This is a genomic window from Amycolatopsis bullii (assembly GCF_014654205.1).
Lineage (GTDB): Bacteria > Actinomycetota > Actinomycetes > Mycobacteriales > Pseudonocardiaceae > Amycolatopsis > Amycolatopsis plumensis.
Genome location: NZ_BNAW01000039.1, coordinates 1 through 57,671, shown reverse-complemented (window position 1 = coordinate 57,671; position 57,671 = coordinate 1). Strand labels below are relative to the sequence as shown.

46 protein-coding genes and 1 other RNA gene (1 of these 47 running past the window's edge) are annotated in these 57,671 nt (G+C 71.9%); 32 read left to right on the top strand and 15 right to left on the bottom strand.

Annotated elements, in window-relative coordinates:
- The 3 genes in view from IE317_RS32170 to IE317_RS32160 are tightly spaced (at most 31 nt apart) and all read right to left on the bottom strand, a layout consistent with a single transcriptional unit that may run on beyond the window.
- Positions 1-2,695, bottom strand: the 5' portion of a protein-coding gene (locus IE317_RS32170; RefSeq protein WP_191315126.1) for an AAA family ATPase. The gene continues 98 nt to the left of window position 1, outside the view; 2,695 of the gene's 2,793 nt are visible here — the first part of the coding sequence; it begins with the start codon at positions 2,693-2,695; its stop codon lies beyond the left edge, outside the window.
- A 31-nt stretch (positions 2,696-2,726) separates the two neighbouring features.
- Positions 2,727-3,194, bottom strand: coding sequence for a hypothetical protein (locus IE317_RS32165; RefSeq protein WP_191315125.1), 468 nt, complete (start codon positions 3,192-3,194; stop codon positions 2,727-2,729).
- Positions 3,191-3,769: a sigma-70 family RNA polymerase sigma factor gene (locus tag IE317_RS32160; protein WP_191315124.1), complete on the bottom strand. Its 579-nt coding sequence runs from the start codon at positions 3,767-3,769 to the stop codon at positions 3,191-3,193. The genes IE317_RS32165 and IE317_RS32160 overlap by 4 nt, the downstream gene beginning before the upstream one ends.
- 248 nt (positions 3,770-4,017) lie before the next feature.
- On the opposite strand from IE317_RS32160, the gene IE317_RS32155 reads away from it, so the two are divergent.
- From IE317_RS32155 to IE317_RS32100, 12 genes are all read left to right on the top strand, one after another.
- On the top strand, positions 4,018-4,686 hold the full coding sequence (locus IE317_RS32155; protein WP_191315123.1) for a DUF4142 domain-containing protein: 669 nt from the start codon (positions 4,018-4,020) through the stop codon (positions 4,684-4,686).
- A 7-nt stretch (positions 4,687-4,693) separates the two neighbouring features.
- Positions 4,694-5,506, top strand: a complete 813-nt coding sequence (locus IE317_RS32150) for a ferredoxin (protein ID WP_191315122.1) — start codon at positions 4,694-4,696, stop codon at positions 5,504-5,506.
- On the top strand, positions 5,503-6,738 hold the full coding sequence (locus IE317_RS32145; protein ID WP_191315121.1) for an NAD(P)/FAD-dependent oxidoreductase: 1,236 nt from the start codon (positions 5,503-5,505) through the stop codon (positions 6,736-6,738). Before IE317_RS32150 ends, IE317_RS32145 begins: the two co-directional genes overlap by 4 nt.
- A gap of 20 nt (positions 6,739-6,758) precedes the next feature.
- Positions 6,759-7,151, top strand: an RNA gene (rnpB, locus tag IE317_RS32140) — RNase P RNA component class A.
- A 303-nt stretch (positions 7,152-7,454) separates the two neighbouring features.
- Complete coding sequence (locus IE317_RS32135) at positions 7,455-8,309, top strand: SCO6745 family protein (RefSeq protein WP_191315120.1); 855 nt, start codon at positions 7,455-7,457, stop codon at positions 8,307-8,309.
- 453 nt (positions 8,310-8,762) lie between these two features.
- Positions 8,763-9,032 carry a hypothetical protein gene (locus IE317_RS32130; RefSeq protein ID WP_191315119.1) on the top strand — a complete coding sequence of 90 codons (270 nt, stop codon included), beginning with the start codon at positions 8,763-8,765 and terminating at the stop codon, positions 9,030-9,032.
- A gap of 10 nt (positions 9,033-9,042) precedes the next feature.
- Positions 9,043-9,528, top strand: coding sequence for a hypothetical protein (locus tag IE317_RS32125; RefSeq protein WP_191315118.1), 486 nt, complete (start codon positions 9,043-9,045; stop codon positions 9,526-9,528).
- A gap of 3 nt (positions 9,529-9,531) precedes the next feature.
- Positions 9,532-12,483 (top strand): ATP-binding protein, encoded by a 2,952-nt coding sequence (locus IE317_RS32120; protein ID WP_191315117.1) that lies wholly within the window; start codon positions 9,532-9,534, stop codon positions 12,481-12,483.
- Complete coding sequence (locus IE317_RS32115) at positions 12,480-14,552, top strand: magnesium transporter (RefSeq protein WP_191315116.1); 2,073 nt, start codon at positions 12,480-12,482, stop codon at positions 14,550-14,552. The genes IE317_RS32120 and IE317_RS32115 overlap by 4 nt, the downstream gene beginning before the upstream one ends.
- A gap of 3 nt (positions 14,553-14,555) precedes the next feature.
- The gene (locus IE317_RS32110) at positions 14,556-15,158 is read left to right on the top strand and encodes a hypothetical protein (protein ID WP_191315115.1); all 603 of its coding nucleotides are present in this window, start codon (positions 14,556-14,558) and stop codon (positions 15,156-15,158) included.
- Positions 15,159-15,175: 17 nt separating this feature from the next.
- Positions 15,176-16,162 (top strand): C40 family peptidase, encoded by a 987-nt coding sequence (locus IE317_RS32105; RefSeq protein WP_415306564.1) that lies wholly within the window; start codon positions 15,176-15,178, stop codon positions 16,160-16,162.
- A gap of 3,113 nt (positions 16,163-19,275) precedes the next feature.
- Complete coding sequence (locus IE317_RS32100; RefSeq protein WP_191315113.1) at positions 19,276-19,473, top strand: hypothetical protein; 198 nt, start codon at positions 19,276-19,278, stop codon at positions 19,471-19,473.
- Here IE317_RS32100 and IE317_RS32095 read toward each other — a convergent pair.
- Positions 19,470-20,414 (bottom strand): ATP-binding protein, encoded by a 945-nt coding sequence (locus tag IE317_RS32095; protein ID WP_191315112.1) that lies wholly within the window; start codon positions 20,412-20,414, stop codon positions 19,470-19,472. The genes IE317_RS32100 and IE317_RS32095 overlap by 4 nt on opposite strands.
- Before the next feature lie 129 nt (positions 20,415-20,543).
- On the opposite strand from IE317_RS32095, the gene IE317_RS32090 reads away from it, so the two are divergent.
- Positions 20,544-21,950: an RNB domain-containing ribonuclease gene (locus IE317_RS32090; RefSeq protein WP_191315111.1), complete on the top strand. Its 1,407-nt coding sequence runs from the start codon at positions 20,544-20,546 to the stop codon at positions 21,948-21,950.
- A complete protein-coding gene (locus IE317_RS32085; protein ID WP_191315110.1) occupies positions 21,947-22,720 on the top strand; it encodes a helical backbone metal receptor in 774 nt (257 codons plus the stop codon). Before IE317_RS32090 ends, IE317_RS32085 begins: the two co-directional genes overlap by 4 nt.
- Here the strand turns inward: IE317_RS32085 and IE317_RS32080 are convergent.
- From IE317_RS32080 to gabT, 3 genes are read right to left on the bottom strand one after another with little or no spacing between them, the layout of a single operon-like run.
- Positions 22,695-22,985 carry a hypothetical protein gene (locus IE317_RS32080; RefSeq protein WP_191315109.1) on the bottom strand — a complete coding sequence of 97 codons (291 nt, stop codon included), beginning with the start codon at positions 22,983-22,985 and terminating at the stop codon, positions 22,695-22,697. The two genes, IE317_RS32085 and IE317_RS32080, sit on opposite strands and share 26 nt — an antisense overlap.
- Positions 22,986-23,042: 57 nt before the next feature.
- Entirely contained in the window at positions 23,043-24,470 is a 1,428-nt protein-coding gene (locus IE317_RS32075; protein WP_191315108.1) for an aldehyde dehydrogenase family protein, read from the bottom strand.
- Complete coding sequence (gabT, locus tag IE317_RS32070; protein ID WP_191315107.1) at positions 24,467-25,822, bottom strand: 4-aminobutyrate--2-oxoglutarate transaminase; 1,356 nt, start codon at positions 25,820-25,822, stop codon at positions 24,467-24,469. The genes IE317_RS32075 and gabT overlap by 4 nt, the downstream gene beginning before the upstream one ends.
- A 99-nt stretch (positions 25,823-25,921) precedes the next feature.
- Between gabT and IE317_RS32065 the strand changes: the two genes are divergently transcribed.
- Both IE317_RS32065 and IE317_RS32060 read left to right on the top strand, forming a co-directional pair.
- A complete protein-coding gene (locus IE317_RS32065) occupies positions 25,922-27,367 on the top strand; it encodes a PucR family transcriptional regulator (protein ID WP_191315106.1) in 1,446 nt (481 codons plus the stop codon).
- Positions 27,368-27,392: 25 nt separating this feature from the next.
- Positions 27,393-27,767, top strand: a complete 375-nt coding sequence (locus IE317_RS32060; protein WP_191315105.1) for a hypothetical protein — start codon at positions 27,393-27,395, stop codon at positions 27,765-27,767.
- On the opposite strand, the gene IE317_RS32055 is transcribed toward IE317_RS32060, so the two are convergent.
- Complete coding sequence (locus IE317_RS32055) at positions 27,764-28,474, bottom strand: cache domain-containing protein (protein WP_191315104.1); 711 nt, start codon at positions 28,472-28,474, stop codon at positions 27,764-27,766. The two genes, IE317_RS32060 and IE317_RS32055, sit on opposite strands and share 4 nt — an antisense overlap.
- A 33-nt stretch (positions 28,475-28,507) precedes the next feature.
- Entirely contained in the window at positions 28,508-29,242 is a 735-nt protein-coding gene (locus IE317_RS32050; RefSeq protein ID WP_191315103.1) for a FadR/GntR family transcriptional regulator, read from the bottom strand.
- A gap of 110 nt (positions 29,243-29,352) precedes the next feature.
- Between IE317_RS32050 and IE317_RS32045 the strand changes: the two genes are divergently transcribed.
- The 5 genes from IE317_RS32045 to IE317_RS32025 all read left to right on the top strand — a co-directional run bounded on the left by IE317_RS32045 (position 29,353) and on the right by IE317_RS32025 (position 34,846).
- Positions 29,353-30,774: a gamma-aminobutyraldehyde dehydrogenase gene (locus IE317_RS32045; protein ID WP_191315102.1), complete on the top strand. Its 1,422-nt coding sequence runs from the start codon at positions 29,353-29,355 to the stop codon at positions 30,772-30,774.
- Positions 30,771-31,913 (top strand): ABC transporter ATP-binding protein, encoded by a 1,143-nt coding sequence (locus IE317_RS32040; protein WP_229903032.1) that lies wholly within the window; start codon positions 30,771-30,773, stop codon positions 31,911-31,913. Before IE317_RS32045 ends, IE317_RS32040 begins: the two co-directional genes overlap by 4 nt.
- A gap of 18 nt (positions 31,914-31,931) precedes the next feature.
- A complete protein-coding gene (locus IE317_RS32035) occupies positions 31,932-33,134 on the top strand; it encodes an ABC transporter substrate-binding protein (protein ID WP_191315100.1) in 1,203 nt (400 codons plus the stop codon).
- A gap of 75 nt (positions 33,135-33,209) precedes the next feature.
- Positions 33,210-34,049: an ABC transporter permease gene (locus tag IE317_RS32030; RefSeq protein WP_191315099.1), complete on the top strand. Its 840-nt coding sequence runs from the start codon at positions 33,210-33,212 to the stop codon at positions 34,047-34,049.
- An 8-nt stretch (positions 34,050-34,057) separates the two neighbouring features.
- Positions 34,058-34,846 (top strand): ABC transporter permease, encoded by a 789-nt coding sequence (locus tag IE317_RS32025; RefSeq protein WP_191315098.1) that lies wholly within the window; start codon positions 34,058-34,060, stop codon positions 34,844-34,846.
- Between the two features lie 87 nt (positions 34,847-34,933).
- Here IE317_RS32025 and pip read toward each other — a convergent pair whose 3' ends face one another.
- A complete protein-coding gene (pip, locus tag IE317_RS32020) occupies positions 34,934-35,878 on the bottom strand; it encodes a prolyl aminopeptidase (protein ID WP_191315097.1) in 945 nt (314 codons plus the stop codon).
- A 370-nt stretch (positions 35,879-36,248) separates the two neighbouring features.
- Between pip and IE317_RS32015 the strand changes: the two genes are divergently transcribed.
- Both IE317_RS32015 and IE317_RS32010 read left to right on the top strand, forming a co-directional pair.
- Positions 36,249-37,175: an undecaprenyl-diphosphate phosphatase gene (locus tag IE317_RS32015; protein ID WP_191315096.1), complete on the top strand. Its 927-nt coding sequence runs from the start codon at positions 36,249-36,251 to the stop codon at positions 37,173-37,175.
- A 1-nt stretch (position 37,176) separates the two neighbouring features.
- Entirely contained in the window at positions 37,177-38,025 is an 849-nt protein-coding gene (locus tag IE317_RS32010) for a cytochrome c oxidase assembly protein (RefSeq protein WP_191315095.1), read from the top strand.
- An 8-nt stretch (positions 38,026-38,033) separates the two neighbouring features.
- Here IE317_RS32010 and panB read toward each other — a convergent pair whose 3' ends face one another.
- The gene (gene panB, locus IE317_RS32005) at positions 38,034-38,897 is read right to left on the bottom strand and encodes a 3-methyl-2-oxobutanoate hydroxymethyltransferase (RefSeq protein WP_191315094.1); all 864 of its coding nucleotides are present in this window, start codon (positions 38,895-38,897) and stop codon (positions 38,034-38,036) included.
- A 238-nt stretch (positions 38,898-39,135) separates the two neighbouring features.
- On the opposite strand from panB, the gene lysX reads away from it, so the two are divergent.
- The 3 genes from lysX to IE317_RS31990 all read left to right on the top strand — a co-directional run bounded on the left by lysX (position 39,136) and on the right by IE317_RS31990 (position 43,753).
- The gene (lysX, locus tag IE317_RS32000; RefSeq protein WP_191315152.1) at positions 39,136-42,459 is read left to right on the top strand and encodes a bifunctional lysylphosphatidylglycerol synthetase/lysine--tRNA ligase LysX; all 3,324 of its coding nucleotides are present in this window, start codon (positions 39,136-39,138) and stop codon (positions 42,457-42,459) included.
- A gap of 63 nt (positions 42,460-42,522) precedes the next feature.
- On the top strand, positions 42,523-43,089 hold the full coding sequence (locus tag IE317_RS31995; RefSeq protein WP_229903031.1) for a hypothetical protein: 567 nt from the start codon (positions 42,523-42,525) through the stop codon (positions 43,087-43,089).
- A 73-nt stretch (positions 43,090-43,162) separates the two neighbouring features.
- A complete protein-coding gene (locus tag IE317_RS31990) occupies positions 43,163-43,753 on the top strand; it encodes a DinB family protein (protein WP_191315093.1) in 591 nt (196 codons plus the stop codon).
- 122 nt (positions 43,754-43,875) lie between these two features.
- Here IE317_RS31990 and IE317_RS31985 read toward each other — a convergent pair whose 3' ends face one another.
- Positions 43,876-44,409 carry a methylated-DNA--[protein]-cysteine S-methyltransferase gene (locus IE317_RS31985; protein WP_191315092.1) on the bottom strand — a complete coding sequence of 178 codons (534 nt, stop codon included), beginning with the start codon at positions 44,407-44,409 and terminating at the stop codon, positions 43,876-43,878.
- 84 nt (positions 44,410-44,493) lie between these two features.
- On the opposite strand from IE317_RS31985, the gene IE317_RS31980 reads away from it, so the two are divergent.
- Complete coding sequence (locus IE317_RS31980) at positions 44,494-45,831, top strand: S8 family peptidase (protein ID WP_229903030.1); 1,338 nt, start codon at positions 44,494-44,496, stop codon at positions 45,829-45,831.
- Between the two features lie 8 nt (positions 45,832-45,839).
- Positions 45,840-46,454, top strand: coding sequence for a VOC family protein (locus IE317_RS31975; protein ID WP_229903029.1), 615 nt, complete (start codon positions 45,840-45,842; stop codon positions 46,452-46,454).
- Here IE317_RS31975 and IE317_RS31970 read toward each other — a convergent pair.
- Both IE317_RS31970 and secA2 read right to left on the bottom strand, forming a co-directional pair.
- The gene (locus tag IE317_RS31970) at positions 46,451-48,172 is read right to left on the bottom strand and encodes an NAD+ synthase (protein WP_191315090.1); all 1,722 of its coding nucleotides are present in this window, start codon (positions 48,170-48,172) and stop codon (positions 46,451-46,453) included. The genes IE317_RS31975 and IE317_RS31970 overlap by 4 nt on opposite strands.
- Positions 48,173-48,272: 100 nt before the next feature.
- The gene (secA2, locus tag IE317_RS31965; protein ID WP_191315089.1) at positions 48,273-50,612 is read right to left on the bottom strand and encodes an accessory Sec system translocase SecA2; all 2,340 of its coding nucleotides are present in this window, start codon (positions 50,610-50,612) and stop codon (positions 48,273-48,275) included.
- 155 nt (positions 50,613-50,767) lie between these two features.
- Between secA2 and IE317_RS31960 the strand changes: the two genes are divergently transcribed.
- Positions 50,768-52,324 (top strand): alpha/beta hydrolase, encoded by a 1,557-nt coding sequence (locus IE317_RS31960; protein ID WP_191315149.1) that lies wholly within the window; start codon positions 50,768-50,770, stop codon positions 52,322-52,324.
- On the opposite strand, the gene IE317_RS31955 is transcribed toward IE317_RS31960, so the two are convergent.
- A complete protein-coding gene (locus IE317_RS31955) occupies positions 52,325-52,948 on the bottom strand; it encodes an LppX_LprAFG lipoprotein (RefSeq protein WP_191315088.1) in 624 nt (207 codons plus the stop codon). It abuts the gene before it with no gap.
- A gap of 88 nt (positions 52,949-53,036) precedes the next feature.
- Here IE317_RS31955 and IE317_RS31950 point away from each other — a divergent pair, with 88 nt between their 5' ends.
- The 3 genes from IE317_RS31950 (at position 53,037) to IE317_RS31940 (ending at position 57,278) form a co-directional block, all read left to right on the top strand.
- Positions 53,037-54,317: an MFS transporter gene (locus tag IE317_RS31950; RefSeq protein ID WP_191315087.1), complete on the top strand. Its 1,281-nt coding sequence runs from the start codon at positions 53,037-53,039 to the stop codon at positions 54,315-54,317.
- Between the two features lie 61 nt (positions 54,318-54,378).
- Positions 54,379-55,722: a type I glutamate--ammonia ligase gene (gene glnA, locus IE317_RS31945; RefSeq protein WP_191315086.1), complete on the top strand. Its 1,344-nt coding sequence runs from the start codon at positions 54,379-54,381 to the stop codon at positions 55,720-55,722.
- On the top strand, positions 55,722-57,278 hold the full coding sequence (locus IE317_RS31940; RefSeq protein WP_191315085.1) for an amidase: 1,557 nt from the start codon (positions 55,722-55,724) through the stop codon (positions 57,276-57,278). Before glnA ends, IE317_RS31940 begins: the two co-directional genes overlap by 1 nt.
- Positions 57,279-57,671: the final 393 nt, after the last annotated feature.

The window sequence follows — 57,671 nt, the reverse complement described above, 5'->3', positions numbered from 1 at the left end:
GCTCCACCGTCCGCCGCGTCAGGTGCAGCGCCGTGGCGATCTCGCGGTTGGTCAGCCCCTGGGCCGCCATCACCGCGATGCGGTTCTCCTGCCGGGTCAGCCCGTGCTCGTTGTCCTTCGCCGGCGTCAACGCCCGCCGCGACGAGCGCAGTTCCTCCGCCGCGCGGCGGGCCAGCGGACGGGCCCCGCACTGCTCGCTCAGCTCCACCGCCTGCCGCAGCGTCTCGATCGCCTTCTCCGACTGCCCGTGCCGGGCCTGCAGCGTGCCCAGCTCCGTCAGCGCCGTCGCCAGCTGCAGCCGCGAGGGTGACGTGCGCAGCGTCGTGATCGCCTTCTGCAGCGCCCGCTCGGCCTCGTCGTCCTCGCGGACCAGGCCCATCGTCGTCAGCGCCGTGCCCAGCGGGCGGGCCGCGCCCCAGCGGGCCGAGGCGTTGATGTCCTCTTCGGCCAGCCGGGCCGCGTCGTCGGTCTGGCCCAGCGCCAGCGCCGCCCGGGCCGCGTGCGCGCGCCACGGCACGAACCCCGGGAAGCGCATCCCGTGGTGGGCCAGGCGCCGGCCGCAGCTCAGCAGGTCCTCGAATCCGAAGCGCGTGTAGCCCGTCGCCACGCGCAGGCGCCCGCGCGCGTACAGCAGGTACGTGTGCGTGAACAGGCCCTGGCTGGCCACGAAGTCCATCCGGTCCAGCAGCGACGTCGCCGCCTCGAAGCGGCCCAGGTCCACCCAGCATTCGACGAGCTTCGCCGCGCACAGCACGCCGACCGGGCAGGTCGTCGTCCCGCCGCGCTCGTCGAAGCGGCGCAGCAGCGATTCGAAGTGGACGCTCGCGCGCTGCAGGTCGCCGCTGGCCTGCAGCGCGATCCCGCGGGCCAGGGTGGGCAGCGCGCCGTGCGGCACGTGCACGTCCCAGGGCTCGCGCTCGACGTCGAGGACCCGGCACAGCCGGTCGACGTGCGCGGGCTCGTCCGCGAGCACCGCGGTGGCCAGCGTGAAGAAGTAGTGCTGTTCGAACAGGTCGCCGTCGTCGCCGGTCAGCGCGTCGGCGAAGTGCCCGACGGCTTCCTGCGCCGACTCGCCGCTGCGGACGGCGTCCAGCGCCAGCAGCGCCGAGCGGCTCCGCTGGGCCGCCGGGTCGGTCAGCGGCGCCCACTGCTCCTCGAAGTCGCGGAACTCCGGGGGCGGCCCGAGCCTGCTGCCGGCCTCGGCGAGGTAGGTCATGCACAGCAGCGGCCACACCGCGTCCGGGCCACCCGCGTCGAGCCGTGCGGCGATCTGGCCCGCCGCGCTGATCCCGAGCCGGGCGTCCTGGCCGCCGCAGAGCGACAGCAGCATCGCGGTGGCGATGTACGCGGCCGTCTCGCGGTTGCCGACCGTGTCGACGGCCTCCCGCACCCGCTTGGCCGCGGCGGGCGGGTCGAACTGGAACTCCGCGTGCGCGAGCTGCAGCAGCACGGCCATCCGGCGTCCGGACGTCAGCCGCTCTTCCAGCGCCCGCCGCAGGTGCCGGGCGGCCAGCTCGGCCCGCCCGGAGAACACGGCGTCGCGCGCGCTCAGCCGCAGCACGTCCACCGCCCACGGGATCCGGATCGACGTCGCTTCCAGCAGGTGGGCGGCCACGCGCTCGGGCGGCGCCCCCGCCTCCATCAGAAGCTTCGCCGCCCGGGAGTGGTTGACCGCTCGCGTGGTCTGCGGCATGTCCTTCAGCAGCGAGTTGCGGACGAACGAGTAGGTCAGCGCCGGCTGGTCGCTGTTGTTGAGCACGTGCAGCCGGACCAGGGTGTCGATGGCCTGCAGCGCGTCGAGCTCGTCGACGCCGGCCAGCCGGGCCAGCAGGTCGAAACCGGCGTCCTCGCCGAGGATCGCCGCCGCGTGCAGGATGGCCGGCGCGTGCGGGAACTCCTGCACCCTGGTGGTGAGCACCTGGCCGATCAGCGACGAGCCGAGCTCGTGCGGGTCCGCGCCGGGCAGCAGCCGCGGCCGCAGCGCCTGCAGCAGCACCGGGTTGCCGCCGGTCGCCTCGCGGCAGGTGGTGGCCAGGTCCCCGGGGGCGAGGCCGAGGATCTCCGCCGCGGCCGCGTCGCCGAGGCCGTTCAGCGTGATCGTGACCGGCGTGCTCCCCACCATGTCCAGCAGCGCGACCTCGCGGTGCGGCGGGTAGCCGACGACCGACGTCAGGACGATCAGCACCGGCAGGTCGAGCACGCGGCTGCGGAGGTAGGCCAGGCACCGCATGGACCAGGCGTCGGCCAGGTGGATGTTGTCGATGCCGAGGAGCAGCGGACCCCGCTCGGTCGCGTCGCGGACGATCCGGAAGAAGAGGTCGAGGGCTTCGCTCTCGCCGGCCGCCCCGCACAGCTCGGCGACGGGCGGGCGCGGCGGCGAGCCCGGTTCCTCGAGCGCGTCGGCCAGCTGACGGGCGACCCCGCCGGCCAGGTGGCTCTCCAGCCGCGATCCGGTGGCCATCGCGACGGTGAAGCCCGCGTCCGCGGCCAGCGCCGCGGTGGTCCGCAGGAGGGCGCTCTTGCCCATGCCGAACTCGCCGGCCAGCACCGCGCTGGCGGCCGTGCCGTCCAGCACGACCGGGAAGAGACCGGTCAAGCGGCCGAGCTCGGGCTCGCGGCCGGGGAGCCGCGGGGCGGGACGCTTCGGTACCGAAGCCCCGCTGGCGGGGTGCTCGGGATTTACTTCGGTATCCACCGTAAGGACTTTCATGTTGGGTTGGGGCAGACTACTGGAAACCGGCCGACCACGGGAGTGACCGAGGTCCGCTGCCGGTACCGGCAACGACCTGACCAGGGGAGACGATGGACGCAGCGGTTGCGAACCGGATCTTCCCGACAGCCGGCCGGTGCCCGCAGAAGGCCATGGCATCCGCGGCTTCGCCGCGGGCCGGGGGCTCCGCCACCCGGACCCCCGCAAGAGTCGTTGCGGCCACGCCCAGCGCGAGCAGCAGGAGCGGGCCGGCCGCAGGACCCCGCAGGGCCGCCGCCCCGGCCGACTTCCGGCGCCGGGCCGCCCCGTCGCCCGGCGGCAGGTAGCCGAGCCGCACCGCCTCGGCCAATGCGCCGGCCACCGGGGTGAACCCGGCGACCCGGCCCCGGCAGCGGGCGCAGCCCCGCAGGTGGGCTTCGAACTCCTCCGGATCGTCGTGGACGCCGAGCCCGTAGGCCGCGGCCTCCCCCTTCCGCCCGCTCATCGGATCGTCACTTCCCCGAGCGCCTTCCGCAATTGCCGCATCGCCGTGTACAACCGCGATTTGACGGTTCCCTCCGGAATTCCGAGAATTTCCGCAGCCTGCCGAACGGTGTTTCCCGCGAGATACGTCTCGTAGATGACCGACTGATATTTGGCGTCCAGTTCCCGCAATGCCCGAGTAATCGTTAGCGCGGCTAACGAGCTGTCCGTGCGGTCCGTGGACTCGGCGTTTTCCGGGATCTCCAGAGCGACCTCCTGCGGGCGGACGCGGCGATTCCTCCAGCCGTCGATGACGATCCGCCGGGCCACGGTGAGCAGCCATCCGCGCAGCATTCCGGGCTCGCGCTCGAGCGTGTCGGAGTGCTGCCAGGCCCGGATCATGGTCTCCTGCACCACGTCTTCGGTCCACTGCCGGTCATGGTTCGTCAGGCTCATGACCTGCGCAAACAGGGTGGCGCGGAAGTCCTTGTAGAGCAGCGGGACGAGATCGTCTCCGGTGGCGGGGCCGGTGTCGACCGCGGTTGCGGACGACGCGTAGCCGACGTGGCCGCGACCTTCTCTTCCCAGTGCTTCCATAAAGCTCGCAACCTCACCTGACTGGCGGACCGTGGGGTCATCGGAGCGTAGCGCAAAAACACTTAATAGGCCATATGCATTAGTTTCCCGACTTAATTCGGCGGCGCCTCCGCACGGGTGGCCGCAGACCGGTTCACAATGTGTCTTGTGATGCAGGTCACAGGTCACTAAAAGGTGACGGCGAGAACCGGATCGCGCGTTCTCCCCGTACCAGGAGGTGAGGACTTCTTCGCGAAGGGACAACGGGGATGCCGCTCCGATTGGTGGCGTTGCTGGCCGCTGCGACCGCGCTGGCGCTGGGCTGTGCCGTGCCGGCGTCGGCCGGGGAACTGCAGCAGACCGACCGCGCCCTGCTGACCCGGCTCAAGCAGCACACGCTGTGGGCCGTGCCGTCGAGCAGGCTCGCCGTCGACCGGGCCACCAACCGGCGCGTGCGTGCCGTCGCCGTCCGCATCGCCGACGACCAGGCCCGTCTCGACGTCGCCCTGCGCGCGGTCGCCGACCGGCTCGCGGTCACCCTGCCGGGGGAGCCGACCGACCAGGAGCGCGGCTGGGCCGACGAGATCGCCGCCGACTCCGGCGACAGTTTCGACCGCGCCTATGTGAACCGCCTCCGCGCCGAGTACGGGACGCTCTTCGGGCTCGCCTCCGACGTCCGCGCGGGCACCCGCGACGACGACGTCCGCGCGTTCGCCCAGACCGCCGTCGACACCTCGCTCGGGCACCTGACGCTCCTGGAGAGCACCGGGCTCGCCGAGACCACGTCCCTGCTCGTCTCCGCCACTGAGGACGACACCCTCGGCGGCGGGGCGATCGCCGCCGGCGCCGTTCTCGTGGCCCTCGCCGCCGTCGCCACGTTCGGCCTGCTCCGCCTGCTCGGAACCCCCGGCAGGCCCCAGCCGCGCACCCGGAGGTAGCCGCCCCATGTCCCCGTCCGCCGCGCTGATCACGGTGTCGCCGCACGACACCGGGATTGCCGAGGCCGCCGCGCTCTCCGGCCGCCTCACCTACCTCTGCATGTGCCTGACGCTGTGCTGGGGCGTCCTGGCCGCCACCGGTTGGGTCCGCCGGTTCAGCGGCCAGGACGCGATCCGCACCGGGCACGTCGTGCTCGCCGCGTTCACCCTGGCCACCGGCACCCTGCACGGGCTGACCTTCCTCTTCCTGGAGGACGACCCGTTCGGCGTCGCCGACCTGCTCCTGCCCTTCTACGACGGCACCCCGCGGCACGCGCTGGGCATCGCGGGCCTCGAGCTCGTCATCGCGGTGTCGGTGACGGCGGGGTTGCGCCGCGGCGCCGGGCCGGGCCGCTGGCTGCGCTTCCACCAGGTGGGCTACCTCGCCATCGGCCTGCTCGCCGCGCACGCCTGGCTCGGCGCCATCTCCAGCGGGCACCTCGCCGTCGTCTGGCTCGCCGGCCTCACGCTGCTCGCCCCGCCGGTCCTGCTGTCGGTCCTGCGGGTGCTGCCCGCCGCGGTGCTGGCCCGCGCGGGGCTCGTCACGCCGCCGCCACCCGGGGACGACCCGGAACCGGCCACCGTGCGCGTCGACGTCGACAGCCAGCGCTGCCACGCCTACGGGGTCTGCCAGTCGGAGGCGCCCCAGGTCTTCCAGCTCGGCCAGGACGGGCAGCTCGCCTACGAGAAGCGCCCGGGTGCCCAGCTCGTCCCGCACGTCCAGGCCGCCGCGCGCGCCTGCCCCATGAGAGCCATCCACCTGTTGGGAGCCACCCGATGAGCGAACGCATCGTCATCGCCGGAGCCGGCCTGGCCGGCCTGCGCGCGGCCGAACGGCTGCGCGAACTCGGGTTCGACGGCGAAGTCGTCGTCCTCGGCGCCGAACCCGACATCGCCTACCACCGCCCGGCGCTGTCCAAGCAGCTGCTCGTCGGCGCGGTCAGCCGCGCCGACACGCTGCTCGCCGACCCCCTCGAAGTCGACGCCGAATGGCGCTTCGGCACGCCGGTCACCGGGCTCTCGCCGAACCGGCAGGTCGTGCACCTGCGCGACGAGGAACTGCACTACGACGGCCTGATCATCGCCACCGGCGTCGAACCGCGCCGCCTGCCGGGCGCGCCGCACGGCCACCCGCGCGTGGTCGTCGTCCGCACCCTCGCCGACACGATCGCCCTCCAGCGCGCCCTCGGCACCAACCCCGGCCCGGTCGCCGTCATCGGCGACGGCTTCATCGGCTGCGAAGTCGCCTCCAGCCTGCGCGAGATGAACCGCGAGGTGGTCCTCTTCGGACGCGAGAGGTCGCTGCTCGCCGACGTCCTCGGGCCCGACATCGGCGACTGGCTCACGGCGCTGCACACCGCCCGCGGCGTCCACCTCGAACTCGGCACCACCATCCGCCGCTGGCGGCCCGCGCGCACGCACGTCGGCCTCGAGTTCGCCGACGGCCGCGCCCTCGAGGTCGCCTGCGTGGTCGTCGCCGTGGGCAGCGTCCCGGCGGTGTCCTGGCTGCGCGGCGCCAAGCTGCCGCTCGACGACGGCGTCGTCTGCGGACCCACCTGCCACGTCGTCGGCTCGTCGACGATCGTCGCGGCGGGTGACGTCGCCCGCTGGCCCAACCTCCGCTTCGACCCCACTCCGCAGCGGGAGGAGCACTGGCTCAACGCCGTGGAGATGAGCCGGGCCGCCGCCCAGAACCTGCTCGCCGGCCCCCAGGGCTCGCCGGCCTACACGCCGGTGCCGCGGTACTGGTCCGAGCAGCACGGCGTCCGGATCCAGGTCGCCGGCCGCCCGGCACTGGCGACCGACACCGTGCTGCTGGAGTCGCCGGTCCCGGGCACCCGGCCGATCACCGGCTTCGTCCGCCAAGGCCGGCTCGTCGGCCTGATCGGTCTCGACAGCCCGGCCGCCGTCCTCCACTGGACCGCGGAGCTGGCCCGCCAGCACCCGGCGCCCGCCGAGCCGCCGCCCGAGGTCCGGCCGCGCCACCGCACCGGGGCGGTGGCCGGTCACTGAGCTACGATCCAGCCTGCGGACGAGCTGGCAGGGCGGTCGCGAGCCGGGTGACCGGCTCGAGGAAAGTCCGGACTCCGCAGGGCAGGGTGGTTGCTAACGGCAACCCGGGGTGACCCGCGGGAAAGTGCCACAGAAAACAGACCGCCCCCGCTTCCGGCGGGGGTAAGGGTGAAACGGTGGTGTAAGAGACCACCAGCGTCCCGGGTGACCGGGACGGCTAGGTAAACCCCACCCGGAGCAAGGCCAAGAGGGAGCCCCCGGGCTCCTGCGCAGGCGTTCGAGGACGGCCCGTCCGAGCCTGCGGGTAGGCCGCTGGAGCCTGCCGGCGACGGCAGGCCGAGATGGATGGCCGCCGCCCCGCGAGCCGCAAGGCGACCGGGGAACAGGATCCGGCTTACATGCCGGCTCGTCCGCCCACCCGTGCTCGGGGAGGCATCACGCGTGATCCACGGGGCATCACGCGTGCTTGGCGGGGCATCACGCGTGATCGAGCGGGCATCGACGTGATGCCCGCCCAGTCACGCCCGATGCCCGCCCAGTCACGCGAGATGCCTCCTGGATCACGCGTGATGCCCCTTCCGGCACACCAACCGACCCTCCGGGTACGCAAGCCGACTCTCCAGGTACGCAAGCCGACTCTCCAGGTGCGCAGGCCGACCCTCCGGGTGCCGCGATTGTGGTTCCGTTGCGTGGTTACCCGGTAGTAGGGTGCGGGGATGGCGGGTGACGAGCAGCGGTTCAAGTCGGCTTTCGATTCCTTGCACGCCTTCGTGTACTTCGCGCCCGAAGTCGACGCCGCGCTCACCGGCGCCGGGCTCCGGCCGGGGCGGATGCCGTACTTCGCGGGCCGGGCCGCGGCCATGGGGGCCGTCGGGCCCGAGGTCGTCGCGGCCACCTTCTACAACTTCAACCCCGAGGTCGTCGCCCGGACGATCCCGCGCGCCTGGACCCTCGCCACGCCGGAGCAGGTCCTCGACGCCCGCTTCGACGGCACCGGCAAGGCGCTGACCCGGCTGCTCGGCGACCACGTCAAGAGCGACGAGGTCGCCGAAGCCGCCGAGCTCGCGCGGGAAGCCACCGCCGGGTGCCGCGGGGAAGGCCGTCCGCTCTACGCCGCGCACGCCGGACTGCCCTGGCCGGGCGAGCCGCACCTCGTGCTCTGGCACGCCGTCACCCTGCTCCGCGAGTACCGGGGTGACGGGCACATCGCCGCGCTCGTCCTGGAAGGGCTCAGCGGGCTCGAAGCCCTCGTCACCCACAGCGCGACCGGACGCGGGTTCAACCTCGCCGCCGCCAAGCTCACCCGCGGCTGGAGCGACGAGCAGTGGGCCGCCGCCGAGACCCGGCTGACCGACCGCGGCATCCTCGGCGCCGACGGCGGGCTGACCGACGCGGGTGTCGCGCTGCGCGACCGCCTCGAGGTGGCCACCGAGACGGCCGCGCGGGCGCCGTGGGACCACCTGGGCCCCGAGCGGACCGCCCGGCTCGAGGAGCTGTGCCGCGGCCTCAGCCGGCGTCTCGTCGAGGCCGGCGCTTTCCCGGACGGCGTTTTCGCGCTCGGGCGGCCGTGAACCGCCAAGACCACGCTATGTAGTGAAAAAGTTGTGAAGTATCGGACACCCCGTGACGGACAGCGCTCGCGGTCAAGATCGACATGGCCGTCGACCGGCCGACCACCGTCACAGAGCGGACTCGCGGGCGGCGGCCGTTCGTGTCATGCAACACTGTTCCAGGCCGCACAACGGCCACAGTGTCAGTACCCACAGTGAGCAAATCCCGGGCAATGGGGTGAGTTCGTCAGCACACTGAGAAGTATGGGTGGCCGGGGTTCAACCCGAGGGCCCTTGCCGCGATGATGGTGGGCGTGGAGATTTCGCGTGCCATCCGCACCACGCCGGTTGACAAGCCAGCCGGCCTCTACGCTGCGCACTTTGACCACTACCCCTCGTAGCCCCCATGATGTTGTTCGAAGCACCGCCTGAGCCAGAGCCGCGCGGCCCCCACCGCGCACCGGGAGTATCGCGATGATGACCTTGACCACCCTCGACACGCTGGCCGCCGGCGGCGAACTGGGCACGGGCAACGTGCGCCAGTGGCTGCTCGACAACATCATCCCCCTCGTGCTGCTGGCCGTCGCACTCCTGCTCCTCTGGCTCGGCGGCGGCAAGGGCGACAACGCCGGTGTCATGCGACGGCTCGCCGGCGTGGTCATCGCGCTCGCCATCATCGGCCTCGCGGTCAGCGGTGCGGGTGTGGACGTCGGCAAGTGGCTCGCCGGCCTGTTCACGGGCTGAGGCGGACGGCGTGCGCATCAGGACTGATGACGAGGTCTACCGGGTCGACGCCGTGTGGCTCGGCCCGCCGAAAGCGACTTTTCCCTGGAGAGCCCGGTACGTCGCCTGGCTCGTCGGCATCCCGACGTTCTTCGTCGTGCTCGGCATCGAACGCTGGGTGGGGTGGAGTTTCGGGTTCTTCTCGACGGCGTGGGCGTTCGTCGCCACCATCGTGATCACCCGGCTGCTCACGTCCAAGATCAGCCACGAGCGCCCGCTGGGCACCGTGGTCGCGATGGCCGGGCGCGAACTGAACACCCCCAGAGAGGTGACCACGGGCACCGGGGGCGCGGTCAGCGCCAGCCGCGTCCGGGTACGGGCCGAGCGCCCGCTGCCGAAGCACAAGCGGAGGCGGCAGTACCAGCACCACGGTGGCCCGCCGGGCGCCGCCGCTTTCACCCAGGGAGCACCACGAGCGCGCCGGAGCCGGGGCAACTCGGCTCGGGCCGGGAGGTAGTCGTTGTTCGGTCGCGGCGGTAGCCGAGGTAAACGGGGTCGGGACACGCACTCGGGCGCGTGGCAACCGCCCGAGCAGGTCCGCGCGTCGCGGAACGGCTCGGGGAACAAGGCGCGCCTGCCGGGTGAGCAGGCGATTCCCGCGTACACCCCGTCGATCGCGGTGCGCAGCATCGACGGGCACCTGGTCCGCACCGGCGTCGAGGTCTACGCCTGGTACCGGCTGGCGCCGCAGCGCTGGTCGTTCCGCTCGGACTCGCAGCGGCGCGACCTGATCGCGGCCATCGCCGGCCAGTACGCCGAGCTGCAGGGCCGCTGGCTGCACCTGCGCGTGACGAACCGGCCGTACCCGATCCGGATGTGGGCCGAGGCGCACGTCTACAACGCGCACGGCCGCCCGGCCGACGTCCCGGGCGCGCTGTCCTTCGACGACTACCTGATCGGCGAGCAGCAGCAGCTGATGGGCCGCTCGATGGCCGAAAAAGAGGTCTACCTGGGGGTCCAGGTGCAGACCCGGCGGATGGTCGACCGCGCGGTCGAGCGGGCCGCGCCGGTGCTGCGCAAGATCCTGCCCGAGGCCGTCGACGCCGAGCTGGCCGCGCTGGACTCCGAGGTCGAGCACCTCGACCAGGTCATCGGCAGTGCCGGGCTGGAAGGCCGTCCGGTGCACGCCGAGGAGATGTCCTGGCTGATGCACCGGTCCTGTTCCCTCGGCCTGCCCGCGCCGCGGAACATGCCCGCCGTGCCGGGCGCGGCCTGGGAGCCCGAAGACCTGGCCAGCTTCACCGACGCCGCCGACTTCTACGCCGACCCGTACGCGCCGACGGTGACCGTCCGCGGCCGCACCGGCTCCAACGCCGGCGTCTCGCGGCACCTGGCGGTCCTGACCGTCGGGCAGATGCACGGCCTGCAGATCCCCGAGGTCGACGACCCGTGGATCCAGCACGCCGACCGGCTGCCCGCCGCGGTCGAGGTGTCCGCGCGCATCTACGTCCGGCGCCCCGAAGAGGTGGCCGGCGAGCTGCAGCGGCAGATGAACAAGGTCCGCTCGCAGGTCAAGCACTACACCGACGAGCACGAGCTCGAGCCGCCGCAGTCGCTGTCCCGGCAGGCCGGCCGCGTGCTGGAGATCGACGACGAAATGACGTCGGGCTTCACCGCGCTCGCCACCCGCGTCCGCTCCTGGTGGCGGCTGGCGGTGTCCGGCCCGACCGAGCGCGACGCGCTGCGCCTGGCCCAGCAGCTGCTCGACCTGTACAAGCCGAAGATCGCCATCGAGCACCCCGAGGCCCAGTACGCGATGGCCCGGGAGTTCATCCCGGGCGAGCCCCTCGCCTCGGCGGCGTACATGCGCCGCGGCTCGGTGGTCTGGGCGTCCTCGGCGGTCCCGACGGCGACCGCGGAGGTCGGCGACCGCCGCGGCATCCTGCTCGGCGAAACGTGCACGGCGACCCGCCGCCCGGTGGCCTGGGACCCGTGGATGGCCCAGGAGATCCGCGACGGCTCCGGCCTGACGGCCATGGTGGCGGGCCTGGGTGGTGGTAAGTCGTTCCTCGGCGGCGGCATCGTCTACAAGACGCTGCGCGCGGGGGCGAACTGGACGATCCTCGACCCGTCCGGGCCGCTGTCGCGGCTGTGCGACCTGCCGGAACTGCGGCCGTACGCGCGCCCGATCAACCTGCTCAACGCCCAGCCGGGGATCCTGAACCCGTACCGCGTGGTCGCCGAGCCGCTGATCGAGCACTTCATGGACGAGGACGACCCCGAGCGTTCCTGGCGCCGCGAGAAAGCCCTTGCGGGCGCGACCCGGCGGCGGCTGGTGCTCGACGTCCTGACCGGTGTCCTGCCCTACGAGGTGTCCCGGATGGCGCAGACCCGGATCGTGCTGCTGCGCGCGGTGCGGGCCGTCGGCGGCCGCTTCGACGCGGATCCGGGCCAGGTAATCGATGCCTTGCGCCGGGATTCGTCGGAACACCACGAGCACGCGGGCGTCGTGGCGGACTTCCTCGACGAGATGCGCGAGCGGATGGCGCTGCTCATCCCGGAGACGGACGCGGACCCGTACTCGGAGACCCGCGACGACCGCCTGACGGTCCTGACGATGGCCGGGCTGACCCTGCCGAAGGACGGCGTCCCCCGCGAGTACTGGACGGACGCGGAGTCCCTCGGCGTCGAGATGCTGAACCTGGCGGCGTGGCTGACCCAGCGCTCGGTGTACGAGAAGCCGAAGGAGATGCGCAAGGGCGTCTGGATCGACGAGGCGTTCTTCCTGTCCGAGGTCCCGACCGGCCGCGTGCTGATGAACCGCTTCGCGCGTGACTCGCGCAAGTGGAACGTCCGCGTGCTGCTGTCGTCCCAGATCCCGGCGGACTTCCTGAAGATCCAGGGTTTCGTGGCCCTGCTGGACTCGGTGTTCGTGGGGCGTCTCGACGACGACGACGCCCAGGCGGATGCTCTTCGCCTGTTGAAGGTGCCGGTGGGCGTCGGGTACGAGCAGGTCGTCGCGGCGCTGGGCCGTCGTCCGGGCACGCAGCGCGGCCTGGAGCGGGACATCGAGCCCCGCCAGTTCATCTTCGGCGACGGCGCGGGCGGCGTGGAGCGCATCCGCGTCGACTTCTCGGGCCCGCACCTGGACCACCTCCGCGCGGTCATGGACACGACACCGGGCTCGAAGGACGCGGCCCCGTCGCGGCGACCGGGCAACGAGCTGGCGCTGCCGGCGGAGGAGAAGAAGCCGTACGTCGCCGTGCCCCCGGAGGACGACATCGAGCTGGAGCAGGACTTCGAGCTGGCGGCGGAACTGGAGGTCGGCCTCGCCGACGAAAACCTCCTGGGCGCGCCGGACCCGCTGGCGTCCGAGACGGGCGAGGTGGAGGGCGGGGTCCAGCCGTCCAACGGGCAGCAGCAACCCGCCCGCTCAGGCGGAAAGGGCGGCACCGGCCGGGACGCCGCATGAACACCGTGCTGACGCTGGCGGTCGTGCTGACGTTGGCCGCGGGATGGCATTCGCTCAAGCGGCGGATCAAGGAAGGCCCGCGGCCGGGGCGGCGCACGCCGGGGCGCAAGGCGACGATGTTCGCCGTCATGCTCGTGCTGGGCCTGCAGGCCATCGCGACCGCCCCGGCGGCGAGCGCGGCGGCCTGCGGCGAGGCCCCCAACCCGGAACGCCCCGGCGCGGGCATGGTCGGCGCGATCGACCCCGCCGAAGGCCACGGCGAGGCGGGCAGCCCGTACGTCGACTACAGCTACGCCGGGTTCGTCTGGAACACCTTCGAAACGAACTGCTCCGGCATCAGCCTGACCCCGCCGGGCTCGACGCTCGACACCTGGGGCGGCAACCAGCTGTTCAACCTGGGCAAGAACATCGTCGGCGCGACCAACTCGCTGCACTACACCGTGCTCGAGGGCGGCCTGCTCAACCCGCTCTACAACGCGGTGAAGTCGGGCGCGGAGAAGGTCTACAACAACATCTACGCCCAGCTGTTCGGGCTGGTCGCGCTCGTCATGTCGATCATGTTGTTCCGCAACATCTGGCGCGGTGACCTCGCCGCGGTCAGCAAACGGGCGTTGTACGCGCTGGCGGGCGTCTGGCTCGCCGCGTCGTCGCTGGCGATGCTGCGGTACTTCGACCCGATCGACAAAGCGATCGTCCAGACCACCACGAACATCCAGGCCGGGTTCGTCGACGACGCCGACAACCGCGTCGTGCGGCACGTGCTGCCGACGAACCTGCACAACGAGATCGTTTACAAGAACTGGATCCGCGGGGAGTTCGGTTCGCCGACCGCGCCGCAGGCGGAACAGTTCGGCCGTCCGCTGCTGGACGCGCAGGCGTTCACGTGGGCGCAGCTGCGCAACGGCGACGACGGCAACCAGTCGGTCATCGACGGCAAGAAGAACGCCTACAAGGACATCTCCACCAAGCTCGGCCCCGCCACCGGCTACTTCACCGGCGAGGCCGGCGGCCGCACCGGCGCGGGCTTCCTCTCCCTCGGCCAGGCCCTCGTCTACTCCCTCTTCCAGCTCCTGGCCAAGGCGAGTGTCCTCCTCGCCCAGGTCCTCATCCGCCTCTTCGCGCTCACCGCGCCGCTGATCGGCCTCGTCGCCCTGCTGCACCCGGAGATCCTGCGCCGCGTGCTCAAGGTCGCCGGCGGTGTCGCCTTCAACCTCGTCGTGCTCTCCGTGCTCGCCGGGGTGCACGCCCTGCTGCTGCAGGCCATCTTCGACGCCGGCAACTCGCTGAACATGCTCACGCAGATGGTGCTCGCCGGGCTCATCACCGTGCTGCTGTTCATGGTCGGGCGGCCGGTGCGGCGGCTGTGGCAGATGGTCGAGATGTCGGTCAGCATGGTCGGCGCCGCCGTGCCGTCGCCCGGGGGCGGGATCTTCTCCCGGTTCCGGCGCAACCGCAGCGGCCCGACCCCGCAGGACGAGTTCTGGCAGACCGTGCGCGACACCGACGACGTCGTCGACGGCGAGCAGCGCGGCCCGCTCGGGGCCACCGCCGGCGGCGGCCGCTTCCGGCCGGAAGCCACCATCTTCGCCAACGCCCAGCGCCTCGACAACGCCTCCGGCGCCTCCCGCCCGGCCGCCGCCTGGTCCGGCGCGTGGCCGGGGGCCGTCGGAGGCGGCGGCTCCGCGGGCGCGCTGCCCGCGGGCGGGCGTCCCGGCGCGCCGGTGTTCGGCCAGTACAACCCGGCGAACGGCGACGGCGGCGAGTACGTCGTCGTCGGGGCCGGTGGCCGTCCGACGACGCGGGAGGAGAGCCGGCGCGTCGACACCTCGCCGGTCGCCGACCGGCGCTGGAGCGACGAACCCGAGCCCGTCGTCGTGCCGTCCGATCTGCGCCCGCCCGAGTCGAGCTTCAGCGACTACGCGCCGCGCACCCCCGGCGTGCGCGCCCAGCCGCGGCGCGTCGACCCGGAGGTCGTCGCGGGCAAGCCGGTCTTCGTGCTCTACCGGCCGTCGCGGGGCATCGAGGTCCGCGAGGAACCGCGCGACACCGACCACGTCATGGGGCGGTGACCGATGCCGATCCGCACCAACCGTGGCCGCACCGCGGTCTACCGGCGCCTGTGGGGCTGGCCGCTGCGCTCGCCCCGGCACCTGATGGGGACGCTGGTGTTTCTGGCGATCCTCGTCACCGCGCTCGGCGTCGTGCTGCCGAAGGTGGTCGGGAAACCGCAGGCCAAGGCGGCGCCGCCGGGCCCGGAGACGACCACCTCGGCGACGGCGACCGCGCCGGGCATCGCCGCACCGGGCCCGACGTCGAACCTGCCGACCCGGCTGGCCACGCCCCTGGCCACCCCGACGCCGACGACGCCGAACGCCGACGCGCTGCGCATCGCGAAGGAGTGGGCCGCGGCCTGGGTGGACCACCCGGCCGGCATCACCTCCGACCAGTGGCTCGCGAAGCTGAAGCCGTTCACCACCGAGGAGTACCTGCCGGTGATGGCCACGGTCGACCCGGCGAACATCCCGGCGACGAAGGTCACCGGTGAGCCGGTCGCCGGCACGGCGTACCCCAAGTCGGTGCAGGTGACGATCCCGACCGACGGGCCGAAGCTGGCCATCACGGTGGTGAGCACCAACGCCGGCTGGCGGGTCGCCGACTACGACCAGGCGAGCTGACCGTGCGGCGCCTGGGGTTGTGGCTGGGGCTGGTCGTGTTCCTCGCGATCGGTGCCCTGGTCGTGACCGCGGTCGCCGCGAAGGTCGTCATCGACAACCAGCAGGCGCAGGCCCGGGGCGTGTCCCTGATGAGCTGCGACGCGTCGGTCGGGCCGACCCAGCCCGGCCAGGGCGACCGCGGCACGGTCGACGCGTCGAAGCTGGACGACGAGCAGCGCGGCATCGTCGCGCTGATCATCTCGATCGGCAAGCAGCGGTCGCTGGCGCCGCGCGCGTGGCAGGTCGCGATCCAGGCCGGGATGACCGAGTCCGGGCTGCACAACCTCACCTACGGCGACCGCGACTCCCAGGGCATCTTCCAGATGCGGCCGTCGATGGGCTGGGGCTCGATCGCCGAGGTCACCAACCCGACGTACGCGGTCAACAAGTTCTACAACGTGCTGCTGGCGGTGCCGGACTGGGAGAACAAGCGCCCGGGTGACGCCGCCCAGGCGGTGGAGCGCTCGGGCTTCCCGGACCGCTACCACAAGTGGGAGCCGATGGCGGCGACGCTGGTGGAGTCGGTCGGCCAGGTCGTCGACGTCGTCGCCTGCGGAACCGGCTTGGGGGCGCTGCTGCCGCCCAGCCAGGCCGCCGGGAAGGCGATCAGTTTCGCGCTCGGCGAGCAGGGGAAGCCCTATGTGTGGGGCGCCACGGGCCCGAATTCGTACGACTGTTCGGGGCTGATGCTGCGGGCGTACGAGTCGGCGGGGATCATCCTGCCGCGCGTCTCGCGTGACCAGTACCACGCCGGCGCGTACCTGCCGGTGCGGGACGCGCAGCCCGGTGACCTGCTGTTCCTCGCCACCGACCCCTCGGACCCGTCCTCCATCCACCACGTGATGATGTACCTGGGGGACAACAAGATCGTCGAGGCGCAGCAGACCGGCGTCCCGGTGCACACCCGGGACTTCTCGTTCGACGAGCGCGAACTCGTGCCGCAGGCGGTCCGCCCCGGCGTTTAGCATGGGTCGCGAGGGCCTGGACAGGATCGCACCGATTCACCCGACGTCGCGGCGCTTGCCACGAGCAGGTGGCCGCGCACTGGCAGAGGATGAGCACGTGGGACGCAAATTCGGCAGGCGGGGCAAGCCCGCGGAGCCCCGGGATCCGGCGGCGCTGTTCGGCGCGCCGCAGCCGCCCCGGCAGAGTGCCCGTCCGGCGTCCAGCACCCCCCTCGCCGACCAGCTCGGCCAGGGCTACCCGGGGGTGGACGCGGGGTACGTCGTGCTGCCCCGGTCGCTGGCCGAGGGGATGTCGCTGCCCTGGCAGCACCAGATGGCGGCCCTGCTGGCCCAGTTCCACGCGGAGCACGCCGGGTTGGCGTGGCCGATCTATCGAGTGGTTCCTTCGCGCTACGAGAAGCTGGCGGACCTCGACGAGGAGCAGCTCGCGGAGGCGGGCTACCTGGTCGAAATGGACGCGGACGGCGAGATGGTCTACCGCGAGCGCAGCGGCCGGAAGGTTTCGGACCCGGAGAACACATCGGTCCTGGTGTCGTGCCTGGACCCGATCCCCAAGCCGGCGGCTCGCCCGGCACCCCCGGCAGCCTCCCCGCCCGGAGCCCAGCCGCCGGCAGCGGCGCCGGCCCCGATGAACATCGGCCCCGCCCCGGTGTGGCGAACGGTGCCGCACCCCCCGCCGGCGCAGTCGGTGCCGGGGACGCCGGAGCAGCACCTATGGGGCCGTTCGGGCCCGGAGGAGGCTTCTCGTGAGCCGGTTCCGCCTGCGGCGGCGGAGCCGCAGTGGTCGGTGACGGCGGAGTCGGACCTGCCGGGGCCGGTGAGGGCGCCGTCGTCGCCTCGGCACGCGGCACCGGCTCCTCAGGCGGATGTGCAGGGGGCGGTTGAGCCGTCGGCGCGGCCGGGTTTTGCTGCGGAGCCCGCGGCGGCGGTGGGTGAGGCGGTTGTTCGGCCGGAGGTGGAGCGCCCGTCGGCATCGGTTGGTGGGGCGGTTGCTCGGCCGGAGGTTGCGGGGGTGGAGCGCCCGTCGGCGCCAGTCGAGCCCGTTCCTGCGCCGGTCGAGTCCCCTGCGCCCGCGGTTTCCCCGTTGGCCGAAGCGTTGTCCGAGACACCGCAACCCGAGAGCCCGGCGCCTGAGATTGCTTCGCCGCCGCTTCAGCCCGACCAGTCGGCGGCTTCCGCGCCCGCTCAGGAGTCTCGTCCGGAGGTTCTCGGCTCGCCCTCGGCTGACCGGCAAGACGTTGCTGCACAGGCATCGGCCGAACCGCCACTGCAGAAATCCGACCAGCCGGAAGCTGGCCCGGCATCGGCCGAACCGGCCCCGCCGGAGGCGGATCGGTCCGAGGACGCTGCGGCGGAAGCGGTCGAATCGAACCTGCAGTCGGGCGACCGGCCGGAGAGCGCGGCCTCGGCACCGAGTGAACCGGCCCCGCGGGAAGCGGACCGGCCTGGCGCTGGGCTCGACGTGAGCGAATCGATGCCCCAGACCGCTGACCAGGCAGAAGCTGCGGCACCGGCTGACTCGGCGCGGCGGGATCCTGACCAGCCAGAGCTCACGGCACCAGGTGAATCGGCGCTGCGGGACGCTGACCGGGCGGAGGTTGCGGCGCCGGCGTCGAGCGGATCGGCGCTGGAGGATGCGGAGCAGCCGGCGGAAGCCGGATCGGGGCTGGGGGAAGCCGCCCGCGCCGGGGCGGGTGAACCTGAATCAGTGCCGTCGAACGAGCCGCAGGCCGAGGTCGCGCCCGCACCTGCCGAGGCCCCGGCGAGCGAACCGAGCCAGGCTGAGTCGATCGTGCCCAGCTTGGAGGCACAGAAGCCGATCCACCCGGTTGAGCCTGATTACCAGTCGGGGCCGCCTACCGCGCGGCAGGAAGTGCCGTCGGCTGTTCCGCAGCCGCAGCCGCAGCCGCAGCCGCAGCCGCAGCCGCAGCCTGCACCGGGCGGCGCGCACTCGCCTGCCGAATCGCCGACGGCACCGGATGCCGTTCCCCAGCCGGCCGCTGTCTCGGACGAGGCATCCCGGCTTGCCTCCCCGGAGGTGCAGGCGCCGATCACCGGCTCCCAGCTGCCCCAGCCGCCCTGGGGACCCGTCGGCCTACCGGCCTCCGGTATCGATCCGCGCTCCGCTCCCGTGCACGGCAGCCAACCGGCCGCCGCGCCGGCTCCGGGCATCGGACCTGTGCCCGCTGCCGCGCAAGGCCCCTACTCGGCGCCCGGCCATGGCGCTGCGCCGGAGCCCGGCACGCACCCGGTTCCCGGCCCGGCCGCGCTTCCCGGCACCACACAAAGTCGCCACGCGGCGCCTGCCCCGGGTGCTGCTGCACCCGTCCCGGGCACGCCCTCGGCTCCCGGCGCCGCCCCACTGCCAGTCACCCCACCGGAGGTGACCCATCAGCCGGGCATCGCGTCCCCGCAGGGAGCTGGCCCCGCTTCGCCGATGGCTCCCAGCACTGGTCCGGTGCAAGGCTCGGCAGCTCCTGGCGTGGCCTCGGCACAAAGCCCAGCCAGTTCCGCGGCTCCCGGCACCGGCTCTGCGCAGAGCCCGGCCGGCCCCACGGCAGCTCACGGCACCGCCTCGGTACAAGGCCTGTCCGGTTCCCCGGCGGCACCGGGTACTGCTCCGGTGCCAGGCCCGGCGGGTTCCCCGGCGGCTCCCAGCACCGGCCCGGTGCCAGGCCCGGCAGCTCCTGGCGTTGCCCCGGCACAAGGCCTGCCCGCTTCCCCCACAGCACCCGGCACTACTCCGCCGCTCAGCCCACCCAAGAACCCCAAGCCAGTCTTCCCCGGCCCGGAATCCACCCCCCAGCCGTTCCCCGCCCGGCACGCTGCTCCCGCGCGTCCCGTCTTCCCCGGCCCCGGGACCATGCCTCCCGTCCCGCCCCCGGCTCCGAACGCCCGTCCCGTCTTCCCCGGCCGGGACACGCCGCTGCCGCAGCCCTCGCGCCAAGAGCCCGAAACCCCGCCCCGCGGTACTGCCCGGGGCTGGTTCGACGAGTTCACCGAAACCAAAGAGCCCGAAGAGCCGCAGGACTTCGGCCCCACCGGGCAGCCGACCGAAATCCCCTACCGGTACAAGCGCTGAAAAACCGGCCCGGGGGTGCGAACCTAGGACCATGTCCAAAGACCCGAACCCGGACCAGGGGTGGTACTACAACACCCGCACGCACCAGGTCGAGCACCTCGAACGCAGCCGCAGCGTCGATCTGCTCGGCCCGTACCCCGACGAGGCCACCGCCCGGCGCGCCCTCGACATCGCCAAGGAACGCACCCGGCAGGCCGACGCCGCCGACGCCAAGTGGAACGACGACTAGACCGTCAGCTCCGGGCTCAGCACGAACTCCGGGTCCACCTGCGCGGCGAGGTCGGCGCCCGCCCAGGCCGCCGCGTTGCGCAGGTGGAACTCGACCGCCTGGCGCTGGTAGCGCGCCCAGTCGCGCTGCTCCGCGTCGACCGTCGACCGCATCGAGGCCAGCGTCGAAAGGTTGACCGGCTCGAGCTCCGCGATCGGCCGGGCCGTGCCGCGCTCGGCCGCGCGTACGTGCCCTGACGCCGACAGCCACCCCAGCAACGCCGAGCCGACCTGCTCCTGCAGGAATTCGACGTCCTCCGCGTCCGTCACCTTGTTGCCGACCACCACCAGCCGCACGCCGAAGTCGCGGGCGTAGTCCGCGTACTGGCGGTACACGCCGACGCTCCGGACCGTCGGCTCGCACACCAGGAACGTCACGTCGAACCGGGTGAACAGCCCCGACGCGAACGCGTCCGCCCCCGCCGTCATGTCCATCACGACGTACTCGCCGTCGACGTCGACCATGTGGTTGAGCAGCAGCTCCGCGGCTCCCACCTTCGAGTGGTAGCACTTGACGCCGAGGTCGTCCTCGTCGAACTGGCCGGTGACGCCGAGCCGCACGCCGCCCAGCTGCCGGAAGCACGCCGCGAAGACCGGGTTGTCCTCGAACGGCCGGACCAGCCGCGAGCCGCGGCCCGGCGGGGTGGTCTTGATCATCGACGCCGCGTCGGGGATCCGCGGGTTGTCGCCGCGCAGGTACTCCTTGATCAGCGCCATGTTGTCGCCCAGCGTCGGCCAGGCGAGCGCTTCTTCCTCGGTCGCGCCGAGCGCCACCGCGAGGTGCTGGTTGATGTCGGCGTCGATGGCCAGCACCGGCAGGCCGGCGTCGGCGAGGTAGGCCACGAACAGCGACGACAGCGTGGTCTTGCCGCTGCCGCCCTTGCCGACGAACGCGATCTTCACGGTCGGGTCCCCTTCTGGCAATGATGACGGTTTTCATTATGGCCCGAGCAACGTACACCCGACTGGCCCGCGCCCGATCGGGCGATCTCCGGGCCGGAACCGGGTTAGGGTTGGGGGGTGCCTCCCCTCGTGATCAGGACACACTCGGCGGGCGGGGACTTCGGCCCCCTGCGTGCCGAGTTTTCGCTGCCGGAGTCGTTCGGGCCCGAGGTGCTCGCCGAGGCGGAGGCGGCCGTCCTCGACCCCCTGGCCAGCGCCGGCCCCCGGGAGGACGCGACGGACCTGCCGCTGGTCACCATCGACCCGCCCGGCGCCAAGGACCTCGACCAGGCGATGGTCGTCGAGAAGACCGCGCACGGCTTCCGCGTCCACTACGCCATCGCCGACCTCGCCGCGTTCGTCCCGCCCGGTGGCGCGCTCGACCGCGAGTCGCGCCTGCGCGGGCAGACGCTCTACCTGCCCGACGGCAACGTCCCGCTGCACCCGCCGGTGCTCTCCGAAGGCGCGGCGAGCCTGCTGCCCGGCGAGATCCGGCCCGCGGTGCTCTGGACCATCGAGACCGACGACGCGGGCGAGCCGACGGCCACCCGGGTCCGCCGCGCGCTGGTCCGGTCCACCGAGCAGTTCGACTACGAGACGGTGCAGGCCGCGCTCGACGCCGGGAACCCGCACCCGTCGGTGGCCGCGCTGCCCGAGCTCGGCCGGCGGCGCCGCGAGCTGGCCGTCCGGCGCGGCGCGGTCGAACTGCAGCTGCCGGAGCAGGAGATCACCGGCGACCCGGACGGCGGCTGGGTGCTCGCCCGCCGCCCGCGCACCGCCGTCGACGCCTGGAACGCCGAAATCTCGCTGCTCACCGGGATGGCCGCGGCGCGGATCATGCTCGACGCGCGGATCGGCGTGCTGCGCACGCTGCCCGACCCGGAGCCCGAGGCCGTCGACTGGCTGCGCCGCTCGGCGGAGGCGCTGGGCATCCCGTGGGCGCCGGAGACGACCGTTTCGGAGTTCCTGTCCCGATTGGACCCCGGCCAGCCGGCGTCGATGGCGCTCTACGCCGACACCACGCGGCTCCTGCGCGGCGCGGGCTACACGGCGTTCGACGGCGAGCTGCCGTCGCTGACGACGCACGCGGGTATCGGCGGCGCGTACGCCCACGTCACCGCGCCGATCCGGCGGCTGGTCGACCGGTTCGCCACGGAGATCTGCCTCGCTGTCTCGGCCGGGCGCGAAGTCCCGGAGTGGGTGCGGGCGGCGCTGGCCGACGTCCCGGAGAGGATGAGCGCGTCGGACACGCTCGCCGCGAAGGTCGAGCGGGCGTGCATCGACCAGGTCGAGGCGTGGGTGCTGGCCGAGCACGTCGGCGGCGAGTTCAGCGCGGTGGTGCTGCGCGCGGACGAGAACAAAGCGGAGATCCTGGTTGAGGACCCGACGGTGATGGCGAAGTGCGCGGGGGAGAAGCTGACCGCGGGGGAGCGGATCGCGGTCCGGCTGACCGCGGTCGACGTCGACAAGCGGAAGGTGTCGTTCGAACGCGCATGACGTACCTGGTCGACGATCTCGGTGAGCCGGTCCCGCTGTCCGGACCGGCCGCACGCGTGGTGTCGCTCGTGCCGTCGCTGACCGAAGCGGTCGAAGTCAGCGCGCCCGGACGCCTGGCCGGCGCGACGGACTACTGCACGCATCCATCCAGTTTGGACGTTCCGCGCGTGGGTGGGTCGAAGTACCCGAAGCTGGACCGGGTGCTCGACCTGGCGCCGGACCTGGTGCTGGCCAACGCGGAGGAGAACCGCCAGGAGGACGTGGAACGCCTGCGCGCCAACGGAATCCCGGTCTGGGTGATGGCCGCGGCGGCGTCGGTGCCGGCCGCGCTGGGCTCCCTGCGGCGGATCCTGACCCAGGCGTACGAGCTGGCCGAGCCGGAGTGGCTGGTGGCGGCGGAGGAAGCCTGGCGGGAGGTCCGGCCGGTGCTCTTCCACGCGGTGGTCCCGGTGTGGCGCAAGCCGTGGATCGTCCTGGGCCGCGACACGTTCGCGGGGGACGTCCTGCGCCGGGTGGGCGTGGCGAACGTGTATGCGACGGCGGAGGAGCGTTACCCGCGGCCGGACGTGGAGGAGCTGCGGGCACACCTGAGCGCGGACGCGGACCTGCTGGTGCTGCCGGACGAGCCGTACCTGTTCACCGAGGACGACGGGCCCGACCACTTCCCGGACGCGCGGTACGTCCTGGTGTCGGGCCGCCACCTCACCTGGTACGGGCCTTCGCTGGTCGAGGCGCACGAGGCCCTCACGGCTGTGCTGGCCGGGCTCTGAAGCCGAAGCCGGTGGCCACCGCGGCACGAACGGCTTCGGCGACTTCGGCCGGGCGGACCGACTCGGTGGTGAGGTGAAGCCAGTTGTCCGGCCGCGGCCGGCCGGTGTCCACGACGAGGGTGGCACCGGGCCCCTCGGCGAGTTCGACGGCGAAGGTCATCGTGGCGCCGAGCCCCTTCGAGTAGGTCGGCTTGCGGCGGACCGTCCAGCGGTAGGCGGTGCCGTCGACGGTGATGAGCCGCGAACCCTTGCGGGGCAGTGTCATGGGGCGCTCCCTGTCCGGCCCGAGGCTACGCTCGAGCCGGACCGGGAGCGAGCTGTTTCAGAGCGTCAGGCCGGTCAAGACCGTTACCCGCTCCTCCGTGAAGTCCGCCATCGCCGCCGCCGGGCCTTCGCGGCCCACGCCCGAGTCCTTCACGCCGCCGTACGGCATCTGGTCGGCCCGGAAGCTCGGCACGTCACCGACGATCACGCCACCCACGCGAAGAGCCGCCGACACCGAGAACGCCGTCGGGACATCGCGGGTGAACACCCCCGCCTGCAGCCCGAACCGGGACGCGTTGATCCGCGAAACCCCCTCCTCGACCGACGACACCCGGACCAGCGAGACCACCGGCCCGAACACCTCCTCGGCCATCACCGGCGCGTCCTCCGGGACGTCCGCCAGCACCGTCGGCTCGACCGTCGCCCCTGACCGGCCGCCGCCGGTCAGGAGGCGGGCGCCCGCGGACACCGCCGAAGAGATCCACGACGAAACCCGGGAGGCGGCGTCGGGGTTGATCAGCGGGCCGACGTCGACACCCTCCGCCCGGGGGTCGCCCACTCCCAACGCGCGCACCTCCGAGACGACCTTCGCGGCCAGCGCGTCGAACACCGAAGTGTGCGCATACACCCGCTGCACCGAGATGCACGACTGCCCCGCCTGGTACATCGCGAAGGTCGCGATCCGCTGCGCCGCGAAGTCCAGGTCCGGCCAGTCCGGGCAGACCAGGACCGCCGCGTTGCCGCCCAGTTCCAGCGCCACGTGCTTGCGCGGTACGCGGTCGCGGATCGCCCAGCCCACCGGGACCGAGCCGGTGAACGACACCACCGGCAGCCGCGGGTCCTCGACCAGCCGCGACGACGTCTCGTTGTCCACCGGCAGGATCGACCACGAGCCCGCCGGCAGGTCCGCCGAAGCCAGGATCTCGCCGAGCAGCAACGCCGTCAGCGGGGTCGACGGCGCGGGCTTGAGCACGATCGGCGCGCCCACCGCGAGCGCCGGGGCCACCTTGTGCGCCACCAGGTTCAGCGGGAAGTTGAACGGCGTGATGCCCAGCACCGGGCCGCGCGGCACCCGCCGCACCAGCGCCAGCCGGCCGGTGCCGCCCGGGTCCGTGTCGAGCCGCTGCAGCTCGCCCGAGAACCGGCGGGCCTCCTCCGCCGCCCAGCGGAACGTCGACACCGCGCGCCCCACCTCGCCGCGGGCCCACTTCAGCGGCTTGCCCGACTCCGCCGTGATCAGCGCGGCGATCTCTTCGGACCGCTCACCCAGCGAACGGGACACGTGGTCCAACGCCCCCGCGCGGACGTGGGCGGGCAGCGTCGCGAACTCGTCGGCGACGTCGGCCGCGGCCTGCACCGCGGCCTCGACGTCCGCCTCCGACGGCACGAAGTGGGACCCCGCCGAAGTACCGTCGTACGGGTGCTCGACCGAGGCGGTCGCACCGCCGGTCACCGGTTTCCCGGCGACCCAGAACGGGAACGTCACGCGCGGGCCTCCGTCCGGACGGCGTGTTCGAGCACCGAAAGGCCCTCGTCGAGCAGGTCGTCCGCCAGCGACAGCGGCGGCAGCAGCCGGACGACGTTGCCGTACGTGCCGCAGGTCAGCACCACCACACCGGCGCGGTGACACGCCGCCGCGACCCGCTTGGTCAGGTCGGCGTCGGGCTCCGAAGTGCCGGCGTGAACGAACTCCGCGGCCAGCATCGCGCCGCGCCCGCGGACGTCGCCGATGACGCCGGTCTCGTCGGCCAGCGCGCGCAGCCGCGGCAGGACGACGCCTTCGATCCGCTTGGCCGACGCGGCGAGGTCCTCGGTCTTCATCGTCTCGATCGAGCCGAGCGCCGCGGCGCAGGCGATCGGGTTGCCGCCGTATGTGCCGCCGAGGCCGCCCGGCGGGACCGCGTCGAGCAGCTCGGCCCGGCCGGTGACGGCGGACAGCGGCAGGCCGCCCGCGATGCCCTTGGCCGTGGCGATCAGGTCCGGCACCACGTCCTCGTCGGTGGACGCGAACCACGAACCGGTGCGGCAGAAGCCCGTCTGGACCTCGTCGGCGACGTACACGACGCCGTTTTCGCGGCACCAGGCCGCGATCGCGGGCAGGAAGCCGCGCGCGGGCTCGATGAAGCCGCCTTCGCCCTGGATCGGCTCCAAAACCACGGCGGCCACCTGGTCGCCGCCGATCTGCTTCTCGACCCGGTCGATGGCCAGCGCGGCCGCTTCGGGACCGGACAGGCCGTCGCGGAACGGGTACGAGCCCGGCACGCGGTAGATCTCGGGCGCGAACGGGCCGAAACCGTGCTTGTAGGGCACGGACTTCGCGGTCATGCCCATCGTCAGGTTGGTGCGGCCGTGGTAGGCGTGGTCGAACACGACGACGGCCTGGCGCCCGGTCGCCACGCGCGCGATCTTCACGGCGTTCTCGACGGCTTCGGCGCCCGAGTTGAACAACACCGACTTCTTCGCGTGGTCGCCCGGCGTCAGCTCGGCCAGCGCTTCGCAGACCTCGACGTACCCCTCGTACGGCGTGACCATGAAGCAGGTGTGGGTGAACCAGCACGCCTGCTTGCGGACGCGGTCGACGACTGCAGGCGCGGAGTGCCCGACGTTGGTCACCGCGATGCCGGAGCCGAAGTCGATCAGCACGTTGCCGTCGGCGTCGGTGAGCAGGCCGCCGCTGGCCGAGGTGACGTAGACCGGCAGCACCGAGCTGACCCCGGCGGCGACGGCGCCGGTGCGCCGCTGCTGCAGCTCGCGCGAGAGAGGGCCGGGGATTTCGGTCTGCAGCCTGCGCTGGCGGGGCGCCGGGGCCTGCGGCGCGGCGGTGGTGCTTGCGGTCACGGCGTGCTCCTGGAAGTCGGGGACGTCCTCAGGATGAGTGCCGCACCGGGCCCCGTCAGCTGGCCGTTCTGTCTAACTGGGCGCGTACGATTGGCCGTTATGGCACTCACGCTGGCCGGCCTGGCCGCCGAGCGCCCGCTCGGCCTGCGGGTGCTGACCGGGGAAGACGTCCTGGACCGCCCGATCGGCTGGGTCCACCCGACGGAGCTGACCGAACCGCAGGCGTTCCTCGAGGGCGGCGAGCTGCTGCTCACCACCGGGTTGGCCCTGGACGAAACGACCTCTCCGGCCTACGTGCGCCGCCTGGTCGAAGCCGGAGTGGCGGGACTCGGGTTCGGCGTCGGGCTCAGCCACGAGTCGGTGCCGCGCTCGCTGGTGGAGACGGCGGCGTCCGTGGGACTCCCGGTGCTGGAGGTGCCGCGGAAGACGCCGTTCATCGCGATCACCCGCGCGGTTTCGCGCGCGGTGGCGGCCGACGAGTACGCGGCGACGGTCCGCGTCGGCCGCGCCCAGCAGGAACTGACCCGCACGGCCGTCGGCCAGGGCGGCCCGGCGGGGGTGGTGCGCAAGCTGGCGAAGCTGGTCGACGGCTGGGTGCTGCTCTTCGACCGCACGACCGTCACCGAAGCGGCTCCGGCGAGTGCCCGCGCGTACGGCCCTTCGTTGCGCGAAGAGCTGGAACGGCTTCGCACCGGCACCCGGATCTTCGCGCTCGACGGGCAGGAAGTCGTGCTGCAGACCCTGGACACGAGCGCGCGCCGGGTGCTCGCCGTCGGGGCGTCGCTCGACACCGCGGGACGGCACATCGTCAACACGGCGGTGTCGGTGCTTTCCCTGGCCCTGGAACAGGATCGCGCCCAGGCGGCGGCGCGGCAGGCCTTGCGGACCGGGCTGCTCGAGCTCTTGGCGGGCGGCCAGGCCGAGCTGGCGCTGCGGGTGCTGGCGGCCACGGGGGGCGAGCCGCCGCGGGCGCCGTGGTCGGTGCTGGTGTTCCTCGGCCCGCCCGCGGCCCGGCGCAAGCTGCTCGACGCGCTGGAGGGCGAGGTGTTCGCGGCGCGTTCCGGTGCCTCGGTGGCGGTTGTCGGGGCCGGCACGGTGGTCGACGCGGTGGCCGAGGCGGCGCTGCGGATCGGCAGCCTGCACGGCGGCGTCGCCGGCCCGGTCTCCGCCGCCGGCTTCGCGGCCGGGCTGGAGCAGGCGGAGCTGGCCGCCCGCGCCGCGGAGGCCGAGGGCAAGATCCTCGTCTCGGCGGCCGAGCACACGGGCCGCGGCCTGCTGTCGCTCATCGAGCCGGTGGTGGCGCAGGCGTTCGCCCACGGTGTGCTGGCCCCGCTGCGCCGCCACGACGAAACCGGCCGCGGCGACCTGGTCGAGTCGTTGCGCTGCTGGCTGGAACACCACGGCCACTGGGACGTCGCCGCCGCCCGGCTGGGCGTGCACCGGCACACGCTGCGGAACCGGATCACCAAGGCGCAGGAACTGCTGGGCCGCGACCTGGACTCGCCGGGCGTCCGGGCGGAACTTTGGGTGGCGCTGCAAACCTGAGCACCACGACGGGCGTCTTCGGTGCATGAGCTGGAAACGCGCGGCTGTCGGGGCGGTGGTCGTCGTGCTGCTCGCGGCCGGAGCGGCCTTCCTGCCGTGGACGGCCAACCACTTCGGCTACGCCCTCCCGGGTGACGACGGGCTCCCGTACCGCATCCACCACGCCGGCCGCGACTACCACAGCTCCGCGACCTGCGCCGGAGCCGGCTGGTGCGAGACGGCGCCCTGCGTACCGCGCGACGAACCGTCCCTGACCCAGGTGGGCGAGGTGGCCACGTTGTTCGGGGCGGCGCACCCGGTGTTCACCACCCGGCCGGTGCCGGAGGGGACGCCGTTGACGGTTCTGGTGCGAGCCGGTCCGGGGTGTTTCGTGGGGTACGCGCTGATGGGCGGCCCTTAGGCCCCGGTCACCAGGATGATCGGCGCGTCCCCGCACCGCCGCAGCCCCGGACCGGGCACCGCCCCCGCCGACCACCACGCCGGGACGTCGGCTTCGCGGACCAGTGACCCCGTCGGGCGGCGGACGCTGTTCGACACGATCACCCGGCCCTGGGCGTTCAGCAGCGCCGCTCCTCGTCCGAGCGAACGCAGCCGCGGCCGCACCGCCCGCTCGAACTCGCGCACGTACACGTCCGCCCCGACCACGCCCGCGAAGGCACCGGACCGGAACACCGGGACCGTGAACGTCAGCGTGTACTCGTCGGTGCACAGGTAATCCACGTACGGGCCGTTGATGTGCCGCCGTCCGGTGTCGCGGGGGACCGTGAACCAGGACTGGCGGGTGTAGTCCAGGAAGTTCTCGCTCGCCGGGTCGAGGCTGATGAACAGCTGGGACGGCTCCGAAGCGGAGCCCGTCCACCACTCGAACCCGAATTCCGAATCGGCCAGCACGTGCGGGGCGCTGACGAAACCGGCGCCGATGATGAGCCCGCCCAGCGCCTCGGTGACCTGCGGGCGGATCCGGTGCAGCGCCGCCGCGGCCGGGGCGTCCGCCAGTACCGACTCGGCCGCGGCCAGCAAAGGCTTGAGCCGCTCGAAAACCCCTTCCACCAACGCGGAAACCTGCTCGACGACCTCGTCGCCGGCCAGCGTGCGGGTGTCGTTCACGGTGCTCACCTCGATGCGCGGAGTAGCGGAAGTTTACGGGGCGAGCAGGCCGAGGTGCACGTCCGCGAGCCGGTCGAGCGCGGCCAGCAGGTGCTCTTCCGTCAGCTTGCGGGCCAGTTCGCCGTCCGCGGCGGAAATCGCCGCGGTGATCGCCGCGTGTTCCTCGCACGAGGGCGCCGCGGGCCCGAGCGGCAGCCACAGCAGTCCGCCCAGCTCGCTCTGCAGGTGAACCTCCTCGTGCGTGAGCCGCGGCGACTGCGCGGCCGCGGCGACCTCCAGGTGGAACTGCCGCTCGGCCCGCGTGAAGTCGAGGCCGTGGGCCGTGCGGAGGTCGTCGGTCGCCAGCCGCAGCCGGGCGACGTCTTCGGGGGAGCTGCGCTCGGCGGCGAGCTTCGCGGCCGCCCCGGCGATCGCGAGGTAGTGGTCGCCGACGTCGCGGAGGTCGGACAGCGACACCTCGCTCAACCGGGCGCGCCAGGCATCCGGCGGCGGGTTGGCCGGCGCGCGGACGAAACTGCCGCCGCTGCGCCCGCGCCGCGTCTCGACCAGCCCCTGCTGCCGCAGGGCCACGAGCGCTTCCCGGACCGTCACGGTCGAGACGCCGAACTGCGCGGCCAGGTCGGCTTCGCTGGGCAGCTGTTCCTGGTCCGCGAGCAGGCCGAGCGTGATGGCGTCGACCAGCCGCGCCGCCACCGCTTCCGCCCGCCCGACCTGGCCGAGCGGAGCGAACATGGCGGATCGCGCGCTGTGCGACATGCCCTTGCGCATCGTGATCCTTCGGCCGTCGAGTACCCGTTCGCACCAATCTTGCCCCATCCCCTTGTCCTATTACATATGAAGTCATATGTTTTAGCTCCCGTCAGCACCGAGGAGTGAGCGTGCAGGAGCTGAAGCACTACGTCGGCGGCGCGTACGTCGAGTCCAAGTCGGACCGGACAGCCGAGATCGTCGACCCCGTCACCGGACGTCCCTACTGCACCGCCCCGATCGCCGGACCCGAAGACGTCGACAACGCGCTGCAGGTCGCCGCGACCGCGTTCGAAACCTGGCGGACGACGACCCCCGCCCAGCGCCAGCTCGCGCTGCTCAAGCTCGCCGACGCCCTCGAAGCCCGCGCCGGGGACCTGGTCGAGGCCGAGTCCGCGAACACCGGCAAGCCGGTCGCCCTGACCATGGCCGAGGAGATCCCGATGATCCTCGACCAGGTCCGCTTCTTCGCCGGGGCCGCACGCGTGCTCGAGGGCCGCGCGGCGGGCGAGTACCTGGAAGGCCACACGTCCTTCGTCCGCCGGGAGCCCGTCGGCGTCTGCGCGCAGGTGACGCCGTGGAACTACCCGCTGCTGATGGCCATCTGGAAGATCGCGCCCGCGCTAGCCGCCGGGAACACCGTCGTGCTCAAGCCCTCCGACACCACCCCGGCGTCGACACTGCTGCTCGCCGAGATCGCCGGCGAGTTCCTCCCGCCCGGCGTGTTCAACGTGCTCTGCGGCGACCGCGACACCGGCCGCGCGCTGGTCGAGCACGACATCCCGGCCATGGTGTCGATCACCGGCTCGGTCCGGGCGGGCATCGAGGTCGCGCGCAGTGCCGCGAACGACGTCAAGCGCGTGCACCTGGAACTCGGCGGCAAGGCGCCGGTCATCGTCTTCGGCGACGCCGACCTCGAAGCGGCCGCCGAGGCCATCGCGCTCGCCGGGTACTTCAACGCGGGCCAGGACTGCACCGCCGCCACGCGCGTGCTCGTCGCCGACGACGTGCACGACACCTTCGTCGCCGCGCTCACCCGGCAGGCCGAGCAGACCAGGACCGGCAAGCCGGACGAGGAAGACGTCGCCTACGGCCCGCTCAACAACGCCGCCCAGCTGGAGAAGGTGGCCGGGTTCGTCGACCGGCTGCCGGAGCACGCCACCGTCCACTGTGGAGGGCATCGGCTCGGCGACGAAGGCTACTTCTACGAAGCGACCGTGGTCTCCGGCGTCCGCCAGGACGACGAAATCAGCCAGAACGAGATCTTCGGCCCGGTCATCACCGTCCAGCGGTTCGCCGACGAAGCCGAGGCGCTGAAGGCCGCGAACGCCGTGCAGTACGGCCTCGCGTCGTCGGTCTGGACCCGCGACCACCAGCGCGCGATGCGGGCCGCCGCGCAGCTCGACTTCGGCTGCGTCTGGATCAACACGCACATCCCGCTGGTCGCCGAGATGCCGCACGGCGGGTTCAAGAAGTCCGGCTACGGCAAGGACCTGTCCCTCTACGGACTCGAGGACTACACGCGCGTCAAGCACGTGATGAGCGCACTGTGAGGGTCGCCGTGCCGAACCAAGCACCCACCACCGAGACGCGGGAAGAGCCCGCGGCGCCGGAAAGCACCGGCCCGGCCATCCGGCTTTCCGGGCTGCGCAAGCACTTCGGGGACGTCCACGCGGTCGACGGCGTCGACCTCGACATCCCGCCGGGCGAGTTCTTCTCGATGCTCGGCCCGTCCGGCTCCGGCAAGACGACGGTGCTGCGCATGATCGCCGGGTTCGAGCTGCCCACCGAGGGCACGATCGAGCTCGACGGCCACGACGTCAGCCGGCTGGCGCCGTTCGAGCGGGACGTCAACACGGTGTTCCAGGACTACGCGCTGTTCCCGCACATGAGCGTGCAGCAGAACGTCGAATACGGCCTGCGCGTCAAGCGCGTCCCGAAGCAGCAACGCCGGGAGCGCGCACTCGAGGCGCTGAAGACCGTGCGGCTGGAGGACTACGGCTCGCGCAAGCCCGCGCAGCTGTCCGGCGGCCAGCGCCAGCGCGTCGCACTGGCCCGCGCGCTGGTCAACCGGCCCAAGGTGCTGCTGCTGGACGAACCCCTCGGCGCGCTCGACCTCAAGCTGCGGCAGGCGATGCAGCTGGAGCTCAAGCAGATCCAGCGGGACGTCGGCATCACGTTCGTCTTCGTCACCCACGACCAGGACGAAGCCCTCACCATGAGCGACCGCATCGCGGTGTTCAACGACGGGAAGATCGAGCAGGTCGGGCCGCCGGAAGAGATCTACGAACGGCCCGCGAGCGCGTTCGTCGCCGGGTTCGTCGGCACGTCCAACCTGCTGGGCGGCCGCGGTGCCGAGAGCGTGATCGGCCGGCCGGGGCTGTTCAGCATCCGGCCGGAGAAGATCCGCATCGACGACGACCTGTCCGAACCCGCCGCGGCCGGGCACACCAGCGCCACCGGCACGGTCACCGACGTCGTCTACGCCGGGGCGACCGTCCGGTACTCCGTCGCCCTCGACGCCGGGGGACAGCTTTCGGTCGTAAGGCAGAACGTCGATGACGCGGCATTCGCCGACGGGCGCGTCCGCCTGAGCTGGCGCAACGAACACAGCTTCCAGGTCAGTGACATCCGGGGCTTCGCCCCGGGCCGGGGGCTCCGCCACCCGGAGCCCCCAAAAAGCGTCCAGTAGTACCTCAGAAGGGTTGCCATGAAGAACAGGAAGACGCGGCTTGCCGGGGTCCTCGGCGTCAGCCTGCTGTTGGCTGCATGTGGCACGTCCGGTTCGAACTCCGCCGCGCCGCCGGGCGCGCAGGGCTTCACGCCGCCGAAGCTGGAGGCGCTGAAGGCGCTCGGGCAGCCGGAAGGCCAGCTGAACGTGCTGGCCTGGCCGGGGTACGCCGAAAACGGCTCGAACGACCCGAAGATCGACTGGGTCACGCCGTTCGAGCAGCAGACCGGCTGCAAGGTGAACGTCAAGCCGTTCGGGACCTCCGACGAGGCCGTCACGCTGATGAAGACCGGCCAGTACGACGTCGTGTCCGCCTCCGGTGACGCGTCGCTGCGGCTCGTCGCCTCCGGGGACGCCGAGCCGGTCAACACCGACCTCGTGCCGAACTACCAAGACGTCCAGCCGTTCCTCAAGAACAAGTCGTGGAACAGCGTGGGCGCCGCGGCCTACGGCATCCCGCACGGCTGGGGCGCGAACCTGCTGACCTGGCGCACCGACAAGGTGACCCCGGCACCGGCGTCGTGGTCGGTCGTGTTCGACGCGAACTCGCCCTACAAGGGCAAGGTGATCGCCTACGACTCGCCGATCTACATCGCCGACGCCGCGCTGTACCTGATGGCGCACCAGCCGGACCTCGGCATCAAGAACCCGTACGCCCTCGACGACAAGCAGTTCACCGCGGCGGTGAACCTGCTCAAGCAGCAACGGCCGCTGGTGTCCGAGTACTGGTCGGACTACCTCAAGGAGTCGCAGGCGCTGAAGAACGCCGACGCCGTCGTCGGCACCGCCTGGCAGGTCACGGTCAACCTGACCAAGGGCGAAGGCGCGCCACTCGAGGCCGCCGTGCCGAGTGAGGGCGCCACCGGGTGGTCGGACACCTGGATGGTCGCGGCGAAGTCGGCGCACAAGACGTGTGCGTACAAGTGGCTCGACTACATCATCAGCCCGAAGGTCAACGCCCAGGTCGCCGAGTACTTCGGCGAAGCGCCGGCGAACACGAAGGCGTGCGCGGAGATGACGGACAAGACGCTCTGCGACACCTACCACGCCAATGACGCGGCGTACGCGGCGAAGATCGCGTACTGGACGACGCCGATCCCGCAGTGCCTCGACGGCCGCACGGACGTCAAGTGCAAGGACTACGGCGAGTGGACGAAGGCCTGGACCGAGATCAAGGGCTGACCCTCCGACCCCGGACGCGGCGGGCTGTGTCCCCCCACTCCGCCCGCCGCGTCCGGCCTTCCCCTGCGAGGTGCGATGACCGCCGTATCCGCCTTCTTCTACCGGAAACCGAAGCTGCGCCTGGGTTTCCTGCTGTCGGCACCGCTGCTCTGGCTCGGCCTGGCCTACCTGGGCGCGCTCGCCGCGCTGTTCGTCACGGCCTTCTGGCACACCGACGCCTTCACCGGCCAGGTCGTCATCGAGTGGTCGATGGACAACTTCACGACGCTGTTCACCGACGCGGTGTACCGCACGATCACCTTCCGCACGGTCGGGATCGCGGCGCTGGTGACGGTGATCGACGCCGTCATCGCGTTCCCGATGGCCTACGCCATGGCCAAGCTCGCTTCGCCGCGGGCGCAGCGGATCCTGGTGATCGCGGTGATGACCCCGCTGTGGGCGAGCTACCTGGTGAAGGCGTACGCCTGGCGCTCGATGCTGTCCGGCAATGGCGCCCTGAGCGCGATTTCGCCCGGGTACGGCGTCACGGCGACGATCATGACGTTGTCGTACCTGTGGCTGCCGTACATGATCCTGCCGATCTACGCGGGCCTCGACCGGCTGCCGAATTCGCTGGTCGACGCTTCGGGTGACCTCGGGGCCCGCTCGCTGAGGACGTTCCGGTCGGTGATCCTGCCCCTCACGTTCCCGGCGATCGTGGCGGGCTCGATCTTCACCTTCTCGCTGTCACTGGGCGACTACATCGCGGTGAAGATCGTCGGCGGCACGTCGCAGATGCTCGGCAACGTCGTCTACGACAACATCGGCGCGGCCAACAACCTCCCCTTCGCGGCCACGGTGGCGACCGTGCCGGTCGTGATCATGCTCGTCTACCTGGCCGCCGTGCGCCGCACCGGCGCGCTCGACAACCTCTAGGAGCTCTCGTGCGCAAGCTGCTGTGGACCGCACTGGGGCTCGGGTTGGCGGTGATCTACTTCCCGCTGGTCGTGGTGCTGCTCAACTCGTTCAACGCGGACACCACGTTCGGCTTCCCGCCGACCCGGTTCACCGTGGAGTGGTGGAGCCGGGCGGCGTCCAACGAAGGCGCGCTGCACGCGTTGTGGACCAGCGTCGAGGCGGGTCTCGCGGCGACGGCGATCGCGCTGGTGCTCGGCACGATGGCGGCGTTCGCCCTGCAGCGCTACCGGTTCTTCGGCCGCAACCCGGTGTCGCTGCTGATCATCCTGCCGATCGCGCTGCCCGGGATCGTCACCGGCATCGCGCTGAACAACGCGTTCAGGACGATCTTGGGCATCGACCTCGGCCTGCTGACGGCGATCATCGCGCACGCGACCTTCTGCATCGTGGTGGTGTTCAACAACGTCGTCGCCCGGCTGCGCCGAATGGGCGGCAACCTCGAAGAGGCCTCGATGGACCTCGGTGCCACCGGCCTCACGACGTTCCGGCTGGTGACGTTCCCGATGCTGCGCTCGGCGCTCCTGGCGGGCGGATTGCTGGCCTTCGCGCTGTCGTTCGACGAGATCATCGTGACGACGTTCACCCTGGGCACCGGCATGGAGACGCTGCCGATCTGGATCTACAACAACCTGTTCCGGCCCAACCAGGCGCCGATCGTGAACGTGGTGGCGGCGGTCCTGATCGTCGTGTCGACGGTCCCGGTGTACCTGGCCCAGCGGCTGTCCGGCGACACCGCGTCGGGTGGCCGGCTCTAGTGCACCGACCGGATCGTGCCGCCGTCCACGCGGATCGGCCCGTTCCTGCTGGTGCTGCGTTCGGCGGCCGACCCGAGGGCGGCGGTGCTACTCGCGGAACGAGTCCGTCGCCGCGCGCAACGCGGCCAGCACGCCCGGGTCCGTCACCGCGTGACCGGCGCCCTCGAGCAGCTTCAGTTCCGAACCCGGCCACGCCCGGTGCACCTCGTACGCCGTGACCGGCGGGCACACCGTGTCGTAGCGGCCCTGGACGATCACGCCCGGGATCCCGGCCAGCTTGCCCGCGTCGCGGATCAGCTGCCCGTCGTCGAGCCAGGCGCCCCGGGTGAAGTAGTGGACGGCGAGCCGGGCGAACGTCAGCGCGAACGCCGGGTCGGCGTACTGGCGGACGAACGCCTCCTGCGGCAGCACCGACACCGTCGCGCCCTCCCAGGTGCTCCACGCCACCGCCGCACGGTGCCGGACGTCTTCGGCCGGGTCGTCGAGCAGCACCGCGTACCCGGAGAGGGGGTCGTCGCGCAGGGAGGCGGGCAACGGTGCCAGGAACGCTTCCCACTCGCGAGGGAACAGGTGGGCCGCCCCGCCGCGGTAGATCCAGTCCAGCTCGCTCTGCCGGACGGTGAACACGCCCCGCAGGATGATCTCGCTGACGCGCGAAGGGTGCGTCTCGGCGTACGCCAGCGCGAGCGTCGCGCCCCAGGAGCCGCCGAAGAGCTGCCAGCGCTCGATGCCGAGGCGTTCGCGCAGCAGTTCCATGTCGGCGACCAGGTGCCACAGGGTGTTGGCGGTGAGGTCGCCCGCGTCCGGTGTCGACTGCCCCGAGCCGCGCTGGTCGAACAGGACGATCCGGTAGGCCGAGGGATCGAAGTGCCGCCGGGCCATCGGGGCGATCCCGCTGCCGGGCCCGCCGTGCAGCACCACGACCGGCTTCCCGGCCGGGTTGCCCGCCTCCTGGCACCGGATCCGGTGCCCGTCGCCGGTCTCCAGGAACCCTTCGGCGCGCGGGGCGATCGGCGGGTACAGCTCGTCCATGCGGGCCACTGTGCCGTAGAGCCTTGGCCGTCGCCCCGACGCCCCGCCGCCGAGTGCCGGGACGACGGCCAAGAAAGGTGGGGACCCGCCCCCGCCGCCGGGCTGAGCGGGTCCCCGGTTCGAGGGGCGTCAGCCGGGACGGGCAGTCCGCTCACGCATTCCGATCCTCCTCGTCGAGGGTGCGAAGTTCGTCGTGGCGGCGACGGGCTAAACGCTAAGCCACGAGTCGAACACCAGTCAAGAACATGATTTAAGTTCATATATGTGAACAGCAGCTGTGATGACGCTGAGTGTCGCCGTCCCCCTTGCCTCGCGCTTGCGAAAGAGCCGGTACTTTTCGGTGTCGGGTTCGGCAAAAAAGGGGTACGGAATGTCTGCGGTGACCTATTTCGAGGCGATTGTCGTCGGGGCACTGCAAGGGGTGTCGGAATTGTTTCCGGTGTCCAGTCTCGGCCACAGCATCCTGCTGCCGGCCTGGCTCGGCGGGTCCTGGCAGCGGGACCTGAGCATCGGGAAGGACTCGCCGTACCTCGCGGTGCTGGTGGCGATGCACGTCGCCACCGCGCTCGCGCTCGTCCTGTTCTTCCGCAAGGACTGGGTGCGGATCATCGGCGGCCTGTGGACGTCGATCCGCCACCGCGAGGTCCGCACCCCCGACCAGCGGCTCGCGTGGCTGCTGGTGCTCGCCACCATCCCGGTCGGCCTGGCCGGGCTGCTCTTGGAAGGCCTGCTGCGCGACTTCCTCGGCAAGCCGGTGCCGTCGGCGATCTTCCTCGCGCTCAACGGCGGTGTGCTCTACGCCGCCGAGAAGTTCTCCCGGCGCAAGCCCGCGGAGGAAGCGGACACTGTGGACTTCTCGGCCGAAGACACGCTGGTCATGCGGGCGGTCTCGGTCGAGGAGGCGACCGACGTCCGGCTCGCCAAGCTGCGGGTCGGGGAGGCGGTGCTGATCGGCGCCGCGCAGATCCTCGCGCTGCTGCCGGGCATCAGCCGCTCGGGCATCACGATGGTCGCCGGCCTGCGCCGCGGGCTCGGGCACGAGGACGCGGCGCGGTTCGCGTTCCTGCTCGCCACGCCGGTGATCCTCGCCGCGGGCGTGCTCAAGATGCCGACGCTGTTCGCCTCCGAAAACCACGCCTCGCTCGGTCCCGCCCTCGTCGGCAGCGTCATCGCCGGGGTCGCTTCGTACATTTCTGTCCGGTTCCTCACCGGATACTTCGAAACGCGCACTCTGACCCCGTTCGCCATTTACTGCGTGGTCGCCGGGATCGGCAGCCTGATCTTCTTCGCGGTGTGAGATGCCGCTGACGTTGGACGCCCCGGCCGTCTTCTGTGTGCTCGTCGCGGGCACGCTCTACGTCCGCGCGGCCCGCCGCCGCGACTGGCCGCCGGGCCGCACGACGGCGTTCCTCGCCGGGCTGGCGACGATCCTGGTCGTCACCTGCTCACCGCTGGCGGTCTACGACACGACGTTCTTCTGGGTCCGCGCGGTCCAGACGGTCACGCTGCTGATGATCACGCCGCTGCTGCTCGCGCTGGGCGCTCCTATCCGGCTGCTTCTGGACACCGTCCCGGCCCGGTGGCTGCGGCGGCACGGCCGCGGCCCGCTCGCCCGTGCGCTGACGTTCCCGCCCGTCGTCACGGTCGTCCTGGTCGCACCGGTGCTGGTGCTCTACCTGACGCCGCTCTACGACCTCACGCTGCGCTCGCCGCTCGCCGACGGCCTGGTCCGGCTGGTGCTGCTCGGGGCCGGTTTCACGTACTTCTGGACGCGCCTGGGGCTCGATCCGACGCCGCGCGAGGACCCGCACCTCGTGTCGGTGTGGATCGCCTTCGCCGAGGTGATCTTCGACGGTGCGCTCGGCCTGGTGCTGTGGCTCGGCCCGCTGCTCGCGCCGGCGCACTACGCGGCCGCGCACCCGGGCTGGGGGCCGGATTTGCGCACGGACCAGATCATCGGCGCGGGTGTGCTGTGGATCGGCGGAGACGTCGCCGGCCTGCCGTTCGTCGTCGCGTTGTTCGTGCGGTGGGCCCGCGACGACGAACGGCGGGCGAAGCAGCTCGACGTCCAGCTGGACGAAGCCCCGCCGACCGGCCTGTGGTGGGAGAACGACCCGGCCCTCGCGGAACGGTTCAAGCGCCGGTGACCCGGGTGTCAGTCGTGGAACGCGTGCTCCGGCGCCGGGAACTCTCCGCGCCGGACGTCCTCGGCGAACGCCGTGGCCGCGTCCTGCAGCACCGTCGCGACGTCGGCGTAGCGCTTGACGAACCGCGGTGCCTTGCCGCGCCGCAGCCCGGCCATGTCCTGCCAGACGAGCACCTGCGCGTCGCAGTCCGGGCCCGCGCCGATGCCGACCGTCGGGATCTTCAGCTCCGCCGTGACGCGCTTGGCGGCCTCGGCGGGCACCATCTCCATCACCACCGCGAACGCCCCGGCCTCCTGCAGCGCCAGCGCGTCGGCGAGCAGCACGTCCGCCGCTTCGCCGCGCCCCTGCACCCGGTAGCCGCCGAGGTTGTGTTCACTCTGCGGGGTGAAGCCGATGTGGCCCATCACCGGCACGCCGGCCGACGTCAGCGCCTCGACGTGCGCGGCGAACCGCCGCCCGCCTTCGAGCTTGACGGCGTGCGCGCGGCCCTCTTTCATGAACCGGACCGAGGTTTCCAGCGCTTGCTGCGGCGAGAGCTGGTAGGAGCCGAACGGCAGGTCGGCGACCACGAGAGCCCGCTTGACCGACCGGGTGACCGCCCGGACCAGCGGCAGCAGCTCGTCGACCGTCACCGGCAGCGAGGTGTCGTAGCCGAACACGTTGTTCGCCGCGGAGTCGCCGACGAGCAGCACCGGGATCCCGGCCTCGTCGAACAGGGCGGCCGTGTACATGTCGTAGGCGGTGAGCATGGGCCACGGTTCGCCGCGTTCCTTCAGCTCGCGCAGGTGGTGGACGCGGACCTTCCGGCCCGGCGACGGCTTGGGGGCCGATCCGGTGCCGTAGGGGGCGGGTTCTTCGGCGGTGGCAGACATCGTCGTCGACCGTCCTTCCCTCGAGGCCTCGGTGAGGTCCCCGGGTCGTGGAGCAGAGGCGTCCCAAAGCGTGACACGCCCCCGGACCGCCGCAGGCGACCTGCGACAAGCTTCACACCCCCGAGGACGACCGGCCGTCAGCCTTCAGGTTGATGCCGGCGGACAACCGATGCGGGTTCACTCACGTCAAGAGGACGGCATGACCACCGACCGGCCGCGAAAGGCGACGAAACCACCCATGGGAAACCTCGCGAGCTCGCGCCCTCGCCTCCCCGCTTGGAAGGCGAAGGCGGGCGGCATCGTCGCGACCGTGGTCCAGCTGGCCGCGGTGTTCTCGGTGATCCTGCTCTTCGCCGGCGGCGCGCACGGCCGCCTGCTCAACGGCATCGACATGGCCTTCTCCGGCCTGAGCGTGCCCACCAGCGAGAGCCTGGTCATGGTGCTGCTGCTGGTGGTGCTCGGGGGCGCCCTGCGCCGCCGCAAGAAGGCCGCGCTGTACACGCTGGTGCTGTTCCAGGTCGGCGGGCTGCTGCTCACCCTGGTCCTCCAGGCGACGCTGCTGTGGTCACCCGAACTGCTGACCCTCGGCCCGAAGCAGGTCCGGCACATCCCCGCGCAGCTGTGGGTGCTGACCGTCGCCGACGTCGTCTCGATCGGGCTGATCGTGTTCCTGCTCGCGCTGCGCCCGGCGTTCCCGGCCCGGCTCGCGCCGAGCGCCTGGCGCGACGGCCTGAGCATGCTGTTCGGCGGGTTCGCCGTGGTCATCCTGGTCGGCTGGGGCCTGGCCGAGACCTTCCCCGGCCACCTCGGCGACACGTGGGAGCGCTTCGCCTGGGTCGTCAACCACGCCACCGGTGAGAACCTCCAGCTGCGCCGGATCGGCGTCGGCGAGGGGCCCGCCTGGCTGGACCTCTTCCTCGACCTCAGCGCGACCGCGGTCGCCACCGCGGCGCTGTACCTGCTCTTCCGCGGGGTGCGCAGCCGGGCCCTGCGGACCGACGAAGACGAGCTGCGCCTGCGCCGGCTGCTCGCCGAACACGGCGAGGACGACTCTCTCGGCTACTTCGCCACCCGGCGTGACAAGAGCGTCGTCTTCGCGCCGAACGGCCGCGCGGCGGTGACCTACCGCGTCCTCGGCGGCACCAGCGTCGCCAGCGCCGACCCGGTCGGCGACCCGGAGGCGTGGCCCGACGCGGTCCGCGCGTGGCTCGACGAGACGCGCACGTACGGCTGGACCCCCGGCGTGCTGGGCGCGAGCGAACGCGGCGCGAAGGCGTACACCGGCGCGGGCCTGCGGGCGCTGGAGATCGGCGACGAAGCCGTGCTCGACGTCCGCGAGTTCAGCCTGGCCGGGCCCGAACGGCGCTCGGTGCGCCAGGCCGTCAAGCGCATCCAGCGGGCCGGGTACACCTCGCGCGTCCGCCGCCACGGCGAGATCCCCCAGGCCGAGATGACGGAGCTGCTGGCGCGGGCGCAGGCCTGGCGCGGCGCCGAGACCGAACGCGGCTTCTCGATGGCGCTGGGGCGGCTCGGGGACCCCAGCGACGGCCGCAGCGTGATGGTCGAGGCCTACGACGGCCACGGCGAGCTGCGCGGTCTGCTGTCGTTCGTCCCGTGGGGCCGCCGCGGGCTTTCGCTGGACCTCATGCGCCGCGACCGCGACGCCGAGAACGGCCTCAACGAGTACATGATCGCCGAGGTCGTCGCGGCCGCCCAGCACCTCGGCGCGCAGCGGATCTCGCTCAACTTCGCGATGTTCCGCGCGGTGTTCTCCGAGGGCGAGCGGATCGGCGCGGGCCCGGTGCTGCGGGCCTGGCGCGGGATCCTGAGCGTGTTCTCGCGGTTCTTCCAGCTGGAGTCGCTGTACCGGTCCAACGCCAAGTACGGGCCGGACTGGGAGCCGCGGTTCCTCTGCTACTCCTCGGCCCGGCGGCTGCCGCGGGTCGGGATCGTGGCGGGCGCGCTCGAAGGGTTCGTCCCGACCGGACGGTCGCGGTCGCTGCGGCTGGAGACGGTCAGCGACGACTTCGTCGCGCGCGTCAAGGAGATCGAGGAGTCGGCGGCGGCACCGGCGCCGAAGACCGTGCGGCGGCCGGAACAGGTCCGCGTCCGCATCGCCAAGCTCGACAAGCTGCGCGAGGCCGGCATCGACCCGTACCCGGTCGGGTTCCGCCGCGACGACCACATCGGGGACGTCGTGGCGAAGTACGGCGGCCTGGCCCCGGACACCAGCACCGGGCACCGGGTCCGGATCGCCGGGCGCGTGCTGAACCTGCGCATCCTCGGCGGCCTGTGCTTCGCCCGCGTCAAGGACTTCAGCGGCGAGATCCAGCTGATGCTGGAGGCGGGCGAGCTGGACCTCACTCGCTGGCGGACCGGCGTCGACCTCGGCGACCACGTCGGCGTCAGCGGCCAGGTCGTGACGTCGAAGCGGGGCGAGCTCTCGGTGCTCGTCGACGAGTGGACGGTCACCGCGAAGTGCCTGCACCCGCTGCCCGACAAGCGGAAGGGCCTCACCGACCCGGAGACGCGGGTCCGGCAGCGCTACCTCGACCTCGCCGTCAACCCGGACTCGACGAACATGCTGCGGCTGCGGTCCACTGTGGTCCGCGCGGTGCGCGACCGGCTGCACCACGCCGACTACCTCGAAGTCGAGACGCCGATGCTGCAGACGGTCCACGGCGGCGCCAACGCCCGGCCGTTCGTCACCCACATCAACGCCTACGACATGCGGATGTACCTGCGGATCGCGCCGGAGCTGTACCTCAAGCGGCTGTGCGTGGCCGGTGTCGAGCGCGTCTTCGAGCTCAACCGCAACTTCCGCAACGAAGGCGTCGACGCGACGCACAACCCCGAGTTCACGATGCTCGAGGCGTACCAGGCGTACGCGGACTACGACACGATGAGGACGCTGACGCGCGAGCTCGTCCAGCACGCGGCCGAAGCGGCGTACGGCGCCCAGGTCGTGCGGCGGCCCGATGCCGACGGCAAGCTCGCCGAGTACGACATCTCCGGCGACTGGCCCGTCGTGCCGGTCCACGAGGCCGTCTCGGCGGTCTTCGGCGAGCAGGTCGACTCGGGAACGCCGGTGGCCGAACTGCGCCGCCTGTGCGTGGCCGCCGGGGTGCCGGTGGGGGAGGACCCGAGCCACGGCGATCTGGTGCTCAAGGCGTTCGAGCACCTCGTCGAGGGCGCGACCGTGCTGCCGACCTTCTACACCGACTACCCGACCGACGTCTCGCCGCTGACCCGCCAGCACCGCACGGACCCGCGGCTGGCCGAGCGGTGGGACCTGATCGCGTTCGGCTCCGAGGTCGGCACGGCCTACACCGAGCTGACCGACCCGATCGAGCAGCGGCGGCGGCTCGAAGGGCAGTCGCTGCGCGCGGCCAGCGGCGACGTCGAGGCGATGGAGCTGGACGAAGACTTCCTGCTCGCCCTGGAGCACGGCATGCCGCCGACCGGCGGCCTCGGCCTGGGCGTCGACCGGCTGCTGATGATGCTCACCGGGGCGTCGATCCGCCAGACGGTCCTGTTCCCCTTCGTCCGGCCGCAGGCATAACGACTCGGTGGACCTGGTCACGGCGACGGGCCGGGACGCCGCCGGTCGCTTACGCTCTGCCTCGTGCGCACGGCTCGGATCGCCTCGGCCCTCCTGATGGGGGTGGCCGTCCTCGCGTATTCGGGCTGGCTCCTGGAGTTCTTCCTGAGCACCGGCGTTTCCCCGGTGCACGACCCGGCGTCGGCGCTGCTGGCCGGGCCACCGGTGTTCCGCGTCCTGCTCGCCGTGTCGGGGGTGGCGTTCGTGCTCGCCGGGCCCCCGCTGCACCGGCTCGGGCCTGTCCAGTGGTCGGCGCGGCTGAGTTCGATCTCGGTGAGCGCGTTCGGCGTGCTCGTGCTGCTGCAGGCCGCCTATCCCGAGCGCAGCGACCTGCTGTCGTCGCTGCTCAGCGTCGTGCTGGTGGCCGGGGTGATCAGCCTGATCCTGTGGTGGCCGCCGGGCTGGCGCGCGCTCGCGGTCGCGGGCCTGGTGCTGGTGCTGGCGACGTGGGCGGCCGTCGTGCTCGCCCGGCAGCTGGACGCCTACGAGGGCGTCTTCACGCGCGTGCAGCTGGTGGTCCGCGCGGCGCTGTACGGCACCGGCGGGGTGTACGCCTTCGTCAAGCCGGCGCCGCGGCACGCGCACCGATAGCGGAAATCCGCCCGAAAATGTCGGTGCCGGGTGGCACGATCGCCGGCAGGTATCTCTTGGCGGAAGGATCGACATGGCGGGAAACGTGCGCCCGGTGGCCGACGAGCGTGACGGGCTGCTCAGCTTCTTGGAGCAGCAGCGGTACGTGCTCAGACTGGCGGCCCACGGGTTGACCGACGATCAGGCGAGGCTGGCCTCGACGAAGAGCACGCTGACGGTGGGCGGCCTGATCAAGCACGTCGCGAGCACCGAGAACGGCTGGATGGACACCGTGCTGCAGGTGCCGCAGAAGCCGTTCCACGAGGCGATGGCGGAGTACGAGGACGCGCACCGCCTGCGCGAAGACGAGACCCTGGCGGGCGTGCTGGCCCGCTACGACGAGGTGGCCGCCCGCACGGCGGAGGTCATCGCGGGCATCGACGACCTCGGCCAGGCGGTGCCGGTGCCGAAGGGCGTGCCCTGGTTCCCGCAGGACGTCGACGCGTGGTCGGTCCGCTGGGTCCTGCTCCACCTGATCCAGGAGACGGCCCGCCACGGGGGCCACGCCGACATCATCCGCGAGCACATCGACGGCGGCACGGCCTTCCCCCTGATGGCCGCGGCCGAGGGCTGGCCGGAGTCCCCCTGGATCAAGCCGTGGACCCCCGAACCCCACCCCGCCTGACCCCGGCCCGGCTCGCGGCCCACCCGCGAGCCGACCCCTCAATCACGCGTGATGCCCCGCCAATCACGCGCGATGCCTCCGCAGTCACGCGTGATGCCCTTCCGCGCACACCGCGGAAGGGCTCAGAACAGCGTCGGCTCGTCCGCCAGGGCGCCCTCGATCACGAGCATCCGGCGTTTCGTCCCGACGCCGCCCCGCGCCGAGAACCCGCCGTCCTTGCCGCCCGCCGCCAGCACCCGGTGGCACGGCACGATGATCGGGAACGGGTTGTGTCCCATCGCCTGCCCGACGGCCTGTGCCGATCCCGGCTGCCCGAGCCGGCGGGCGATGTCGCCGTACGTCAGCGTCTTGCCCGGCGGGATCGTCCGCGCGACCTCGTACGCGCGCCGGTTGAACGCCGGCACGCCCGAGAAGTCCAGCGCCACCGAAGCCAGGTCCTGACGCACGCCGCCCAGCAGCGCCACGATCCCGTCCACCGCCTCCTGCACCGGCGCCGGCGGCGGCCCCTCGACGGCGTCCGGGAACCGCCGCACCAGCCAGGCCCGGGTCCGCGCGGCACTCCCCTCGGGCAGCGACGTCCCGATCACGACGTCGTCGCGCCAGGCGAGCCCGCACACGCCGATCGCCGTGTCGAACACCGTGAACCCCGTCGTCATGCCGCTCAGCCTACGACCGAAGAGGGGTACCGCCGCGCCCTGAATGATCGCTAAGTTCGGTTTGGGCGAATTCGAGGAGGACGCGTGCGGCGAATCATCCTGGCCACCGCGCTCATGCTGGGCCTGATCGCGACCCCGGCGGCCGCCGACCCCCTGGTCATGCCGCACGTCGTCGTCACGCACCACACCGGCTGGGCCGAACTCGTCATCAGGAAAGCCGGCGGCACGGTCGTCGCGAGCTACCCCCAGATCGGCGTCGTCGTCGCGTACACGGCGAAGGACGACTTCGCCGCGAAGCTCCGGAAAACTCCGGGCATCGACGCCGTAGGCGCGACGCGCACCGCGAAGATCCCGAAGGAGTTCTTCGCGCCCCGCGAGGACCTCCGCTACACCGGCCCGAACTCGCCGAACTCCGGCCAGGTCCCGCCCGAGGGCACCGCCTGGGACGTCCCGGCCCTGCACCTCCCGGAAGCCCACCAGGTCACCGACGGCAGCAAGCGCACGGTCGTCGGCGTCCTCGACGTCGGCGTCGACGACACCCACCCCGACCTGGAACCAGCGTTCGACCGGAAGGACTCCGTCTCCTGCCTGTCCGGCCGGCCCGACCGCGGCCCCGGAGCCTGGCGGCCCACCCTCGACGGCCACGGCACGCACGTCGCGGGCACGATCGCCGCGGCCCGCAATGGCTCCGGCGTGGTCGGCGTCGCTCCGGGGGTCAGGATCGCCGCGGTCAAGCTCGCCGAACTCGACGACACCGAGACGGCCGAGAGCATGGTCTGCGGGTTCGTCTGGGCCGCCGAGCACGGCTTCGCCGTGGCCAGCAACAGCTACCGCTCGATCCCGTGGCGCTACAACTGCGACGACCAGCCGGACCAGGCCGCGGCGAAGCTCGCCGTCGGCCGGGCGGTCGCGTACGCGCAACGCCGGAACGTCCTCGTCGTCGCCTCCGCCGGCAACGCCGGGATCAACCTGGACACCCGCTCGGTGGACAAGGAGAGCCCGGCCGACAGCACGCCGGTGGAGCGCCGGATCGACCCGACCTGCACCCGGCTGCCGCACGAGCTGCCCGGCGTCGTCGGCACCGGCGCCCTCGACGAAAAGCTCGTCAAGGCGAGCTTCTCCAACTACTCGGCGTCCCGGATCAGCGTCGCCGCACCCGGAGCGCGTGTCTGGTCGACCTGGCCGAACGGCGAGTACCGGTCCGCGAGCGGCACGTCGATGGCCGCCCCGCACGCCAGTGGCGTCGCCGCCCTGATCGCGAGCGAGCACCCGCACTGGAGTGCCGAGCGGATCAAGCGCGCCCTCTTCGCCACGGCGACGCCGTTGTCCTGCCCGGACACCACCTGCGCGCCCACGAAGGAAGGAACGACCTACTACGGCCACGGGATGGTCGATGCGGCGAGGGCCGTCGGCGCGGGATGATGGCGCTCGTGCTCGATCACCTCGTCTACGCCGGCCCGGACCTCGCCGACGCCGTCGCCCGGGTCGCCGCCCTCACCGGCGTCACGCCCGCGCCCGGCGGCCGCCACGTCGGCGTCGGCACCGCCAACCACCTCGCCGGCCTCGGCGCGGGCGCGTACCTGGAGGTCATCGGCCCGGACCCGGAGCAGCCCGACCCCGAGGTGCCCCGGCCGTTCGGCATCGACGAGCTGACCGAGCCCGCGCTGGTCGCCTGGGCCGTCCGCACGACGGATATCGACGTGACGGTCGCGAAAGCCCGCGCCCACGGCTTCGACCCGGGCGACCCGAGGGAGATGTCCCGCGAGACCGGTGACGGCGAAACGCTGCGCTGGCGCCTGACCCCGCCGAGTGCCCCGGGGACCCTGCACCCGTTCCTCATCGACTGGGGCAGCACCCCGCACCCGACGACGCGGGACCTGCCGTCCCTGCCGCTGCTGATGGTCACCGGCACCCACCCGGACCCGGATTCGGTGCTCGCGGTGACCGACGCGCTCGGCCTCGAACTGCTGGTCCGCCGCGCGGACAAAGCCGGCCTGACGGCGGCCCTCCGCACCCCGGAAGGCCGCCAGGTCGCCCTGAGTTAGGCCTTGCCCTCGCGCCACAGGTTGGTCATCGGCAGCCGCCGGTCGCGGCCGAACGCCTTGAACGTGATCTTGGTGCCCGGCGGGTACTGGCGGCGCTTGTACTCGGCCTTGTCGACCATCCGCACCACGCGGTCGATGGTCTCCGGGTCGAAGCCCGCGGACACCAGGTCGGCGTACCCGCGGTCGCCCTCGACGTAGTCGTCGAGGATGTCGTCGAGCAGCTCGTAGTCCGGCAGCGAGTCGGTGTCCACCTGGCCCGGCCGCAGCTCGGCCGACGGCGGCTTGGTGATCGAGTTCTCCGGGATCGGCGGGGTTTCGCCGTTCTTCACCGCTTCGGCGTTGCGCCAGCGGGCCAGCTGCCACACGTGCGTCTTGAAGACGTCCTTGATCGGGGCGAACGCGCCGACCGCGTCACCGTAGATCGTCGAATACCCGACAGCCAGCTCGGTCTTGTTGCCGGTGGCCAGCACCAGATGACCGTCCAGATTGGACAGAGCCATCAGCAGCATGCCCCGCGTCCGCGCCTGGATGTTCTCTTCCGCCAGTCCCGTCAGGGAAAGCTGGTCGACGTACACCCGGACCATGTCCTCGACCGGCTCGACCCGGTAGTGCGCGCCGATCCGCCGCGCGAGGTCGGCGGCGTCGTCCTTCGAGTGCCCCGACGAGTACTTCGACGGCATCGAGACGCCGTAGACGTTGCCGCCGCCCAGCGCGTCCGCCGCCAGCGCGGCGCAGACCGCCGAGTCGATCCCGCCGGAGAACCCGAAGGTGACCGACGAGAACCCGTTCTTGTGCACGTAGTCCCGCAGCCCGACGACCAGCGCGTGCCACACCTCGGCCTCGTCGGACAGCGGCTCGCTGATCACCGGCGTGGCCGTCGGCTCGTACGCGGGAAGCGGGTCCTCGCTGAGCACCCGGCGCCGGACGGCCAGTCCCTCGTACGAGCCGTCGCCCGCGTACCCGGTCTTCGGCAGGTCCATGTCCAGCACGAGCAGGTGCTCGACGAATTGCGGCGCGCGGGCCAGCAGCGTGCCGTCGGCGCCGACGACGAGCGAGTCGCCGTCGAAGACGAGGTCGTCCTGCCCGCCGATCTGGTTGGTGTAGACCAGCGGCGCCCCGGCTTCGGCGGCGCGCCGGGCGATGAGCGGCAGCCGCTGCTCGTCCTTCGACCGCTCGTACGGCGACGCGTTCGGCGCCACGACGAGGTCGACGCCGGCCCGGCCCAGCGCCGAGATCGGCCCGCCGTCCTGCCAGATGTCCTCGCAGATGACCATGCCGATGTCGAGCCCGTGGAACCGGACGACGTCGAGCGTGGTGCCCGCCTTGTACCAGCGGTGCTCGTCGAAGACGCCGTAGTTGGGCAGGTGGTGCTTGAACTGCCGGGCGACGACCTCGCCGCGGTAGAGCGCCGCGGCGGCGTCACGCGGGCCGATGTCGTCGAGGTCGAGGTAGCCGATGTAGGTGAGCACCTCGCCGCACCCGGCGTCGTCGAGCCGGCGCGCCAGCGACTCGACGCCCTCGCGCGAGGCGGCGGCGAAGGTCTTGCGGAGCGAGAGGTCCTCGATGGGGTAGCCGGTCAGGGACATCTCGGGGAAGACGACGACGTGCGCGCCGGCTTCGGCGGCCCGCCGCGTCCATTCGACGTGCAGCTCGGCGTTGCCGTCGAGGTCGCCGACGGTGGGGTTGACCTGGGCGAGCGCGATGCGCAGTTGCGGCATGCCGCCATTCTGGCTCACCGTCACCCGGAAGGCCGAGCGAATGTGGGGGAAATCGAAAGGCCCCGCCCGGCGAACCGGACGGGGCCTCCCGAACACCGGGCTACTTGCGCTTGATCATGCTCCGGACCTTCTTGATGGTCTGCTCGAAGTCCGAATCGAACGGGTTGTCGTGGACCAGGTACGTCCACGTCGTGTTCGCGCGCCGGACCCCGGCGTCACCGAGGTCGATGCCCTCGTCGGTCAGCTCCGCCTCTTCGAGGGTCTTCGCGGCCCGCGAGTCGGCCTCGCCGATGATCTTGTGGAACTCGGGGATGGCCGCGCGGTGGAACTCGTCCAGCGGCGTCTCGCGGGCCAGGGCCCGCAGGTGGATGCTCTCGCGGACGTCGGTCAGGTACGCCAGGTGGTCCGACCACAGCTGGTCGATGTGGAACAGCAGCACCTCGCGGCACATCTGCTCCAGCTTGTCCTGGTCGTCGAGCTTCTCCTTCAGCTCGCCGAACTTCTCCGGGTGCGCCTTCTCCAGCACCTCCGCCGCGTACGCGGTGCGAAGCACCTTGTCGCGGTGCACCAGCAGGTCGCGCCGTTGCCGCTCGATCAGCCGCGTGTAGCGCCAGGTGTTGCGGTGGATCTCCAGGTCGACGCCCTCGGCGACGCGCTGGGCGTGGTTGATCTGCCGCAGCGCGGCCGGGTCGGTGATCTCGCCGGTCTCCTCGTCGGCGGCGATGCCCTCGGGCACGTCCGGCGCGTTCGACAGCACGAGTTCGTCGTTCAGGCTCGCGAAGAAGATCGCGCTGCCCGGGTCGCCCTGGCGGCCGGAGCGGCCGCGCAGCTGGCCGTCGAGCCGGCTCGACGGGTACCGCGCGGTGCCGATGACGTGCAGCCCGCCCAGCTCGACGACCTCGTCGCGGTCGGCGCCGTCGGTGCCGCCCAGCCGGATGTCGGTACCGCGGCCCGCCATCTGCGTGGACACGGTGACCGCGCCCTTCTTGCCGGCCTCGGCGATGATCGCGGCTTCTTCGGCGTCGTTGCGCGCGTTGAGCACGACGCACTCGAGGTCGACCTTCGCCAGCTTCTCGGCCAGCTCTTCGGACTCGGCGACGTCCTGGGTGCCGACGAGGATCGGCCGCCCGGTCTCGTGCACCGTGCGGATCTCCTCCTCGATCGCCCGCAGCTTCTGCGACGGCGAAGCGAAGATCCGGTCTTCGAGGTCTTCGCGGATGTTCGGCGTGTTCGGCGGGATGACCGCGACCTCGAGCTCGTAGAACTCCCGCAGCTGCTCGGCGACGGCGACCGCGGTACCGGTCATGCCGGCGACCTCCGGGTAGCGCGCGAGCAGCGCCTGGACGGTGATCGAGTCGAGGATTTCGCCGCGGTCGGTCGCGGTGACCTGCTCCTTCGCCTCGACGGCGGCCTGGAGGCCGTCCGGCCAGCGCTGCAGCTCGGCGACCCGGCCGCGGGCGGCGTTGATCAGCTGGACCTTGCCGTCGCGGACCAGGTAGTCGACGTCGCGGGTGAGCAGCGCGTGGGCGTGCAGGGCGACGTTGACCGCGGCCAGCCGGTCCGACGCCTGCTCGTTGAACAGGTCGTCGACCTCGATGCCGAGCGACTTCGCGACGACGGACGAGCCGGCGTCGGTCAGCCAGGCGTTGCGGCCTTCGCTGTCGGTTTCGTAGTGCAGGTTGAGCCGCAGCCGCCGGACGATCTTCGCGACCTCCTCGTCGGCGTCGCTGCGGTCGATCGAGCCGGCCATCACCAGCGGGACGCGGGCCTCGTCGACCAGCACCGAGTCCGCCTCGTCGACGATCGCCACCTCGGGGTCGGGCTGGACCAGGTCGTCGACCTTCGTGACCAAGCGGTCGCGAAGCACGTCGAAGCCGATCTCGGCGACCGCGCCGTACGTGACGTCCTTCGCGTACGCCTCGCGACGCTCCTCGCGCGAATGCGACGGCTCGACCCAGCCGACCGACACGCCGAGCAGCGCGTACACCGGCCCCATCCACTCCGCGTCGCGGCGGGCCAGGTAGTCGTTGACCGTGACGACGTGAACGCGCTTTCCGCGGATGGCGTACCCGGCCGCGGCCAGCGCACCCGCGAGGGTCTTGCCCTCACCGGTCTCCATCTGCACGACGTGCTTGGTGAGCAGGCCCATCGTGCCGAGGATCTGCACGTCGAACGCGCGCTCGCCCAGCGCCCGCCGGGCGGCCTCGCGGCCCAGCGCGCACACCTCGATCAGCTGGTCGTCGCCGAACGCGGTGTCCTTCAGCGTCTCGCGGAGCTTGCCCGCCCGCTCGGTCAGCTCCTCGTCGGAGAGCTTTTCGAGCTCGGGTTCGAGCTTCTCGACCGCGGGCAGCAGTGCTTCGTAGCGGGTCAGCTCGACGCTGCCCGGCCGCTGGATGATCCGGCGGAGCTTCTTGCCCACCCGGCTGATCAGTGCTGCCACCCCTGGTCTCCCGTTCTCTCTCGCTCGACCGGCCTCCACCACCCAACGCGACGGTGGTGCGTTCGAGTTCCGCGGCCGGATGGGACGATCCAACCGTGTTCCCACATCCCAGCGCCAGGTCCCATCGTCGCCGGATCACCGCGATCGCGACGTCCGTGCTGCTCGCGGCCTCGCTGGCCGCGTGCACGTCCTCCGGCAAGACCGAGCCGCCCGCGCCGACGACCGAGTCGCACCCGCCGTCCGGGCCGGTGCCCGCCGGGCTGGAGCGGTTCTACGGCCAGAGCCTGACCTGGGCCGACTGCGCACCTTACGCGACATCGGAAGACGCGCGATCGGCGTTCCAGGCGAAGGACATCCAGTGCGCGCGGCTGACCGTGCCGCTGGACTACGCGAAGCCGGCGGGGGACACGATCACCCTGGGCCTGCTCCGCCGCAAGGCCACCGGTGACCGGATCGGGTCACTCGTGGTCAACCCGGGCGGCCCGGGCGCGTCGGGCATGGTCGCGGCCGCCGGCCTGATCAAGCCGGTGACCAGCACCGGCCTGGGCAAGCGCTTCGACCTGGTCGGATTCGACCCGCGGGGGATCGGGGCCAGCCAGCCGGCCATCCACTGCCTCACCGATCAGGAGCGGGACGCCGACCGCGCCGACGACAGCGAAACCGACGGCTCGCCGGCCGGCGTGCTCAAGCAGGAATCGCAGGAAAAGGACTTCGCCGCCAAGTGCGCCCAGCGCACCGAGGACGGCACCGGGATGCTGGCCAACGTCGGCACCCGCGACGTCGCGAAGGACCTGGACGTCCTCCGCTCGGTCCTCGGCGACCAAAAGCTCACCTATTTGGGCTACTCCTACGGCACCCGGATCGGGGCGGCCTACGCCGAGGCCTTCCCGCAGAACGTCCGCGCGATGGTCCTCGACGGCGCCGTCGACCCCGAGCAGGACGCGGTCGAGTCGCTCGTCGCGCAGGGGCAGGGGTTCGGGACGGCGTTCACGCAGTTCGCGAAGTGGTGCGCGGCCCAGCAGGACTGCGCGCTCGGCGCGGACGCCGGCGGCGCGGTCCAGGCGTTCCAGGCCCTCACCCGGCCGCTGATCGACTTCCCGGTGCCGGTCGGCGACGGCCGCAAGCTCTCCTACGAGGACGCGACCACCGGCGTCATCCAGGCGCTCTACCAGGAAAGCCTCTGGGACACCCTGAACACCGGCCTCAACGAGCTGAAGCAGCAGCGCGGCGCGACGCTGGAGAAGCTCGCCGACATCTACAACGAGCGGGACTCCGACGGCAGGTACGGCACCACCCAGGACGCCTTCACCGCCGTCCGCTGCGTCGACGACCCGCGCGTCACGGACCCGGCCGTCATCCTCAAGGCGCAGGAGGAGTACGTGAAGGTGGCGCCGTTCCTCGACGACGGCCGCCCCGCTTCGGCGGCGCGGGACGCCTGCGCGTTCTGGCCGGTGCCGAACACGTCGGAGCCGCACGTGCCGAACGTCGAAGGCCTGGCGAAGACGCTGGTCATCTCGACGACCAACGACCCGGCGACGCCGTACCAGGCCGGCGTCAACCTCGCGAAGGGCCTGAAGGGGGCGCTGCTCACCTTCGAGGGCACCCAGCACACGGTGTTCCTGCAGGGCGTGAAGTGCGTCGACGAGGCGGGCACGGACTACCTCGTCGACGGCACCGTGCCGCCGGACGGCAAGCGGTGCACGGGCCAGTAGCTAGGACTGCTGCTTCGTCAGCGACAGCTCGATCATCACCGGGCTGAGGTGGTTGTCCGGCGGCGGGATCTGCACCCACAGCCGCGCGAAGCGCCGCGGGCCGCCGTCGTCGGACACCCACACCTTGACGGTGAGGTCGGCGTCGACGACGGCGAGCACGCTGTGTGCGACAGCCGCGGGGACTCGCCCGGCGACTCGCAGCGCGGGCGCGCCGTCGACGTTCTCGCGGCCTTCGGTACCGGCGTCGGCCACCCCGTCGAGCAGCCGTTTCAGCCCGCCGCGCGGGCCGAGGAAAGTGTTGACCGGGTAAGGCGGCTTCTGGCCGTCGCGCACGTCGAAGGGGAACTTGGTGTGCCCGCCGGTGGTGCTGTCGTCCTGGACGTCGACCGTGCCGGTCGCGCGGCCGCCGTCGTCCAGGGTCGCGTCGCCCTCCATCTGCCGGAGCGGGAAGCCCGGCAGCACGCCGTTGACGCCCGCGGCGAAGTGCACGCTCCGCACCGAAGCGAACGACGTGGCGGCCTCGCGCACCAGGTCGGCGCCCGCCGGGAAGGGGCCTCGCGTATCGGGCGAGCCCGTGCAACCGGCCGTCAGGAGGAGCGCGAGCAGCAGCGCGAGGCGGGGCATGGCGAGAGCCTACTGTTGGCCTGAATCTTGCGGATGATGTCCTTCCGGCCACTTCCGCCGTCACCGCGCGCGCGGTGAAACTGCCTGGGTGATTGTTGAGACCCGTCCCGCCCCGAAGCTGCACCGCGCGTGGCTGATCGCCGGCGCCGCCTTCGTCGCGCTGCTCGCCTCCGCCGGCTTCCGCGCCGCCCCCGGCGTCCTGATCGACCCGCTGCACGAAGAGTTCGGCTGGTCCCGCACCACCATCAGCTCCGCCGTCTCGGTCAACCTCGTGCTCTTCGGCGTCTTCGCGCCCTTCGCAGCCGCCCTCATGGAGCGCTTCGGCATCCGGCGCGTTTCGGCGACGGCGTTGACCGTCATCGCCCTCGGCGCAGGCGGCACGGTGTTCATGACCGCGAGCTGGCAGCTCGTGCTGTGCTGGGGCGTGCTGGTGGGGCTGGGCACCGGCTCGATGGCCATGGGGTTCGCCGCGATGGTCGCGACGCGGTGGTTCGTCCGCAGCCGCGGCGTCGTCACCGGCGTCCTGACCGCCGCGGGCGCCACCGGCCAGCTGATCTTCCTGCCGCTCATCGCGAACCTGGCGGTGAGCTCCGGCTGGCGGACGGCGTCGCTGGTGATCGCCATCGCCGCGCTCGCCGTGGTCCCGGTGGTCCTGCTGGTGATCCGCGACCACCCCGCCGACGTCGGCACCACGGCCTACGGCGCTCCGGCCGACGCGGAGGTGACGCGTCCGGCGCCGAACACCGGGTCGGTCCGCCGCGCCCTCTCCGTGCTGGCGCAGGCGGCCCGGACCCGGACGTTCTGGCTGCTCGCCGTCGGCTTCGCGATCTGCGGGGCGACGACCAACGGCCTGGTCGGCACCCACTTCGTCCCGGCCGCGCACGACCACGGCATGCCGCAGACGACCGCGGCGAGCCTGCTGGCCCTGGTCGGCGTGTTCGACGTCGTCGGCACGATCTTCTCCGGCTGGCTCACCGACCGGATCGACCCGCGGATCCTGCTGGGCGTCTACTACTCCCTGCGCGGGCTCTCGCTGGCGCTGCTGCCGCAGCTGTTCACCGACTCCGTGCAGCCGAGCATGTGGGCGTTCATCCTGTTCTACGGCCTCGACTGGGTGGCCACGGTCCCGCCGACGGTCGCGCTCTGCATCCGGGCGTTCGGCGACGCCGGCCCGATCGTGTTCGGCTGGGTCTTCGCCTCCCACCAGCTCGGGGCCGCGTTCGCCGCGTCGGCCGCCGGCCTGGTCCGCGACCAGCTCGGGAACTACACCCTGGCCTGGTACTCCGCGGCGGTGCTCGCCGTGATCGCGTCGGCCGCTTCGCTGGCCATCTCGCGGGCGAAGAAACCCGTTGCGGTGCTCGCGACGTGACTTCGGCGGCGTCGGCGCGTCGCGAAACATGCCGTTAACACGCTGTGGTTAGGGTGCGGCCATGGATCGCCAGCAGGAATTCGTGCTCCGCACGCTCGAGGAGCGCGACATCCGTTTCGTCCGTCTCTGGTTCACCGATGTGCTGGGGTTCCTCAAGTCCGTCGCCGTCGCGCCGGCCGAGCTCGAGGGCGCTTTCAACGACGGGATCGGCTTCGACGGCTCGGCCATCGAGGGCTTCGCGCGCGTCTACGAATCCGACATGGTCGCCAAGCCCGACCCGGCCACGTTCCAGGTCTTGCCGTGGGAAACCCCCGACGGCGGCCCCTACTCGGCCCGCATGTTCTGCGACATCGCGATGCCCGACGGCTCGCCCTCGTGGGCGGACCCGCGGCACGTGCTGCGCCGCCAGCTGTCGAAGGCCGCCGAAGCGGGCTTCACCTGCTACGTCCACCCCGAGATCGAGTTCTTCCTGCTCTCGAACATGCCCGACGACGGCAGCGAGCCGGAGCCCGCGGACAACGGCGGCTACTTCGACCAGGCCAGCCACGCCACGGCGACGCACTTCCGCCGGCACGCCATCGAGACCCTCGAGGCAATGGGCATCTCGGTGGAGTTCAGCCACCACGAAGGGGCACCGGGCCAGCAGGAGATCGACCTCCGCTACGCCGATGCGCTGACGATGGCCGACAACGTGATGACGTTCCGCTACGTCGTCAAGGAGGTCGCGCTGACCCAGGGCGTGCGCGCGACGTTCATGCCGAAGCCGTTCACCGACCAGCCCGGCTCGGGGATGCACACGCACGTCAGCCTGTTCGAAGGCGACCGCAACGCCTTCTACGACGCCGAGGACCCACACGAGCTGTCGGAGACCGGCAAGGCCTTCGTCGCCGGCGTGCTCCACCACGCCAAGGAGATCTCGGCGGTCACCAACCAGTGGGTGAACTCCTACAAACGCCTGATCAGCGGCAGTGAGGCCCCGACGACCGTCTCGTGGGGCCGGGCCAACCGCTCGGCGCTCGTCCGCGTCCCGATGTATTCACCCGGAAAGGCGTCATCCCGACGGGTGGAAATCCGTACGCTGGACTCGGCGTGCAACCCGTACCTGGCGTACTCGGTCATCCTGGCCGCCGGGCTCAAGGGCATCGAGAAGGGCTACGAGCTGCCGCCACCCGCCGAGGACAACATCTGGCAGCTGAGCGACGCCGAGCGGCGTGCCGCCGGGTACGCGCAGCTACCCCAGAACCTGGGAGAGGCACTGGCTGAGATGGAGAAGTCCGAGCTCCTGCCGGAAGCGCTCGGCGAGCACGTCTACGACTTCTTCCTCCGGAACAAGCGCGTGGAGTGGGACAACTACCGCAGCGCGGTCACCCCGTACGAACTCCGAACGCTCCTCCCGGTGCTCTGATGGGGCGGCGGCCGGTGTTCCTCGCGATCCTGGCCGCCGCACTCGTGCTCGTCCCCGCCGCGCCGGCGGCTGCGGCCGCCGCGCGCTTCGACCTCGACTCCGCCGACATCCCGGCGCTGCAGGCGCGGATGGCGTCCGGCCGGCTCACCGCGGTGGGCCTGACCAGCACTTATCTGGACCGGATTCACCGAATCGACGGTAAGGTCAACGCCGTCCTGGCGCTCAACCCGGCGGCTCTCTCGCAGGCTTCGGCCAGTGACGCGCGACGGCGGACTCACCGTCTGCGCGGTCCCCTCGACGGCATCCCGGTGCTGGTCAAGGACAACGTCGACACCCGCGACCAGTGGACGACGGCCGGATCGCGTGCCTTGCGCAGCTATCCGGCGAAGGACGCCACGCTGATCACCCGCCTGCGTGACGCCGGCGCGGTGATCCTCGGCAAGGCGAACCTGTCCGAATGGGCGAACTTCCGCGCGGCGAAGCCGACGTCGGGTTGGTCGGGCGTGGGTGGCCAGACGAACAACCCGTACGTGCTGGACCGCAACCCGTGCGGGTCGTCCGCCGGGTCGGCGGCCGGCGTGGCGGCGACACTGGCCCAGGTGGCGATCGGCTCGGAGACCGACGGCTCGATCGTGTGCCCGGCCGGGATGACCGCGACGGTCGGGCACAAACCCAGCCTCGGCCTGGTCAGCCGCACCGGCGTGGTGCCGATCTCCGCCGAGCAGGACACCGCGGGCCCGATCGCCCGCAACGTCGTCGACGTGGCGCTCACGCTCTCGGTCCTGCAGGGTCGTGACCGATCGGACCCGGCGACGCTGACGTACCCGCGCACCCAGCCGAGGGACTACGCGAAGTTCCTCCGTCCGGGTGTTCTGCGCGGCGCCCGGATCGGCCTCTGGCGGCTGCCGGTCCTCGGCCCGGAGACCGACGCGATCATGACTTCGGCGCGGAACTCGCTGGTCAAGGCGGGGGCGACGGTCGTCGAAGTGACGTTGCCGTACCAAGCGCGGCTGGGGGAGCTGGAGTTCCCCGCGCTGCTCACGGAGTTCCACCGCGACATCGACGCCTACCTGGCGACCCGCCCGACCGGGCCGCGGAACCTGGCCGAGCTGATCGCCTACAACCGCGCGGACCCCCTCGAGCGGACGTGCTTCGCCGGGCAGGAGCTGTTCGAGCAGGCGCTGGCGGCGCCGCCGCCCACGGACCCGGGTTACCTGGCCGGCCGGGCGGAGTTGTCGGACCTGGCTCGGCGATCTTTGGACGAGACGCTGGCCGCGTACCGCCTGGACGCGATCGCGTCGCCGACCAACCCGCCGGCGTGGAAGACCGATTGCGCGGTGGGCGACAACGACGTGATCCCGTCCTCGACCCCGGCCGCGGTCGCGGGCTACCCCGACGTGACGGTCCCGGCGGGGTTTGCCGGACCCCTCCCGGTGGGCATCTCGTTCATGGGGGCCCGGTGGTCGGACGCCCGGATGCTCGCCTTGGCGGCGGACTTCGAACGGGTCGCGCCGGCGCGGCTTCCGCCCCGGTACCTGCCGACGGTGGGGTCGTAGCCCTCCGTAAGCACTCTGACCAGCGGAAATGGCGTTAAGTGACCCCCCTGTTTTGGGGCGGTTCGGGGGCATGTAATCTTCTCTTCGTCGCCAGGAACACCGGGTCACACCGGGGCCGCAAGCCCCAAGAGACCAGGCCGGGACGAGCGGGTTGACACCGCGGATCGGACCGGGTAATGTTCAGCGTCGGCCCACGAGCGGCCGCCGACCCCCTACGACTAAACCCGTAGGATGAGGCATGCTCGACCAAAAGCTTGTGAATATCGCTTGGAACAACTGCCGAGGATATAACCGCTGATAAGGCGGTGAGTCCGGAGTGTGTTGCTTGAGAACTCAACAGTGTGCTAGTGAACTAAGCCAGTAGAGCTTATGTATTGAAACCTCGTATGAGGT

Coding starts and splice junctions, on each gene's coding strand:
- IE317_RS32165 (WP_191315125.1), bottom strand. CDS start 3,194: ATGAGCGGGCGGAAGGGGGAGGCCGCGGCCTACGGGCTCGGCGTCCAC.
- IE317_RS32160 (WP_191315124.1), bottom strand. CDS start 3,769: ATGGAAGCACTGGGAAGAGAAGGTCGCGGCCACGTCGGCTACGCGTCG.
- IE317_RS32085 (WP_191315110.1), top strand. CDS start 21,947: ATGACGTACCTGGTCGACGATCTCGGTGAGCCGGTCCCGCTGTCCGGA.
- IE317_RS32150 (WP_191315122.1), top strand. CDS start 4,694: ATGTCCCCGTCCGCCGCGCTGATCACGGTGTCGCCGCACGACACCGGG.
- IE317_RS32155 (WP_191315123.1), top strand. CDS start 4,018: ATGCCGCTCCGATTGGTGGCGTTGCTGGCCGCTGCGACCGCGCTGGCG.
- lysX (WP_191315152.1), top strand. CDS start 39,136: ATGGGAAACCTCGCGAGCTCGCGCCCTCGCCTCCCCGCTTGGAAGGCG.
- IE317_RS32035 (WP_191315100.1), top strand. CDS start 31,932: ATGAAGAACAGGAAGACGCGGCTTGCCGGGGTCCTCGGCGTCAGCCTG.
- IE317_RS32030 (WP_191315099.1), top strand. CDS start 33,210: ATGACCGCCGTATCCGCCTTCTTCTACCGGAAACCGAAGCTGCGCCTG.
- IE317_RS32065 (WP_191315106.1), top strand. CDS start 25,922: ATGGCACTCACGCTGGCCGGCCTGGCCGCCGAGCGCCCGCTCGGCCTG.
- IE317_RS32110 (WP_191315115.1), top strand. CDS start 14,556: ATGCCGATCCGCACCAACCGTGGCCGCACCGCGGTCTACCGGCGCCTG.
- glnA (WP_191315086.1), top strand. CDS start 54,379: ATGGATCGCCAGCAGGAATTCGTGCTCCGCACGCTCGAGGAGCGCGAC.
- IE317_RS32115 (WP_191315116.1), top strand. CDS start 12,480: ATGAACACCGTGCTGACGCTGGCGGTCGTGCTGACGTTGGCCGCGGGA.
- IE317_RS32015 (WP_191315096.1), top strand. CDS start 36,249: ATGTCTGCGGTGACCTATTTCGAGGCGATTGTCGTCGGGGCACTGCAA.
- IE317_RS31955 (WP_191315088.1), bottom strand. CDS start 52,948: ATGCCCCGCCTCGCGCTGCTGCTCGCGCTCCTCCTGACGGCCGGTTGC.
- pip (WP_191315097.1), bottom strand. CDS start 35,878: ATGGACGAGCTGTACCCGCCGATCGCCCCGCGCGCCGAAGGGTTCCTG.
- IE317_RS32100 (WP_191315113.1), top strand. CDS start 19,276: ATGTCCAAAGACCCGAACCCGGACCAGGGGTGGTACTACAACACCCGC.
- IE317_RS32060 (WP_191315105.1), top strand. CDS start 27,393: ATGAGCTGGAAACGCGCGGCTGTCGGGGCGGTGGTCGTCGTGCTGCTC.
- IE317_RS32130 (WP_191315119.1), top strand. CDS start 8,763: ATGATGACCTTGACCACCCTCGACACGCTGGCCGCCGGCGGCGAACTG.
- IE317_RS32050 (WP_191315103.1), bottom strand. CDS start 29,242: ATGCGCAAGGGCATGTCGCACAGCGCGCGATCCGCCATGTTCGCTCCG.
- IE317_RS32010 (WP_191315095.1), top strand. CDS start 37,177: ATGCCGCTGACGTTGGACGCCCCGGCCGTCTTCTGTGTGCTCGTCGCG.
- panB (WP_191315094.1), bottom strand. CDS start 38,897: ATGTCTGCCACCGCCGAAGAACCCGCCCCCTACGGCACCGGATCGGCC.
- IE317_RS31970 (WP_191315090.1), bottom strand. CDS start 48,172: ATGCCGCAACTGCGCATCGCGCTCGCCCAGGTCAACCCCACCGTCGGC.
- IE317_RS32135 (WP_191315120.1), top strand. CDS start 7,455: ATGGCGGGTGACGAGCAGCGGTTCAAGTCGGCTTTCGATTCCTTGCAC.
- IE317_RS32145 (WP_191315121.1), top strand. CDS start 5,503: ATGAGCGAACGCATCGTCATCGCCGGAGCCGGCCTGGCCGGCCTGCGC.
- IE317_RS31990 (WP_191315093.1), top strand. CDS start 43,163: ATGGCGGGAAACGTGCGCCCGGTGGCCGACGAGCGTGACGGGCTGCTC.
- IE317_RS31940 (WP_191315085.1), top strand. CDS start 55,722: ATGGGGCGGCGGCCGGTGTTCCTCGCGATCCTGGCCGCCGCACTCGTG.
- IE317_RS32080 (WP_191315109.1), bottom strand. CDS start 22,985: ATGACACTGCCCCGCAAGGGTTCGCGGCTCATCACCGTCGACGGCACC.
- IE317_RS31985 (WP_191315092.1), bottom strand. CDS start 44,409: ATGACGACGGGGTTCACGGTGTTCGACACGGCGATCGGCGTGTGCGGG.